Here is a 54,399-nt window from a genome sequence, read left to right as displayed (position 1 = left end):
CGGCTTCCTGCTGCTTGGCGTGATATCGCTGCCGTTGCTGGCTGCCGCCTCTTACAGCGTCTACCTGGTCTTCTTTGCCAGCACCGTGCCGCTATCGGTCTTTGCGGCGGTCGTGTTTGCCGAGGCGCTGTTGTGGCGGCCGGTCGAGGTCGCGCTGATCGTCAACAACGGTCTCGGCAAGTTCGGCCGCGCCGCCTTGCTGACGATCCTGGCGACGGCCTTGCGGGCGCTCGGCGCCGTGCTGTTCATGTTCGCGCCGCAGCCGACCATAGATGTCTGGTCCTGGTATTATATCGGCGCCAACGCCGCCTCGCTGCTGCTCGCCTTCGCATTTTTCTATCCGCGCCAGAGGCTGCGGCTGCGGCTGGCGCTCTATATCAGGCGGCTCGCCGATTCCATCTACGTGGCCGGCGCAGAGGTGCTGTTCTACCTGCAGATGGAATTCGACAAGCTCCTGGTGCTGGCGATAGGCGGGCCGCACCTGGCCGGTATTTATTCGATCATCATGCGGCTGGTCGACCTGACGGCGATCCCGATCCGCACCTTTTCGATGATGCTGGTACAGCGCATGATGCGGGCGCCGGAACTCCTGTCGCGCCTTTCGGTCAAGAGCGGCATAGAAGGCGGCGTGTTCCTGGTCTCGACGCTGGCGCTGGCGGCGCTTGCCATCGTGCTGCATTTCTTCCCCAACGCGCTGGGCAAGAATGTCGCGGAGGCCGCCCCTCTGGTGGCGCTGGCGATCTGTGTGCCTGGGTTGCGCAATCTGGTCGAATACCAGGCCGAGCTCCTGTTCGCGCGCGGCCAGACACTGGTGCGGGCGATCAACCTGGCCCTGCTTGCCGGGCTGAAGGCGGTCCTGCTGACCTATGTGCTGACCACGATCCTGGACACGCCGGATCTGGTGCTGTCGCTCAATGTCGTCTTCCTGCTGCTCTATCTCGCCTCGACGCTGCTCACCTATTCGGCGATGCGCAAGCCGGCCAAGCCGGTCTAGGATCAAACTCAGATGGCTGCCGCCATGCCGAGACGGGGTGGAAAGTTGCCTTCTCGACATGCAAGATCGCTGCATGACCGAGTTATCTTTCCGGCACCTGAACCCTGACTGGAACGCCGAGCCTAATGCTCCCCAACGTAGAGCTGACCGTCGACGGCGACACAGTCCAGCTTTCCTTTCTTTTGAACCCATGGGCTTACGACGCCAGAGGGGGAGAGATAGCAACGCTTCGCTTCGTTGGCTGTAGTCGTTGGCGATGGGACGCCACAAACGATCACGCGTGGTTTGCAGGTGAAGGCCGTTACAGCAATCAGGCTCCAAAATGGGGGGAGTTCTACGAGGTGACCGGCGACAGCCTGGCAATCAACGACCTTGATTGGGAGGTTCTATCGCCGGACAGTCCGAATTCACGGCATTTCTTGTTCTATTTTCGAGACGACGCCATCGAAGTTATGGCCCGAGATTGGTCGCTCACTCGAAAAATGCCGGATCTAGGATAAGGGTAGGAAGTCCGTTGGGAAGGTGCTGAGGCGGCTTTGCGCCATTTCCTGATCCGTGGGACGCTGCCCTCGCTGATCGGGAATCACTTTACCAAATCATCGCGCTCCACACAGGCTGGGCCCATAGCTCACTCCCTCTTGCGTCTTTCGAAGGCCGGAAGGGAAGATGGCGCAAATGATTGGAGCCCTTTAAAAAGCCTTTATACTGACTGCCCTGCTTCCTTTAGCAGAAGCGCTATCTCCTCAGCCCAGTGAGGACTGCGGAGTCTCAGCGGCGCCATGGCGTCACCTGACGGAGTATCCATGTCGCGCATCTGCTCGACGCATGATCGGGCTTCCGGCAAGCGCCCGAGCGAAACATAGCAGCAGGCAAGCGTTTCGCGGATGGGCCGCCAGGAAGGGCGAACCTTCCGGGCCTTGATTCCCGCCGCAAGCGCCTCATTTGCTCGGCCATTGAACAGGTAAGCGAGTGCCAGCAGATTAAGCCAGACGAAGTTCTGCGGATCGTAGGGGTTTAACATCAAGCCGCGTTCGAGCGGTGCTATCGCCTCGAATGCGCTCCCACGGAAGAGCTGCCCCATCCCCAGGACAAGGTGGCCAAGGGCGAAGCTCGGGCTGATCTCGACCGCCCTCTCTGCGGCGAGAACGGCCTGTTCGGGCGCGTTGGCGTACGCGCTGCAGATGGCCAACGCATAATGCGAATAGGGATTCTTCTCATCGAGCCGGACCGCCACCAAGGCGGCGGCCAGACCTTCCCTGATGTCCTCCGACGGTCTGTCGCTCCAACCATAGGCGACGATGCCGGCGCTCACACGGCCGAGCCAGAGATGGGCCTCCGCAAGGTCGGGGTCGAGCCTGCACGCCTCGCGGAACAGCTCCCGCGCTCTCAGATGCGTTTTCTGGCCGACGTGGTGGAAATGCCAGGTACCTTGCCGCACCACGTCCCAGGCAGTCACATTACCGGAGTGGCGGGCACCGGCCGGAAGCGACTCCGTCTTGAGCAGTTCGGGCTCGATCGCGCCGGTGATCCGTTCGGCAATGGCATCCTGAACGGCAAATGCCTCCGCCAGTTCCATCTCGTATCGTTCGGCCCAGATCTGGCTGGCGGAAGCCGCATCGACCAGTTGCACCGACACCCGGACGTGCGAGCCGGATCGGCGCACGCTTCCTTCGAGCACGTAACGGACGCCGAGCTCGCCGGCGACCTGTTTGGAGCCGAGGCACTTGTCCTTGTAGACGAAACTGGAATTGCGCCCGATCACCCGAAACCACCGGAACCGCGTCAGCGCGGTGATGACGTCCTCGGTGATGCCGTCGGCAAGGTACGCCTGTTCCTTGTCGTCGCTTACATTGGCAAATGGCAGGACCGCAATGGACGGTCTTTCGGGAAAGGCGGCCGGCTGCTGGAGGGCGGAAGGGTTGCTGCCGGCCGCGGCGTCCAGCACGCGCACGTGGCCGGCAAAACGATACCCAGTGCGGGAGACTGTGACGATCCACTCGCTGCCGTCCGGTTGTGGCCCGAGGAGCTTGCGCAGTGCTGCAATCTGCACCGACAGGTTGCTCTCCTCGACAATGGTATCGGGCCAGGCCGCCTCGATGAGCGCCGCCTTGCTCAAGACTTGCCCTGCTGCCTGCACCAAGGCGTGAAGCAGCAAGAAGCCCTTGTGACCGATCGCGACAGGCTTTCCCTCGCGCATGAGCGTGCCGTACTGCATGTCAAGCAAGAACGGGCCGAACGCGAAGCGGCGCGATGTTACGCCGCCTTCACCGGATTCGGAAGAATTCGGAACTTTTCGCCTCCCCTTTAAGGACTTTGGCCGGTCGTCTCGTCATCCTCTTGGCCATGTTGATCGAGACTAGCACAATGGAGGCCCCCATGACGATGTCGATACAGCGGACGGCAGCAGGTACGACCGCGGCCGCCGGCACCAAAGCTATGGTTGTCAAGGGTGGTGCGGCCTATCGGGCCGCCCAGGGATCGGACTATCTGCCGGGAATAAGCTCGGAGACGGTTGGAGCAATGGCTTTGTGGTTGGGTATTGTCACGCTCCCGCCCGGGCAGCGCACCAAGGCCCATGTCCATGAGCGCCATGAGTCGGCCTTCTACATGTTGAGCGGAGACGAGTTGGAGATACGGAGCGGGGACGAACTCCAGTATCGGGATGTCGTGCATGCCGGCGATTACCTTTACATCCCAGCCAACGTGCTGCACGTCGCTGTCAATCGAGGCAGGAGGCCGGCTGTCTTCATCGGCGCGCGCAACGAGCCGACCGCACAGGAAAGTGTCGTGCTGTACCCCGAGATGGATGATCGCGCGCCGTAGCCGCGGTCAGAACGCCGAACGCCTGGGAAAGCCTGCCATGACAATCCGATGCCTCCGCCGTCGGTAAGGCGGAGCTGCCCGGAATGGGCAGGCGCGGAGAAAAAGGACTGAAAGAGATGAGCAACTTGGATGTGGCGGAGGCCTCCGTTCCGGAGCGCACCCAGCACCAAAGCTGGCGCGGCCTGCAGGCGTCGTTTCCTGTCATGCTCGGCTTCATCCCATTCGCGCTGGTCCTCGGTTCGCAAGCAGCTCAAAAAGGATTCACTGCGCTCGAAGTGCCTCTTATGACGGGCCTCAACTTCGGCGGCGGTTCGGAGTTCGCCGCGGTCGAATTGTGGACGTCACCACCCCATGTGCTGTTGATCATCGCGATCACCTTCCTGGTGAACAGCCGTCATCTTCTCATGGGGGCGGCGCTAGCTCCTTTGATCCGGCATCTGCCCAAGCGCAAGGCATTCCTGGTCCTGTTCTTCATGTGCGACGAGAGCTGGGCCATGGGGCTCGCCGATGCGCGAAAGTCGGGCACGAGCTTGAGCCGTGGATATTATTTCGGCGTTTCACTTGGCCTTTACCTGACGTGGGTTGCTTTCACGACAGTGGGCGCGCTTGTCGGCCCCGTGCTGGGCGACGTCACCCGCTACGGGTTCGACATGGCATTTCCCGCCGTGTTCCTCGTCATGCTTGCGGGCATGTGGAAGGGCGTTTCGGCGGCCTTGCCGTGGCTTGTCAGTTTGCTCGTCGCAGCAGCGACGTATCTTGTCGTGCCGGGCGCCTGGTATGTGCCGGCCGGCGCGCTGTCGGGTGTCGTGGCCGCATTCTTCTGGGCGAGGTCGTCATGATCGACCCGATGTATCTCCTTGCCATCCTGCTGATGGCATCTGTCACCTATCTGACGCGAATCGGCGGTTACGTCTTCCTGCGCAACCGGACCCTTGGTCCGCGGACCAGAATGGTCATGGAAAGCGCGCCAGGCTGCGTTCTGATAACGGTCATTGCCCCCGATTTCGTGACAGGTCATCCCGCGGATATAATCGCGCTTGCGGTCACCATGGTCGCAGCCACAAGGATGTCCATCCTTCCCACCGTCATCATCGCAATTCTATCGGCGGGCAGTCTGCGGAGCTTCCTCGGTTAGAGGGCTTTATAAGCGAGCTTCGCTTCGGGATTTTCTGAGCCGCCGCCCTTGATCCATTAGAGAACACTATCGGTCAAACCCGGTGGTTCAGAGCGATCGGGTTTGACCCTAGGGCTAATCGAGCCCGATCAGGCGACGGATGCGGCCGATATCGGTGCCGATGAAGGACTGCATGCCGATGGCCACCTGTTCCGGCGCCATGGCGGCGACGAAGCGGCGGAACTCGTCATCCGACAGCGCTTCGCCCGTCCAGTGGACGCGGCAGAACTCCTCCGAGCCGTGAAAATGGCCGGCACCGTCGAGCACGTCGTCGACATAGCGGCCGTAGATCATGCATTCGGAGAATTTGCGCGCCGCGCCGACGACTTCGACCCAGCGGCGCGCGTGGACCTTCTCGATTCGCGAGCACATCGCCGTCACGGTTTCGCGGCGCCAGGCAATCAGCGTCGAAATGTAATCGTGGGTGGAAACCTCTGATGGTTCGATGCCGAGCGCCGAGCCGGCATTGCGCGACCAGATGCGATGTTCCTCATGGCCTTCACCGGACAGCACGCCGTCGCGGCGGAACAGCCGCACCTTGCCATCGCGCCAGAAGGCGCTGCAGTCGAAAGGCTTGAGGAAGGCCACGTCGGAATCGCAGAAGACCAGCACGTCTTCGCCGGCGTGCGCTGATATCGCGATGCGGCGAAGCTGCTGCACATGCCAGCCGCGCAGCGGCATGGTCTTCAGACTGAGCCAGATGCGCCGGCGAAACAGGCTGATCGGATCGTCGAAGGCGTGCAGCCAGCGCGGCAACAGGTCCCGCTCGTCGACGACCGTGCGGCGGCTGTTCTCCAGCTGACGAAACAGTGCCACGTCGCGATGCTCGACAAGCAGATAGTGGTGCGCCACGCCGGAAACGCAGCGGTCGAGGGTGTCGCACAGCAGGCGGCAACGCTCCAAATCCGGCGCATAGCTTGCCGTCACGATCGCCGCCGTCGGCGTCTGGCGAAGGACATCGGTCTCAGGGCTCGGCACGAACCGGCTGTTCAACGGCTTGCTCCGGGGCCTGCTCCAGGGCGAGTTCTGGCAAGCGCGGGGTGGCCCAAAAATTTCTGGCCGATGACGCGCCACAGAAACACCGGATTGCCGACCACATAGCGGCGCCAGAGACGGCCCGGTTCGATCCACAACCGAAACAGCCATTCGAGCCTGAGCCGGCGCATCCACAGCGGCGCCCGCGGCACCGTGCCGCTCATGAAGTCGAGCAGCGCGCCGACGGCGATCGGCAACGTGCAGTGGCGCGCGTCGATATGGCGCGCGATCCACAATTCCTGGCGCGGCACGCCCATGGCGACAAGCAGCACGTCCGGTCTCAATCTGGCGATGCGATCGACGATCGCCGGCTCCTCGGCGGAAGAGAAATAACCGTCATGGATGACCACGAATCGGTGCTGCAACGCGAGCGCCGCCAGCTTCTTCGACGCCGCTTCGGCGTTGACCTGCGTCGCGCCGAGCAGCCCCACGGTCAGCGGCCTGCTGGACGCCTGCAGAAAGGCAGGGATGAAATCGGTGCCGTTGAGATTGTCCGGAAACGACGCCCCGTAAAGCAGTTTCGCCGCCAGATCGACGCCGACGCCGTCCGGCAGGATGAGAAAATCGTCGAGCGCCTCGGCAACGACCGGGTCCGTATAGGCGACATTGGCGTTGTGAGCGTTGAGAAAGGTGACCTTGGTGAAGCGCCGCTCAGCAATCAACCGTGTCAGCAGGACGACCGCGTCGTCCCAGCGGATGGCAAGGACCGAGATGCCCAGGATCGATTTCAAAGTGTCGACCCCGAAAGCGGCGCGGGCGGTGTGCATATTCACGCAAACACCTCCTGGCTGACGGGCCCGAGCTTTTCCAGGCCGAGCCTGATTGCGGCATCAAGCGCCTTCACCTGCCGGCGGTGGAAACCGCTGCCGTCGACGTCCCTGACATCGGCCACTGCTGATTCCAGGGCGCCGGCGAAGGCGACCGGATCATCGGTCACCACGCAATTGACCGGGCGATGGTCGATGCCGCGCAACGAATGGCTGGTGGCGACGGAAGGCAGGCCGAGTTCGAAGGTTTCGACGGTCTTGAGCTGCACGCCGCTGCCGGAGGTGCTGATCAGCGGGATGACGGCGGCACCCCGCACGAAAGCCTGCGCGTCCGTCACGCGCCCGACGAACTCGACGCCGGGATGCGCGGACGTGAGGCCCGATGGCACGCCGCCGGCAATCCTGACCCGGAAATCGGGCCTGAGATGCGGCACCACTTTTTTCAGGAACCAATCGAGGCCGATGCGGTTCGGCTGCCAGGTCCAGGTACCGATCAGCGCCGCATCGCAATCGATACGGCGCGGTTCGTTTTGCACGGGCGCTTCGGCGCAAGTGACCAGCGGCAGCGCCGCCGAACGGTCATCGGAGGCGACGCCGAGTGCTGAGCGATCTTCCTCGGCCAGCGTGAGGACGAAGCGTGCCCGGCTGCAGAAGCGTTCTTCCATGGCCTTGAGCAGCCTGGCCTCACGGCGAAACAACAAGCGCTGCAAAAGGCCGCCCGCGGCAGCGGCGTTCTCCTGCGCCGAACGATGCTCGACATTGTGGGCGACGAAGATCGACGGCCGGTCGGCGAACAGCCTTTCGAAGGCGCCGGCGAACTGCACGGAATTCAAGACATAGCCGTCGAAAGGGCCAGCGCGTTCGACGGCGGCGCGGACCTCGCTGTCGGTGACCGCGCGCAGCTTGACCGACGCGAAAGTGAGGCCGGAGAGCATCGCCTTTGCAACCCAGGCGAGCTTTTGCAGCGATGACGCGCTTTCGGTGCGCACATCGACGGCACCGAGCACGATGGCGTTTTGCGGATCGCTCGCAGGCTTGCCCGGCCAGGTGAAGCCGATCACTGTGACGCGCACACCGGCCCGCCGCAACGCGGCGATGATCGCGGCATTGGCGATCTCATAACCCGAGGCAAGAGCCCCGTCGGGCACGATCGATGTGGCGAACAGCAGATGCATCTCACCTATCCAGTGCTGACCCAGCTAGCAAAGCGCGGTGAAGCGTTGATTAAGTGAAGGTATTTGGTGGCTCGGCGTTGCGGATTTGCAGGCTCGTCCGCGAAAGGTGATTAACGAAACGTTATCGTCGCGATGCTATCGAGAACCAAACTCACCATCCCGGGCTGAACACATGATCCCATTGCCATCGGACGATTCGGTATCGATCGCAGGGCGCTCTCCGGGACTTGTCACGACGGCCGTCGAGGCGGTCGTGACGCTGCCGACATTCAAAAGGCCCGAGCAGCTGCTGGCGACGCTGGCGTCGCTCAAGGCCCAGGACACCGGCAGACGGTTCGCAATCATCGTCATTGAGAACGAGGCCGAGGCGCGCGCCGGCGCCAAAGCGGCGCTGCCGCTGTTCGAGCGCGGCGAGATATCAGGCATGGTCATCATTGCACATGAGCGCGGCAATTGCAGCGCCTATAATGCCGGCTGGCAGATGGCGATCCTGCATTTTCCAAATTTCAGGCACTTGCTGGTCATCGACGATGACGAGATCGCCGATCCACAATGGCTCGAGCGCATGTGCAAGGCGGCCGAGACGCTCCGTGCCGACATCGTCGGCGGCCCGCAAAGGCCTGTGTTTGCCGACGCGGCCCATGCCAGATGGGCCGAGCATCCGGTCTTTGCGCCACCCTACCGGGAGACCGGGCGTGTGCCCGCGCTCTATTCCTCCGGCAATCTGCTGGTTGGGCGTTACGTGCTGACCGCCATGGGGCCGCCCTTCCTCGACCTGAAATTCAACTTTATGGGCGGCGGCGATTCCGATTTCCTGAGCCGGGCCGCACAGAGAGGCTTTGTGCTTGGCTGGTGCGCCGAGGCGCAAGTGCGCGAAAGCGTCCCGGCCCGGCGCGTCGAAGCCGACTGGATCCGTGCCCGCAGCCTGCGCAACGGTGTCATCTCGACACTGGTCGAGAAGAAGAAACGGGCCGGCACGCCGTTCGCCGGCACCAAGGTTTTCTTGAAGAGCCTGGCGCTGCTTGCCGCCTCGCCATTTCGCGGCGCGGCCAGGCTGGCGCGGACGGGGTCATTGGCGACGGCCTTATACCCCATCCATGTAGCTGTCGGCCGCGTGCTTGCCGAATTCGGATACGCCAATGAGCAATACCGGCAGCCTGAGAAGAACTGAACGCGCGCCGCTCAGCGCGGCGTTCACACGCGACGGCGTCGCGACCGCGATCGCGGCGCTGCTGTTCACCGTCATCCTGGTGTCGTTCCGTCCCTTCCAGCCGGCCGGCGCCGAAATGACCGGCGACGGCGGCGACATCGTCAACCAGCTCGGCTTCGGCTCGCTCGGCGCCATCTCGATCTTCTCACTGCTGGCTTTCGCCGACCCGCGCGTGGTACGCTCGCTGCTCAGCCCGTCCTGGCTGCTGATGCTGGGCTTCTTCGTGCTGTCGGTGGTGATGGCAACGGACCCGCCGTCGGCCATGCGCGCCGCTTCCTTCACGCTGATCGGCATCTTGACGATCGCGACAATCCTGGCGCTTCCGCGCGACGCCGAGGCTTTCTCGAAAGTCATCATCTTCACCATCGTCGTCGTCATCGGCCTGTCCTATATCGGGCTCATCGTCTTTCCGCACGAGGCGCTGCACACCACCGATTCGCTGGAGCCGGAACATGCCGGCCTGTGGCGCGGCGTGTTCACCCACAAGAACATCGCCGGTCCTGTCATGGCCTGCTTCAGCTTCGCCGGGCTGTACCTCTACCGGCGCGGACAGCGGCTCTGGGGCGCGTCAATCTTTTGCGCGGCGATGATCTTCATGCTGCACACCGGTTCCAAGACGACGGCCGGATTGGTGCCGTTTTCGATCCTGATCGTCGTGCTGCCGAGCCTGATCGGCATGCGGCTCGGGACGCCGATCCTGTTCGCGCTGGCCATCATCGCCGCGGCGATCGGCACGCTGGGCATCGTCTTCCTGCCGCCGGTGAAGCATCTGGCGGCACTCTATTTCCCCGACCTGACCTACACCGGACGCACGACGCTGTGGGAGTTCGCCGGCGAGATGCTGGCGAAGCGGCCGTGGACCGGCTACGGCTTCGAGAGCTTCTGGGGCACGCCGCTGCTCTTGAACCAGGACCAGCCCTTCGACCGGGCCTGGGACATCAGAACCATCGTGCACGGCCATAACGGCTATCTCGACATCGCCGTGCTGATGGGCATCCCGGCGCTCTGCGTGGCAGTCTACACATTCCTGATCGCGCCGCTGCGCGATTACTTGCGCATCCCCTTGCGCAAGGAAAACATCTATCTCGGCGACTTCTTCATGATGGTGGTGCTGTTCGCCGCGCTGAACGCCTTCCTCGAAAGCTTCTTCTTCCGTCGCGCCGACCCGGTCTGGCTGTTCTTCGTGTTCGGCATGTTCGGCCTCAGGCAGGTGTCGCTGCGGCCGATGGCGGTTCGTGGTCCGTGCTGATCCTCCGTCCCAACAGGGCTTCCCCGCCCCGCCACGAACGTCTATGGGAAGCCATCTTTTTGTTTGAGCATCGGATTTCCCCAAAACCGGTACCCACTTTTGCGTCCGATCCTCTAGCGGAGGTTTTCTATGACGATCAGGCTTGTTCTCGCCGGTTGCGGCAATATGGGCTACGCCATGCTCTCGGGCTGGCTGAAATCGGGCAAGCTCCCCCCGGCGGCGGTCTTCGTGGTCGAGCCGAATGCCGATCTGCGCAAGCGTGCCGAAGCGCTCGGCTGCAGTGCTGCCGCGGAGGCCGGCGGTATTCCGGCGGACGCGGTGCCGGCCCTCGTGGTCATTGCGGTGAAGCCGCAAGTGATCCGCGACGTGACCGCCGCGTACAAGCGCTTCAATGATGGCCGCACGACCTTCCTCAGCATCGCCGCCGGAACGCCGCTCGCCACGTTCGAGGCCATCTGGGGCAATCGCGCGCCGATCGTGCGCTGCATGCCCAACACCCCGGCGGCCATTGGCAAGGGCATGATGGTGGTGTTTTCCAACCGACTGGTTTCCAACGACACCAAGCGTTTCGTTGCCGATCTGCTTTCGGCGAGCGGCGAAGTGACTGATATCGACGACGAAGGCCTGATGGACGCGGTGACGGCGGTGTCAGGGTCTGGCCCCGCCTATGTCTTCCATTTCATCGAAGCGCTGACTGTGGCTGCCGAGAAGGCTGGCCTGCCAACAAAGACCGCCCGGCTGCTCGCCATGCAGACGGTCTATGGCGCCGCCTCGCTCGCCGCCGAAAGCGGCGAGCCGCCGGGCGTGCTGCGTCAGCAGGTGACCAGCCCCAACGGCACCACGGCCGCCGCACTTGCCGTGCTGATGGGCGGGGACCGGCTGATCCATCTGCTCACCGAAGCGGTGGAAGCAGCGCGGCTGCGGTCGATCGAGTTGGGGAAGTAATGGCGGACTGCGGATTACGCGAGATCGGTATGCGAAAAGTCGTTCCCTGGTCGCTCGGTTAGAACCGCGACGACGCAGAGAGTCGGCTAAATCAGGGATGTCCCCACAACTCGTCGATATCATCCTTGTTCACAGGCCGGCCGTCCTTGCCCTCTCCGGCTATGAGATCGTGGGCAATGGCTGCGAGTCGTTCGGCCAGAGGAATGCGGCCACTTTCCCGCTTCAATTCGGATTCAGGCACCTCGATCACTTCCCAAATCTCCGTACAGCATCTCGTCCTGCAGCCGGCGCAAGGCGAAAAGCCTGGTCGTCGGGTCGGGTGCGGCATTGTCTGATGTCAGCAGCTCGCCCTTCCTGACCGGTCTCAGCACCTTGCCGCTTTCGAGCAGGCCGACTGGCACGGCGCGGTTGGCGCGAGCCTCTTCGACAGTCATGGTCCAGGAGCGGTAGCAGGTCTCGCCGATCGCATCGAAAATCTCGCCGGCGGCGAGATCGCGCTTGGCCACGGCGCAGACCTCGGCGACGGGCCTCGGCAGCGGCACCATGTCCGGCTTGCCATAGAGCGCGATACGCGCGGCGGTCAACGGCACTTCCAGCGAGGTCAGATGATACGGCCGGAAGAAGCTGTAATAGGGGCCGTGGCCGATATGCAGGTCGTTCATGCGCTCGATGATGCGCGGATGCGTCGCCTCGACGATGACGAAGACGCCGGGCGCCACGCCCTTGCCGATGGTGTAGTCGACGACGCCCTTCCGCGACAGGATGCCGCCATCGGCGCGCGGGATGAGCACCTTGGCCAATTCATCGCGATTGGCCTTGGGGCCGTGCATGCCGGCAATGTCGGGCACCAGCCCGGTGGCGTTGGCGATGGCACACATCTCGACCATGGTCTTCGAGCCGTCGACGAACTCGACCAGCATGCGCGGGTTCATGTTGCGACGCAGCGCTTCCGCGCGATAGTCGTCGGGCACGGCGTCGTGATTGAGCGGGTTGTTCTTGCCTTTGCCGGCCGAGACGATGGTATAGCCGAGCGCAGAGGCGAACTCGATCAGCTCCATGCAGCTCGACGGCTCGTCGCCGGCACCGACCGAATAGACAACGCCAAGCCGGTCGGCCTGCTGTTTCAGATAACAGCCGATGGTGACGTCGGCTTCGACATTCATCATCACCAGATGCTTGCCGTGCTCCATCGCCATCAGGTCGAAATCGGCGGCGACGCCGGGCTTGCCGGTGGCGTCGATAATGACGTCAATGAGCGGATTGGTGACCAGCATCTCGTTCGACGTGATGGCTATTTTTCCGCTCTCGATCGCCTCGCTGACCTTCGACGGCGTATCGGCCTCCCGTGCCATCGCCTCGTCGCCATAGGCGATGCGGACGGCATCACGCGCCGTGTGGGGGCGGCGGGTCGAGACGGCGCACACCGAAATGCCCGGCATCAGCATGCCTTGCGTCACCAGGTCGGTGCCCATCTCGCCGGAGCCGATGACGCCGATGCGCACCGGACGGCCTTCCGCGGCGCGCTTGGCGAGATCGCTGGCAAGCCCGGTCAGGGCGACATTGGTCATGCGCAAGTCCACTGCTTTTGATTTGAAGGGGGAAATAGCAGGGAATGGTGACCTTTTGCCAACGAAACCGGCCGCCGTCGGCAATTTCTTGTGGCTGGCTTTCGCACTGCGAGCGGATAATCTTCCGCCCAGATAGTGTCTAGCGATGAAGAGACCATCCTATCGGGGGCGGCGCGTGCCGATGGGATTTTCAGGGGAGGTTGAAGTGACAAACGAGTTCACACCGAAATTCGATCTGGCTGACAAGGTGGTGCTGGTCACCGGCGCGTCGCGCGGCATCGGGCGCGCTTGCGCGCTCGCCTGCGCCGGCTCCGGCGCCGACATGATCGTTGGCGTGCGCAGCGCTGCCGACGGCGCGGATATCACTGCCGAGATCCAGCGCATCGGCCGGCGCGCGCTGGCGGTACAGATGGACCTCACCGATCTGACGACGGTGCGAAAAGCTGTCGCCGACGCCCACGCCGCCTTCGGTCGCATCGACGTGCTGGTCAACAATGTCGGGCTTGGGCCGGAAAACCTCGCGGAGAACGTGACCGAAGCGGATTTTGACCTCACCGTGAACGTCAACCTCAAGGGGACCTTCTTCACCACCCAGGCGGTCGGACGGCTGATGATCGCGGCAAAATCCGGGCGCATCATCAATATCAGCTCGCAAGCCGGCACGGTGACGCTGAAGGGCGAAGCGATCTACTGCATGTCCAAGGCGGCGATAAACCACCTCACCCGTTGCCTCGCGGCCGAATGGGCGCATCACAAGATCACCGTCAACAGCGTCGCGCCGACCTTCATCTGGACCGACGGAACACGGCCCTCGCTCGCCGATCCGGACTTTCATGCCCATGTGCTCGGGCACATCCCGCTCGGCCGCATCGGCGACCCGATCGATGTCGCGGGAACCGTGGTGTTCCTCGCCTCGCCGGCAGCGTCGATGATTACCGGCGCGAATATACTGGTGGATGGCGGCTGGTCGGTGGCGTGAGAGAATGGGTCGTCTCCGCACTGGCCCCGACTAGCTCGCCACAGTCATGCCGTCAGAGCGCCGGCAAGCGGCCAGGCATTACGGAACGGCAACTTGACAATGGCCCAGTCTTTCAAATTGAGTGAAATCACGATCAATAGAGAGTCGGCACAAGACAGATGGGCGAGACAGATATGGCGTGGAGCGAAAGAAAGACCGGTTACGGCAAAGGCCACTATTTCAACCAAATGGGCCTTGCCCTGCTGGTGCTCGTCTTTCTCATCGCCCTGCCGCTCGCTTTCTTTCCCGAAGACATACGGAAGTTTTACCTCAGCGAAGGCGGTCCAATTGAAGTCTTCTCGGTCGCAGGCTACCTGATCGTCGTGGCAACGCTTGTCCGGGAAATGTCCTATCGAGACCTGCTCAAGCGGTGGTACCTTGTCGCCATCCTGATCGCGATGTGCCTGCGCGAGCTGGACTTTCATGCGCATTTCACCACCCACAACATCACCAAGACCAGCCTCTATATCTCGCCTGACGTTCAGCTGTTGGAAAAGCTAATCGGCGCGACGGTCGTTATTGCCCTCGGCATTGCCTTTTATTTGCTCCTGAAGAACGGCTTCCGTAGCTTTGTGCACGGGCTTCGCCACGGCGAGGCGACTGCCGTGGCCATTGCCGCAGCTGTCGGCTGCGCCGTCCTTTCCAAGGTCATCGACGGGGCGCCATCAAATCTCACATTTCTCGGCATCCACCTCACCCGGATCTATACCTCCACAGTGTTCGAGGAAATCCTCGAATTGGGGATTCCGATCTTCCTTGCCATCGCGGCGTTCTCGGCCTTCCCGACGCAGGATGGTCTCACAAAGAGGGCCTCGGGACAGATCACGCCAAACAACCCAAGGCCCGTCACCTAGTTCCTCTGCACAGAGGGTTGGTTCTTAGACTGAGCCTGAAGCGACTGTAGACGTTCGCTGCCGATCGGCCTTCAGCTGCAAGTCTCCAGCGTCTGCGATTAGCCACAGGCCACCACGGCCTCGTCATCCCAGGGTCTGTGCCGCGTCGCTTCGCTCCTTGCTCCGCTCTGGGATGACGAAGTGGAGGGGAGGCTTCGGCTAATCTCGCAGGTTTGCGACCTGCCACACTCTGGTCCGCTGCCGTGTTGCCTCTACTTGCTTGAGAGCAGGTGAGGCAAAACATGTGGAATGTGGCGAAAGAGGGCTGGACACTCGTTAAGGAGAGCATCCTCGGCTTCATCAATGACAATGCCCTGAGCCACGGGGCAGCGATGGCGTTTTATGCCACGACCTCGCTTGCTCCGATCCTACTCATCGTTGTCGCCATCGCTGGCATGGCCTTCGGAAACGATGCGGCACAATTGGCGCTTTCGGCCCAGTTGTCGGGGCTGATGGGTCCGCAGAGCGCCGAGCTTCTGCAAGCGACAATCGAGAACGCGTCACACAAAGAGGCGGGAACTCTTGCCAGCATTTTGGGGCTCGTCACGCTGTTGGTTACCGCATCCGGCGTATTCGGCGAAATGCAGGTCGCCCTGAACGAGATCTGGAAAGTCAAACCGGCTGGCACGTCGATTTCACGGCTCGTGCGGGCACGCGCTGCCAGCCTCGGTCTCGTCGCGGCACTTGGATTTCTGCTGCTGGTGTCCCTGGTCGTAAGCGCTGCAATTTCGGCGCTTGGAGATATCATCAACGCATATCTGCCCTTTGGCACCCTTATCCTGAGCGCAATCAACGAGATCGTCTCGTTTGCCCTGATCGCGCTGTTGTTCGCGGCAATCTACAAGGTCCTGCCCGACCGTGCCCTGCAATGGCGCGACGTTGGCGTCGGCGCCATAGTAACGGCGTTCCTCTTCACCATCGGCAAATCGCTGATCGGCTGGTATATCGGAACTAGCGCCGTCGCATCGTCATACGGCGCAGCCGGTGCGCTGCTCGTCGTGCTGCTGTGGGTCTTTTACTCGTCCGAGATCTTTCTGTTGGGCGCCGAATTTACACGAGCCTACTCGGTTCGATACGGCAGCCGATCCGATCTGGAGGCGACCATTGAAGCAAGTAAATCGCGAACAGATGCCGGCGACGCCGGCCAGGATCGAAAAGTCTGAGAACGAAGTCCTCGGCGGGATTGTTTTCGGCTGTCTCCTTACCACGGCTTTAAGCCATTTCTGGCATCAACACCAGCGCTGAGACGTCCGGCGCGGCGGCCCGAGGCGAGCATGGTCTTGGGGACGTCCGGGCGAAGCGACGTGCGAAGTTCCTTCGCCGCGGCCACCAGCTTGGCGCGGTTGCTTCCATATCTCTTGATCAACTGATGGACTTGCGCAGGGGTGATGCCGTTTTGCCGGGCAAAATACCTTACTACATAATCCTCGCTGCCGGAGATCCGATCCCGGTGGCGGGGATAGAGCTTCGCCGCGTCGGCTGTCATGCTTACTCTCCTTTGGTCACGTTTGCGCACGATGTATGATTGGCCAACGCAAAACCGGCGAATTCGTTGCCGCATGCGACACCAGCGCGCTTCGCTTTTTCGCCGCAGGCCCGAACGCCCGGCCAAAGCAACCCGACCGGCGCGCTTTTGAGCCATATGCAGATTTTTCGAGACTCAGCCCTCTGGCACGCGCATGATATGGGCAGGGAGGAAAAGCCATGCGCGAATTGCCAAAGAGCATTGACGCCGACGTTGTAATCGAAATCAGCAGGTTGCTCGACGACCGTGCGAAGTCGGCACCAGTGCCAGTCCACAAGCTTGCCTCGATGATCTCGAATAGTATCGAGACCGATCTGCCGACAGCTTCCATCGAAGAGTTGATCGTTGAAATGGCCATGACCCGCCAGCTTCCAATGCTGTTCGATCTACCGGGGGCGGATGCAGACAACGTCATATCGATCGCCTTGGCGCGCGCCAGCTGATCCGGCTGAGGGACCTTTCCGTCGAGTGTGATTTCAGACGCGGATCGTCTTATCCTGCTCCAATCCGCGCCACTGGCTCCGGCCGGCGGCTTTTTGCTGCGTCGCCAAGGGTAATCGTCATGGGCAATAATCGTCACGGACGATGCGCTGTTTGGGAACATGTGGTGTCCAGTTGCATTTCCTCTACACAACAAAGGAGGAATTCATGAACTGGGATCAAATCAAGGGAAAATGGATGCAGTTCAAAGGCCAGGCCAAGGAGCAATGGGGTGACCTTACCGACGATGACCTTGATCGCATCGAGGGCAACCGTGACCAACTCGCAGGACGCATTCAGGAGCGGTATGGAATCGCCAAGGAAGAGGCAGAGCGCCAGATAGACGACTGGTCCAGAAGCCTCACCTGAGCGTCCAGCATCGAGGCTGCACCCTCGATCGGCGCAGCTTCGACAATCCTAGAGCGGGTTGGGTTCGAATTGAACTGGGCATTTCGCTATATCTATTTGTTTAGCCGCATCTCTGCGACGCCATTGATTCCACTTGGCTGCAAATGCTCCAAGCCCGCCGCTCCGAAATGAGCGGCGGGCGACTAAATGCGACGGTGGCGGGTTGCTCTGCACCAGCCGTCGCTCCAGGATCTTCGGAACGAGAGCTAGCGCGCCGATTGTCTCTTGGCCTGTGCGGCGACGGCCGCGAGGAAAGCCGTTGCGGCAGTATCGCACGCCGCTCGGGACGGGCTATAGGCGAAAAGGATCAGTTCGGCAGCCCTTATCGTAAGGCCATGCTTTTTAGCGAAAGCAGCTATTTCGTAAGGCTTGTCGTGGTCTATGGCCGGACCGTAGTCTTCGTTCATTGCTTCCTCCCGTTTGCGACGTTCCTCGCCTTGGCCCCTCCGGGCGCAATGATTAACTTACGGGGCGTTGAGAGAGTCTACCAATTGGAGATTGCAAAAGGCCTACGGTGGACGACCGCCTGATACGGCGCGTCGAGGCGAAAGACTCCATTTTGTCCGCTGCACATCGAAAAAGATATATGATTGCGCTGATATCGCAGGTGGTCGACGCAAGCCAATGCCGATCTTTTCAGTCAAGCACACGACCGTCTATCGCTACACGCAACCGGTGACGTTCGGCGAGCATCGGCTGATGTTCAGGCCGCGCGATAGTTTCGATCAGCGACTTCTCGATCATGCCTTGTTGGTGGACCCCGAGCCGAAAGAGGTTGGCTGGATCCATGACGTTTTTGGAAACTGCGTTGCGGTAATCGACTTCCAGGGTTCCGGCGACGAACTGCGTTTCGTGACAGACATTCGGCTCGATCACACGCCGCAGCATGCGCCTGATTTCCGTATCGATGAGGCAGCACTCAGCTATCCATTTTCCTATGATCCCGACGAGGCAACCGACCTCACCCAAACCATCGAGCGCCATCATCTCGATGACGGCGACGAGATCGGCAAATGGGCACGACAGTTCGTGAGCGCCAGAGGCCACACCGAGACGGGCAAATTGCTGATGACACTTTGCTACGCCATCCATGAGAGCTTTGTGTATTCCCGTCGAACTGAATCAGGGACGCAACCGCCTCTCATGACCTTGCACCTGCGTCGAGGCACATGCCGAGACTTTGCGCTGTTCATGATGGAAGCGGTTCGTTCGCTCGGTTTTGCTGCCCGTTTTGTGACTGGTTATGTCTATGTGCCGAACCGCGACAGCGCTTCTGTCCTCGGCGGCGGTTCGACACATGCCTGGTGCCAGGTCTATCTGCCTGGCGCGGGTTGGGTCGAGTTCGACCCCACCAATGGCATTGTCGGCAACCGGGACCTTATCAGGGTGGCTGTGGCCAGGCATCCTGGGCAAGCCATCCCTCTTTCCGGAAGCTACTGCGGCAGCGCGTCGAACTTTCTCGGCATGACCGTGGAGGTCAAGGTGGTGAAGGAAGCTGGCATCAAATAACCAGCATCAATAAAAATTAGCATCCTCTAAATGTGTTCGGAACTGTTCGCGGCAATCCGGAGTTTGCTTTAATCAACGCATTGGAGCTTCGATGCGTATCCGCGCAGGTTTCAACCTCGCCTACGAATGTCCGCAGCCGACACCGATGCTGCTCGTCCTTGATATCCATCCTTCACGCCGCGTCGATCTTTTGACGGAACAGATCATCGGCTTCGATCGCCCGGTCGAAGCCCGCGGCTACATCGACGTTTTCGGCAATTTGTGCACGAGAATAGAGGCGCCCGCGGGGCTTACGACGATATCAACGAACTTCGAAATTCATGACACCGGCAAGCCAGAAACTGTGGCCGCGGGCGCCGTCCAGCACGATATCAAAGAGCTGCCCGACAACGTGCTCAGGTTTCTTCTCGGCAGCCGCTACTGCGATACCGATCGGCTTGGCGACTTCGCTTGGGCCAATTTTGGCAATACCGCACCCGGATGGGCGCGCGTCCAGGCGATCTGCGATTTCGTTCACGAACACATCACCTTCAACTACCAGGCTGCGGACACGATGCGGACCGCCTACGGCGCGCTAACCGACCGGGCCGGCGTGTGTCGTGATTTTGCGCATCTGGCAATCACGCTGTGCCGTTGCATGAACATTCCGGCGCGATATTGCACCGGCTATCTCGGCGACATCGGCATACCGCCGATGCCGTACCCCATGGATTTCAACGCATGGTTCCAAGCCTATCTCAGCGGCCATTGGTTCACCTTCGATGCACGGCACAACCAGCCTCGCATAGGCAGAATCCTGATGGCGACGGGATGCGATGCCAATGACGTCGCTATCTCAACGAGCTTCGGTCTTTCCCGGCTCACCCGCTTCGAAGTCATCACAGAAGAAATCCACGCCGAGCCTGAGAAGGCGTCAGCCCGCCGCACCTTTCGGCATGACGGGCTTCAGCGTGAGGGGTCAAGTCAGTCGTAGACCTTCACAATCTTGCGGGTACCTGGATCGACCAGGACGGTTCGGCCATCGACGACTACGTAGCGGTACTGAACGTCCGGCACCTCGTAAAGCTCGACTGTTTCGGGCAGAGGTGTGCCGATGTTGAGCTCCACGCCGGGAAGGCTGAGTGATGCCACTGGTTTCTTTTTCACGTATTCGCGGATCACAGTGTCCTGCTCGGGTTGAATAATGACGTCCTGAGCGGCGGCGGCGCTGACGCCAACGAACAGCAGGATGCCTGCCGCAGCCGATGTAAGTTGCTTACCCATAATAGCCTCCAAGCAACCTTCAGCTGCGGTGCTTGATTGCTGCCGCGACGGGTTGCATAGTTATCTGAACGATGCGGCGCAATTCTTGTTCCATTTTGTAGGGCGCGAACCGCTGCCACGGCATATCAACGCTGACGTTCGAGGCCGCGCGCGAACGCGCTTCCGCTCAAGGCTTAGGTTCTTCCGGAGGAGGCGCGTTTGGGGCTGGACAATCAGGATGTGGCCATTTTTCACACGGAGAGGGCTTGTCGCCAGCGTCGCCATAACGTTCCACGAGTTTTGCGAATCCGTAGGCGAAGGCGGAAAGCAGCGCCAGGATAACCACTATGCGAGCGGCCATACGGGGATTATAGCAGCATCCCGCTTAGGATTGACCCCAGCATCAGTTAGCGCTCGACAGGTTTGCGGCGAGGTTCGCAAGATCTGAACGCATCTCGTGAGCTTCCTTGCCACACCTGGGCGACGTGAATGCGTCGGTACGCTGGCATGGATTTGCGCGGGCTCGCCGGCACGGGCCGGTGGAAGGGCGAAAAGTCAGTAGCTCGCTAGGGCATGTCATCGTTTCGGAGGGAAGCAGGAAGGCTGCTCCCGACTCGCAAACGCAAGGTGACCAGACGAAGCGCACTATTGAAAATCTTCGGGAAAATTGGTGCTGCGAGAGAGGATTGAACTCTAGTCCCACTCAATAAAATCAACAGCTTACATGTCGTTTTGTAACATTGTGACGTTCATAAAAATGACCTGCTCCGACTTTGGTTGGAAGGGTCATACAGGCTTCGCAAGGCTCGCCTTTGCCTCGGCCTTTTCTTGCGTTAGCATAAGCACAAATTAGCTATGCCTTACGAATCTGATTTCGCTGAGGGGGGCGAAAGCTCATGGAGATGCAGCAGGTCCGCTATTTTCTGGCCCTGTCCAGCACCTTGAACTTCACCAGGGCAGCCGAAGAGTGCAACGTCACCCAACCTGCGCTGACGCGTGCAATCAAAACACTTGAAGACGAGTTGGGGGGAGAGCTTCTCCGGCGCGAGCGTCAGCACTCGCACCTGACCGAGCTTGGACGGCGTATGCTGCCCTTGTTGCAGCAATGCTACGATGCGGCCACTTCCGCCAAGTCACTCGCCAAGGCCGTGCAAAGCAGCGATGTGGCTCCGCTCAACGTCATTATTTCCAACAGCGTCAACATTGCTCTGCTGGTTTCGCCGTTTACGGAGCTTTTCCGGGCCTATCCCGGAGTCCATCTCAAGATCAGTCGCGGCTCGCCGACCGCTGTCGTCGATGCCCTCAAGAACGGCGAGGTCGAGCTGGCAGTTGCCGGCCCGCTGGGGGCAGCTTGGGATCGGCTCGATACCTGGCCGCTCTTCCAGGAGGAGATCGAGCTGGTGGTGAATTCCGACCATCCGCTCGCTCGGCGCAACGAATTCGATGTCGCGCTTAGCCAACTGGCCGCAGAGCCTGTGCTCAGCCGGATCGATTGGGAAACGAGCGAGGAGCTGTCGCGTCGCCTCGCTGCGAAAGGGTTTACGCCTCAGGCCGCCCATGAGGTCGAGACTGACCACGACCTACTGGCCCTGCTGGAGGCCAACGCCGGCGTGGGCTTCGTCTCCACGACAGCGCCACGGTCGCCGAGTGTCCGCAGACTCAAGCTGCGGGATGTCGACATTTCGCGCGTGGTCGCCGTCTACGCGGTCGCCGGCCGGCATCGTTCGCCAGTCGCCACGACGCTGCTCAACCTGTTGCGATCGACCGACTGGTCGCCATTTGGCGTTAGCGAGCCCGCTTGAGCGCCGCAATCAGGTCGTCGATGTCCATTCGCCGGCGGTAGTCGGGATCCACGAATCGCTCTGTAATCCGCCCGTCCGTGCCGACGATGAAAGTCGCCGGGATCGGCAGGAACCAGCTGCTGTTGCCCTGATAAGTAGGGAGATCATAACCAACTCCCATCAACCGTTCCATTTCAGCCCCGACCCAGATAGCGAGGTTGAGTGAGAGCGCATAGCCATTGTCCATGTCAGTCAGGAATGGAAACTGGGCACCTACCGTCGTCTTCATCGCCTTCGCAAATTTGCGTCGTTCGGGCATGACCACCGCCACTTGGCCACCAAGTGCGGCAATCTCCTCTTGGACCTCTACGATCCCGATCGCATTCAAGCGGCAATAAGGGCACCAGTGACCCCGCTGGAAGATTATTACCGCCGGCCCCTGCTTCAGGAGGTCCGTCAATCCGATCAGTTTGCCGCTGTCGTCAGGCAGGAGGAAAGCTGGCATGGGATCGCCAGGCGCCGGCGCCATCGCCCCAGCCCCCTGCTCCTGCAAGCGTGACACCAGGCGGTCGACTGCATCGGCAAAATTGCCATTGAGGCGGCGAACAGCCCTTGCGACCACCTCCAGCCGCTCATTCAGCGGCGCATCGAGTTCGACGGCAGCCTGCACGGACTGTTCAAGTGTCATTGTCTGGTCGTCGGCGGCCATTTTTGCACTTCCATCGGTTGCATGCAGCCTATCATCGAAGCTCCTCGGCCGGGGTCATGCTATTCTTGCATGGATTTGATATCTTGCGTGCATTCGAGCACAGGTGAGCTTCATATTCTGTTCGCTGCCTCCGCTCAATTCGTTACATCATGTTCCTGACATCCGAGGCGAAAGTGGGGAAGCCGTAGACTATGTCGGATAACTGCGGTGCAGTGATGCCGTGTTTCATGGCAAGCGCGAAAAGATGAATTAGCTCTTCGCCGGAGTGGCCCACCATGTGGGCGCCGACGATCCTGTCCGTGGTCTCCTCGACAATGACTTTTGACCACGCGACGGTCTCGGCATAGGTCCTCGCCGATAGCCAGTCCTTCATGTCGTTCACATGGACCTTTACGCCAAGTTCTTGTTCTTTCGCCTTGGCCTCGGTCAGTCCGACGCTGGCCAGGGCCGGAACTGTGTAGACGGAAGCCGGTATATGGCCATAGTCCGGCCGGTGTCTCGGCCCATCGACGATGTTGCGGCCAACGATGCCGCCCTCATAGGTCGCTATCGGCGAAAGCTGGGGAGAATTCCACAGCGCGTCGCCGCAGACATAAACGTCGGGATTGGAACGCGAACGCAGGTGATCATCGATCTCGATGAGCCCTTCGCGATGCACGATGACGCCGGCGCCAAGATCGAGCCCCTCTACATTGGCCACACGCCCTGCGCAATTCACAACCCTGTCCGCTTCTACGGCGCACTCGATGCCATCCGCCACAAAGGTGACGCGCAATCGCCCGTCGACCTTGTCGACCCTATTGACCCAGGCCAGGGTTCGAACATCAATGCCAATGCGTTCGCTCTCGCCACGGATCTGGGCAACGGCATCGGCGTCGAATCCTCCAAGCAGATGCGGCAGCGCTTCGAGGATCGTCACGTCGACGCCGGCGCGCGCGTAAACGTGGCCCAGTTCGAAGGCAATGACGCCGCCGCCGACGAACACCACCGCTCGGGGCAGCACCGGGTCGTTCAAGACATCGTCCGAAATTGTCAGGTGCTCGGCGCCTGGAATTGGCAGTGAGCGCGGCTTCGAACCGGTTGCGATGACGATGTTCCTGGCTTCAAGCTCGCGACCGTCAACGCTGACGGCATTGCTGCCGATGAACGCGGCGTCGCCGGCTATGACATCGACGCCGCGCTTGGCCATCAATCCGGACAGGCGGCAGGGAATGTCCCTGATCATATCCTTTTCACGTTCGATCAGGGCTCGCCAGTCGAGCCTCGGCGTGTCGACCGTGATTCCGTGCCGACCTGCCTGTTCGATCTCGTGGAGCGCATGGGCCGCCGCGACGAGGACCTTCTTCGGCGTGCAGCCGCGATTGGGGCAAGTGCCGCCGAGGTCACGTGCCTCTATCATGGCCACCGACATCCCGGCGGCGCGCGTAGGCACCGTCACACCTATCCCGGCATTGCCGCCACCGAGGATCACGACATCATACTTTTCCATCGCGCCACCTGCACATGATCAATGGAGCTTGATCCGAGGCCTGGTGCGCCTCGCCACTATCTCACCAATCGAATCCAGCGCGGTCTTCGCAAAGCCGTGCACCGCCTTGAGATGCATCTTGTAGAGCGAGCGATACATCAGCCGGGCAAGCAGACCTTCGATCTTCAGCCCACCAATCAGGCTGCCAAACGAGCCGTAGTCGGCGAGCGAAACAAGGGATCCGTAGTCGCGGTAACGGAATTCCGGCGCGGCCCGTCCCTTGAGACGCGCGGCAATCACCTTGACCAGGTGATCAGCCTGCTGATGGGCTGTCTGGGCGCGCGGCGGCAAGGGATTGTTCTCGCCGGGCGGGACACAGCTCGCGCAGTCGCCGATCGCAAACACGTTTTCGTCGCCCTTGGCTTGCAGCGTTTCATCCACGACCACGCGATTGATGCGGTCCGTCTCGAGGCCATCGAGTCTTTTCAGAAGGTCCGGCGCCTTGATTCCAGCGGACCACACGACGAGTTCGGCCGGCACAAACAGCTTCTCGCCAAGCCTGACGCCGTCCTCTGTCACTTCGGTGACCTTGATCCCGCATCGTATCTGGACGCCCAGGTCACGAAGCAGGTGCGCCGAAGCGCGCGCCAGATGTTCGGGCAAAGCCGGCAAGATGCGCGGCCCCGCCTCGACGAGGGTGATGTGGATCAGCCTTTCGAAATCGATGTTGTCAAGGTTATGCGACGCAATTTCCCGCATCGACTTGTGCAGCTCCGCCGCCAATTCGACCCCGGTAGCCCCGGCACCAACGATGACGCAATGGAGCTGGCCTGGCGACAGCTGTTCGTATTGCGCGTTGGCGCGCAGGCATGCGTCTATCATGCGCTTGTTGAACCGGGCGGCCTGATCCGCCGTATCGAGCGCTATTGCGTAACGAGCCGCCCCTGGTGTGCCGAAATCGTTGCTGACGCTGCCGACTGCCAGCACCAGCGTATCGTAGCCCAGGACACGCGGCGGAATGATCTGCCTGCCGTCGTCGTCGAAGCTGGGCGCCACAAAGACCTGACGCTTGGCGCGGTCGATGCCGACAACCTCGCCGATGCGGTATCGATAATGGTGGCGACTGGCATGGGCTATGTATTCCACCGCATCGTTCGATGTGCTCAGTGCGCCCGAGGCGACCTCGTGCAGAAGCGGCTTCCAGATATGGGTGCGATTGCGGTCGACAAGCGTAATGGAAAGCCGCCGCTTGCCGAACTTGCGACCAAGGCGTGTTGCCAGTTCAAGCCCGCCCGCACCGCCACCAACGATCACCACGCGATGCAGCGAGCTATCCGCATGGGATGGTGTCTCCGGTATCGTGCGGAAAAGCGCGGCGTTGTTAGCGAGCACGGCTTCTGGAACCAATCGTATTCCCGGAGTGATGATCTGCATCGGTATTCTCCGTCACTTTCCTCGGCCTCACCGCGCTCGAAAAATCACTCTTGCGATTCGTGGATGACGACCCCTTGCAGCATATCGACATCGCATTCCCACGGCTTCTCCGAGAGAACACGGATTCCATGCTCGTATCCTGCCTGCCAGCGCGTGCGGATGCCTGCCCGGGTGAAGTCGATGTCTTTGGTGTGGTCCTCGCCGTCGAGGCGCGGTGAAAGCAGCCGAACCAGGTGCATGACCGAGGGGCAGCCGTAGGAGGCGAGTTCCTTGAATATCGGATCCTCGCGCCGCTCCTCGGGGACGAGCTTTCCCATTTCGCGCACGACGTGCCGCAGACGATGGAGCTGTTCCTGGCGAGCCACGTGGCTCTTGCCCCGGCTGGCGTATTGAAGGTCCTTTTGCCGCCCCATCACCTGCCAGATCGACTTTGGTTCCGTGCCGCGCGGCTGCCACATGTTGACCGCGAAAATGAGCGCATCGCGCCGTGGACGCGCGTCCAGCACGACCTCGATAGGTGTGTTCGAATAGATGCCGCCGTCCCAATAGGGCTCGCCGTCGACACAGACTGCCGGAAAAGCCGGAGGCAAGGCCCCCGACGCCATGATGTGCGCCACCGACAGACTCATCTCAAGGGTGTCGAAGTATTTGAGTTCACTGGTGTTGACGTTCACCGCGCCAACGGTCAATCGCGTGTGGCGCCGATTGAGATAATCGAAGTCGATAAGATCATTCAGCGTCCGCTTAAGGGGATCGGCGGTATAGTAGGAGGCATTCTCCACACCCACTTCGAGATTCACCCCGAACATGGCGCTCGGGTTCGGTTCGAAGAATCCCGGTATGCCGCGCATGACCGTGCCCATGTTGGCGAAGATGTTACTTGGAACCATCATCCGGAAAAACTCGTCGAGCGGGCTACTCCGGCTGACACCGTCCCAGAATTCCCGGAGCCTCGGCATGCGATTCTTCGGCTCGTTTCCCGCAATCAACGCCGCGTTGATGGCTCCGATGGACGTGCCGATAACCCAATCCGGTTCAATGCCGCCCTCGACGAGTGCCTGATAGACACCGGCCTGATAGGCTCCGAGCGCACCACCGCCCTGCAGCACCAACACGGTCTGGCGCTGGACCGGACCATCGGCGATCCGGCTTGGCTCAGTCACGGGCTCTGACGTTGAGAGATTTCGGGAGATCCTGTTCATGGCTTTGTCGTTCCTCATTCGGGCGTTCAATGAGCGGTCCAGCCGCCTTCGATCGGCATGATGGCGCCGGTGATCGAGGCAGCATCGTCCGAGGCCAGGAACAGGCAGAGCGCCGCAACCTGGGCAACGGTCACGAACTCCTTGGTCGGCTGGGCAGCCAGAAGCACGTCCTTAATCACCTGCTGTTCGGTAATCCCGCGTGCCTTCGCCGTATCCGGTATTTGCTTCTCGACAAGCGGGGTCAGCACGTATCCGGGACAGACGGCATTGACGGTGATACCCTGCTCCGCGACTTCCAGCGCCACTGTCTTGGTCAGGCCGGCGACCCCATGCTTGGCGGCGACATAGGCGGATTTGTATGGCGAGGCGACAAGTGCGTGCGCCGAGGCGACGTTGATGATGCGGCCCCACTTGCGTTGCTTCATCGCGTGGAGCGCACGCCGGATCGTGTAGAATGAAGACATCAGGTCGATTGCGACGACGGCTTCCCATTTTTCGATCGGGAAGTCGTCGATCGGCGCGACGTGCTGAATGCCGGCATTGTTGACCAGGATGTCGACGGCACCAAACTCGGCGATCGCCCTGTCCATCATTGCGGTTATAGAGTCGCCCTTGCTCATGTCCGCATTGTCGTAGCGGACGGTGACCCCATGGTCGGCGGCAAGCTTCGCCCGCAGGAGCTCAATCTCATCAGCGTCGCCGAAGCCGTTCAGAACGATGTTGCAACCCTTGGCCGCAAAGGCTTCGGCAATGCCCTGGCCGATGCCGCTGGTCGAGCCTGTGATTAGTGCTGTCTTTCCTTTGAGCATCGTCGCTTCCTTCGGTTGGAGCTGCGGCCTGGCAGCCGGCAATCGGCAGCGAGCAACGGACCTCCGCGCCCACGGTCTGAATTCTGGGTCAAGTATGGCGAGCCACTCGAAGCAGTGGAAATGCCGTTGAGACATAGATTCGATAGCCGACGCTCAGATCATCAGCTCTATGCCGGCGCCGCCGTCGACCATGCTGCCTTGGTTTGCTTGACGTTGGGGCAGCCAGTAAGATCCCACCGTATGCCGGCCCGCCGGGGGCGTGCCGTGCAGATCAGTCAGGTCAGATATTTCTTGGCCGTCGCGAGGGAATTGAACGTTCACCAGGGCGGACGAGCAACGTCACGCAGCCCACGCTTTCACGCGCGCGATCAAGCTGCTCGAGGGCGAATTTGGCGGCGCGCTTTTTCATCATGAGCGGTGGCAGTTGGCACGCTGGTGCGCGAAGCCATGCAAAAAGGGTTCGGCGAGCGGACCACAGCATTATCCGCCGCCGGGTAGCCTCGCTGCGCTAAAAACTGTCTCGCATGCCCGGCCGGCGGATCTTCGGCACATCATCCGCGCTCAGTTTTTTCTGATCGTCGAGGTCACGGACTGGATGACCTCTGTCGCCATCCTGAACTGCGGCGCGCGATTGGTAATTCCATGCCGCTTGGCGATCCAGTCGAAATCGCTGTAGGCGGCATAAACCGAACCATCCGCGGTCTGGTAGACCAGCACGCGCACCGGCCAATCGAGACCGGCTTCGGGGTTCGACGTGATGAAGGTCGTGCCGAGCGCCGGATTGCCAAACATCACCAGCCGCGACGGCCTGACATCATTGCCGGCATCGTGGCCAAGGCTTGCCTGGTCGATGACGCCAAAAAACTTGATGCCCTTCTTGAGGACGTCCTTCTTGATGCGGGCAACTGTCTCCGCGATGGAATAGTCGCTCTTCACCGTGACGACGCCATCCGAAGCGGCAGCCGGGACGACGATCGCCATCAGCATGGCCGCGCCGGCAATCGAGGTTTTCAGGTAGCTGGTCATGTTGGTCTCCTTTGGTTTGCTGGGTTGATTTTGGCTATGGCCTTGATGTCTCTGTTCATTCTCGCCTGAAGGTCGCCTCGTGGTCGACGATTTTTCCCGATCGTCAGGCGGTCGGCGACTTCAACGATCGCGCGACCGCGATCGAGCCGGCGAGGACCGCGGCGAGCACGGCCACGCATGCGGTCCAGCCGATCCGGTCGTAGATCTGTCCGATCACGAAGCTGCCGGCGAGCCCGCCCGTATAGTAGGAAGCAAGGTAGATGCCGCTTGCGGCGGTGCGATCGCGCGAGGCGGTCCGGCTGACGTGTCCTGTCGCTATTGCCTGCGCCAGAAAGGTGCCAATTGCGACCAGCGCCATCCCGCCGAGAACAATGGGAAGGCTGGTCGTGAGCAGCAGAAGCAAACCCAGGATCGCCAGCGTAAGCGTTGCACCGATGGCGATCCTTGGGCCGAGGCCCGCGGCGAGACGCCCGGCGAGCGGAGTGGTCAGCATGGAAGGCAGGAAGACGAAATACACCAGTCCGAGCGCCATTGGCGACAGCGATAGCGGGGCGGTGACGAGCTGGAAGTTGACATAGGTGAAAGTGCCTATGAAGACGAAGAGGATCAGGAAGCCGATCGCGAAACAGGCGCGTAGCTCGACGTTCTTCAGCGGGCCCTTCCAGGCCGCGCGGGCAGGCTCGCCTATAGCGTCGGCGCGCGTCATTGCGGATGTCTTCTGCAGCGTGAGCCAGACAAGAGCCGCGCCAATCAGATTGAGGGCGGCGAACGTCAGGAAGTTAGTGGAGATGCCAAACGTATCGGCGACGGCGGCCGACATAAGCCGTCCGAAGAAATTACTGGCGACGTTGCCGGTCACATAGGCCGCAAGCGCACCTGTCGTCTGCCGCGCGGAAAAATGCTCGGCCAGGTAGGCCATCGTCAGCGTGAACGCGGTCGACATGCACAAGCCCTGGATGACACGGAGCAGGCCAAAGGCCACGATGCTGTCTGTTTGTGACAGCAGCGTCGTCGGTATCGCCAGCACCGCAAGGCTGATCCAGATGCCGTTGCGGCGATCGAGGTTCCTGCCAAAGAGCGCCACCGCAATTCCGGCCACAGCCATGCCGAAAGTGCTGGCATTGACGGCAGAGCCCATTGTCGCGCGGCTGACGCCGAACTTTGTCACCAGCGACGGCAAGATGGCCTGCGTGGCGAAGAGATCGACAAGTGTCAGGAAGGCAATCACGGCGATAATACCGAAGCGCCAACTGTCGGCAACCATCCGCAGCCGCGTCGGCTCAGTGTGTTCGCTCGTCGTCATGGTGGGCTCCGTCGCGACACGTCCCCAGGCGACCCCTGAGGACGCGCTTCCAATTGCCGGTTAGAGGAAGAGGTGAGGCAAGGTCGGCTCACATCGTGTGGTCGTCCTGCATTGCCGGCGGCAAGATGTCGGCCGAATAGAGCACCGCCGGGGCCTTGCCATTGTTCTTCCACCAATGGGCGAGCTGGCCGAATTCGACGCTCACGTCGCCAGCCTGGTGCTCAATTCCCACCTTGCAGGTGCTGCGATATTCGGTGATCGAGCCTTCGACGACGAGGATGTTGGCGGGACGAACAGTGTGCTCGTGCCAGGGCACGACACCGCCGGGCTGAACGACGAGCTTGCGCAGGCGCAGCATGTTGCCTTTCCAGGCCTCGCCCTTCGGGCTCAGATCGATCGCGGAAAGGACATCGTCGGTAACGCCTACTGGCTTGCTCGGATGCTCCTGGATATCAGTCGTGGCAGCTTGGCCCGCAGGGCAGTCGCCGGCAAAGGCCGGGGCAACGGAAAATGCAGCCGTTGCAGTAAGAAGTCCGAGCGTCAGCGCCAGGGTCAGCGGCGCCGGCAATGCAATTGTTTTGGTAGCCATGTTGTATTTCTCCTTTGTCGGTGCCCAAACGCGGGAGGCGGGGCATGACGAGGAGAGTGACGGGATCCACAAAGAAAGAGAAATGCTGCCTGGCTCTCAATTCGATACCTGAAACCTATGGTTACACACGTGGCGACGCAAAGGAGGTGCGAGAAGCACGTGGCGAGAATGAAAAGTCTTCGACTATGCTTTAGGCCGCCGTCTTATGGACTGCCAATGGCATGGCGCTCATCGGCCAGCCATGTGCCTTGACGCTGCTCACGAAGGCCGAAGCGGCCGGCGAGAATCTTCGTCCTGCCACGACAACCAAGCATACTTCCCGCCAGACCTCGGGGTCGACGACAGGCCGGACCTGCAAGCCCGGGATCACAGCGCTGAACTCCGGGATGAAGCAAATTCCAAGGCCTCCGGAAACCATGTTCTGGATCCAGTCCTCGCGCTCGCTGGCGTAGGAAATCCTGAGCTTCACGCCGCGATCGCTGCAAAGTCCGGCGAGGTGATCGCGATACTCGCAGTTCAATCGCCTGAGGTAGTTTTCCCCGTCGAGTTCGGAAATGGAAACATTGTCGTTGCGGGCCAGTCGATGGCCGTTGGGCAATGCCAGGACGAAGCGCTCGCGATAAAGCGGCGTCACGTCGAAGCGTTCGGGAAAACTGTCGCTCGATGCCATGATGGCGACGTCGATCTCGCCCGATTCGAGCAATTGCGAAAGTGAGGTGGGCACGCCCTCGACAAGCTGCAGCTGGATGCCCTGCTGACGTCTGCTGAACTCGGCCAGCAGACCAGTGAACCGGCGCGGACCGATGGTGCACATAACACCAACCCTGAGATTCGCATTTTCCAGACAGAGAAACCTTGATGCCTCTTGCCGAACGCCGGTCAGTTCATCGAGAATTTGCTGGAAACGGGGTCGCAGCAGAACGCCTAAATCCGTGAGATGGGTGAGATTTCGCTCGCGGCGAAAAAGCAAGCCGCCGACCTCTTCCTCAAGCTGCTGAATTGCGCGCGACAGCGCCGGTTGCGTTACGTTGCATTTTTCGCCGGCGCGCGTGAAATTTCGTGTCTCGCAGACTGCAAGAAAATAGCGGATGTGATGGATGTCCATGCGATTGTCCCCGAATTGCATATGGTTCATGTGCTGGCGTCGGAGCTTGCCGCAAAGCGTCCCGTCGTGCCAATGCACTGCCGCTATAAAGTCGATAGCGGCCCGTCATGATGCTTTCTGAAGTCGAGGTGCGGATCATTGCGCTACGGCCAGAGCCCCGCTCAGGCTGACCTAAAAACAACGATGGCGAGCATTTGCTCGCCATCATGCTCGTGTTGCGCCAAAAGGCCAATCGGCGATTAGCTGTTGCCGCCAAGCTGATGGACCTTGACGCAAAACTGGGCATACGGCTTGCTCATCGCCGCGTCATTGCACTCCCTCTTCATCGCGTTCCGCTTGTCCTTCGACATCGCATTCCAGGCTGCTTTGAATTCTGCATCCGACTTCATCGTCTTCATGCTCGCATCGGCGTAGAACGGCTGCATGTTGGACGGTGAATCCAGCGCGCCGGCAAACGCCAAGCCGCCAAGAACGGAAAGTGCAAACGCGCCAAGGCAGATAGCTTTGATATTCATGGTGGTGATCCTTCTCTGAGGTTGAACAGTCGTCCCATCGACGACTGCGTGATGATCGGCAGCAATTTAAAACTCTTCGGTTCCCCCTTGCCGAGATCGACTTTGCTGCAATCGGCGGCCACCTTGCCAATGCCATCTACGAATGGAGTTTATGCCGGTTCTGTATCCCGCGGATGCTTGGCGACAGAACGCCAATTGGCACCACCCAAAGCGCGCACGTTCGCGCAGAATGCGGCATGGCGCTCGCTCACTCCGGGTCGTTGCACGCGGATTTTTGCCTGCCTTGCACAAAGCTTCCGCCGCGCCGGTGATTGCAGCCAATGCACCCTGCCTATGGAGTTCATGCCACCTTGGCATTTCGCCAACAGGAAATGATGTGGCAGTTTCTCCATGAGACGCCCTGGCTGGCGTTTTTGGGATGGAGACGAAAGATGCATGTCCAGACCGGAATCGAAACCAACAACGCCGTCATTGCCGGCGCAAGACCTGCGATGGACGGCGGACAGCTCGTCGACGTAGTCCTGGCAAGCGACGCGCACGGCGCTTTTGTCTGGGGCGTGCTCGATCGCTTGCTGGATGAGCCTGGCTTTTCCTTCGGCAACATCACCGCGTCGGGTTTCAGCGCGCTGGAGGCGGCGGTTCTGGCCTACGGCCTGGCCCTCGCCGGTCGCCGTGGCGCACGCACGGCGCTCGTCAACCTCTGGCGACGCATTAGCCACGTGTCGGTCTTCGCAACCAACAAAGCCAATCCGCTGCGATCGATACTGGAACAGTCAATCGACATCGCCGAGCTCCGCAAGAAAGGCTGCCCTGTGAACCTCAGCATTTCGGCTTCGAACGCCCGCACCGATGCAGTGAGGGTGTTCTCGGGCGATCAAATGTCAATCGACGCTATCGTGGCGGCGGCCACAGTCCCATTCCTTTTCCCGGCCGTTGAGATCGACGGCGAGATCTATTGGGGCGACGGCGACCTTGCGGCCTTGGGGCAGGTGCGGTCGGTTGAAGCGGGCCATCTGCTGATCATCGCCGGCAAGCCTTCAGGGTTCACGACGCAGTGCGCGGATCGCAACATGGCCGCCAATCATGGCGCGTCGAAGCCCCCGCTGACCCACACCATATTCGACCGTCAGCATCGGGCTGGTGCAGCGCTGTTCGCAAGGCCGTGGACCGACTGGAGTGAGTTGACCGACAGGCGTGACAGAGGACGGGAGCAAGCCGAGGATTGGCTTCTGGCCGGTCAGCTCGTTGTGAATGAACCTTCCGCCGCCGACGGCAAAAACCGATACGTCTAGGCGCCTCCCTCCCGCCTAGTCGCGCCTGCTTCGCCCCGCTCCACGAACGCAGGCGCCAGGCCCTCCGGTTCCCCGCCGGAGGGCTTTTTCTTTGCCGCTCGTAACGAAGCGATGCGTATCAAATCCATGCCGAGACAGCATTTCAGCTCGGCCGTCTGATCGGGGACACTGCTTGCAGACAGGCCGCAAGGTCAGTCTTCCCTCGAAACCCAAACAGGAGACAGGACTGTGATCAACACCAAAGCCCTCATCGGATCGGCCCTCGCGGCCGCCACTTCGCTGGCCGCCACGGCCGCCTATAGCGGCCCCGCCGATCAGCCCAACTTCGCCTTCGAGAAGTGCTACGGCGTCGTCAAGGCTGGCCAGAACGACTGCCAAACCGCAACGCATTCATGCGCCGGCACCTCCACCGCCGATAACCAGCCGGATTCGTGGCTCTACGTGCCCGCAGGCACCTGCGCGAAGATCACCGGCGGCAGCGACAAGGCGAAAGCCTGAGCGATCCAGACTTCGAGCCAACCCTTTGGAAGGAGCAGACCGATGCCCCATGCGTTTCGTCCCCTCGCGATCCCCGCAACGGCGGGCATCGGTCTTCGCTCGCCTCACATCGGTGAGATGCTGACCCGCAGGCCCTCCGCGGGCTGGCTCGAGGTGCATGCCGAGAACTATATGGGAGACGGCGCCGGCGTCGAGGCCTTGGAAAGGCTGCGAGAGATATACCCGCTGTCGGTCCACGGAGTCGGCCTGTCCCTTGGCAGCGCAAGGGGCGTGGATTACGACCATCTCCAAAGGCTGCGCAAGGTCTGCGAGCGCTTCCAGCCCGATCTCGTCTCAGAACATCTCGCCTGGAGCGTCGCCGATGGCGCCTATCTCAACGACCTGCTGCCGCTGCGTTATGATGAAGAGGCGCTAGAAATCGTGGCGCGCAATGTCGAAGCCGTCCAGGACGCGCTGCAGCGGCAGGTGCTCATCGAAAATCTGTCCGCCTATATCGCCTTCGCGGACTCATCGATGAATGAAGCACAATTCCTGACGGAGCTGGTAGCGCGGACCGGCTGTGGTCTGCTGCTGGACGTCAACAATGTCCAGGTCTCGGCGCACAACCTTCAATATGATGCGAGAGCTTTCATCGATACGCTGCCTGCCGAGGCTATTGGCGAGATCCATCTTGCCGGCCATGCAACCAATCACGTCGGGACCGACACGGTTCTCATCGATGATCATGGTTCGCGCGTGCCGCCGGTCGTTTGGACGCTCTACCAGCATGCGATAAGCCGGCTCGGACCGCGCCCCACCTTGATCGAATGGGACACCGATGTCCCTGTTCTCGATGTTCTGCTTGGCGAAGCGATGTGGGCCGACATGCTGACAGCTTCGATCATGTTCAACCAAAAGCAGACCGCGAGGCAAAACGCGACAACCAGGGCGTGCTGGGCGTCCACGCTTTTTGAAGGCGAGGCTAGGGCCGGAATGCCCGTGCTTGCCGCATTTGCCGCCGCCAAGGCAGCACGGGCCACGCCCGTCGCGTCGCCGCCGCTTAAGGAACCATACCATGCTGCCGCTTGAGCTTCTCCAGACCACCATGGCACGCTCGGTTCTGATCACCGAGCCAGCGGTCACTGCGAAAATGCTGACGGCCGGCAAGGCCGATCCGATGGCCAGGCTGCGCATCTATCAGAACAACACGCGCAGCTCGCTGACCGCCGTGCTGATGGCGGTCTTTCCAGTCACCGTTCGCCTCGTCGACGAGCGCTTCTTCCGTTTCGCAGCCAGCGAGTTCATTCGCCGACATCCTCCAACGGAATCCCGGCTCGTCCACTACGGCGCCGGCTTCCCGCGCTTCCTGAAGACCATCGACACGCTGTCAGACATGCCGGTCGTGGCCGAGACTGCGCGGCTTGAATGGGCCATCGCGGAGGCGCTCGACGCGGCATCGCCGCCGCCCCGCACCCTCGCGGAATACGACAATGCTGACCTTAGCGCCTCGCCCGATATTCTGCTCCAGCCATCCCTGCGGCTGATCGTTTCTCACTGGTCGATCCTGTCCGTATGGACAGCCCATCAGCATGAGACGGCGGTCGACCAGCATAGCGCATGGAAAAGGCGTCCCGAGCGCGTGGCGTTGTGGCGGGCCGGTGAGAGTGTCCGGCTGGTTCTCCTCGATCGCGCGAATTTTGCTTTCCGACATTCACTAAAGCACGGCCTCGGCCTGGAATACGCCACAACCCGTTCGCTGGCACTCGATCCGGCGTTCGATCTCGTTTCCGCGCTCGTGCGTCTGTTCGGCGACGGGTTGGTAACCGAAGTGCGCATTCCATCCCTCTCAACCTCATGGAGACAAACATGACCGCGATACCGCAATACACACCGTCCGCGCCGGCTGCCTTGGTTGGTCTCTACAAACGCCTAATCAAGTTGCCGGAGCGCATACCATTCTCACTCGTTCAGCTCGCCGCCCGCATAGCGGTCGCGCATGTCTTCTGGCAGTCCGCTCAGACGAAGCTGGCATCCTGGCCGGTGACGCTGCAGCTTTTCGCAAACGAATACAATTTGCCGTTCATTGAATCATCCATCGCGGCACCTCTGGCGACGGCAGCGGAATTTACCGGCTCGGTGTTGCTCTTCCTCGGACTGTTCTCGCGCCTCGGCGCGCTAATGCTGCTCGGCGTGGTTTCGGTCATCCAGATCTTCGTTTTTCCCGAGAGCTGGGCCGAGCACCTGCTGTGGGCGTCATTACTGCTGCTTGTGCTGACACGCGGCGCTGGTGTGTTCTCCATTGACCGTTTGGCGGACCGGGTTTTCAGATGAGGCGTTCGAAACTGCGGTTGGTGCTGCGATCTCGGACACCTCGATCTCAGGACGACGCGTTGCCCGTGAGCTGACGGAACTGATCGGCCACTGCGGCAAACCGAGATGATCGTCTCCGACCAAGCACCGAGTTCACGTCAAACGCCATTCTCGCCTGATCGAAGGATCACAAGGTGGAATGGCATTACGTCGCGCCAGGCAAGCCGATGCAGAACAGTTATGTCGAGAGCTTCAACGGCCGGATCCGCGACGAGCTGTTGAACGAAATCTTGTTCGTCGGTCTCGACCATGCCCGCAGCGCCATCGCCGAATGGATGGAAGATTTCAACACCGCAAGGCTCCATTCCTCGCTCGGCTATCAGACCCGGGCGGCCGCCTTCGCCGAGGTCATCACCGCAACTGGCTCGCCGCTGCGCTCATTGACGGCTCCGCGTCTATGTCGGTTGCTCAACCCGCGCCCTACGGCGTAATAGATCACCGAGGCTCAATCGCTGCCGGATGAACTTCAGTGCCAGGTCACTACCTCTGAGGCGTCGGATCGTCGCCATGAAGCACCTCCTCAATTCGTGCCTATGACGCATAGGACGTGCCTCGAGGGGCGCCAAGGACGTTTCCCGAGCTGCTTTGTTACGGCAGCTACCTTGGGTCATTCCGCTTCTGCAAACGAAAATCGCACTGAATAGGTGCGAAGGGCGAGGCTCGGAACAACGCGCGCGGCCGCCTGGCGCCTGCCAACGGCTTTGACCACAGCAACGCCCATGACGCCCTCGCCGATGTCCACGCGACCATACATCTGGCACGGCTAATTCGCGAACGCGCGCCGGTGGTGTGGAATTCGGCAATGGCGCACCGGACCAAAGCCCTGGCAACGGAATATGTCGAGGAGCACGCCGCGCTTGTTGCCACCCGCCTGCGTTTTGGTGTCTGCTCCTCAAGCCTGGTGACGGCCTTAGGGGTCAACCCCGAAAACACGGGTGAGCTTTTCGTCCTCGATCTCAGGCAGGATCCGACGGCTCTTGCGACAATGACCGACGAGGAGCTGGCAGAGCACATTGCAACCAGACCGAGGCCCGTATCCTCCCTGAAGCTCAATGCGTGTCCCCTGTTCATGCCGATCGAAGTCGTCGGCTCAAAGGCTTCAGGGTATGAGCTCGGTCTTGAGGAGATCACTCGTCGGGCCGAATTGGTGCGGACGAACGACGGCCTGCGACTTCGACTGATCTCGGCTGTCAAATTGGGTCGCGTTCCATTCCCGGAGAGTCCGCACCTCGAGGAGCAGATCTATGGCGGTTTCTATTGTCCTGCCGACCGGTTACTGATTGAGGAGTTCCATCGAGCAGACTGGCCCCATAGGCTCGACATCGCGGCACAGTTCGCCGACCGACGCTTAAGGGGTCTGTCGCGGCGTATTATCTATTGTGAAGCCCGGAGATAATGCCGGCGAAGGTGCGCGCGGATTATGCGCGTGCGATTGCAGCGCGCATTCATTCGCGAACGGAGACGTCAGGATGCTGGACCACACTGGATGAGGCAATCGAAGAAGCCCGGGAAATGTTGACTGGCGTTGCGCCGAACCGGGGGAGGCGATACTGCGGGAACACCTAATCAGCTTGACGGCATGGCAAGAGGAAGCTGGCCTGGTTCTGCAAAACAAACATTAGGGTCAAAACCAAGTGCCCCGACAGCGGGCTGCGCTTCTTCGAAGGCTGCGGTGCATTGGTGAGGGGCTTCAATGGGCAAACGTCGATCGTTGCGCGCTGCATAAGAAGGCGTGTGCTGGAGGCGCAAAAAAGGCTTTTAGCCCGGTGTCGGGTTGGGATTGTTATTACATTAGCAACGGCGCATATTCTTGCCGACCCGAAGGCTTCTCTGGTTATGGCTCGGTGATTCCTAAGCTGCCGGGCGGCCCAAGGGCCGACTCTGATTGAAAACGGAAAAGAAAATGCCTCCGTGCCCCGTCAAATAGCTTGGCCAGACACGAGCAGTAGAACATGGAGGAATACCCATGAAAGTGACTATATTAGCAAATTATGCGCCCCATGCAGCTAAAGGATTGATGCAAGGTTCAGACCGGGAAGCTGCAGTCAAGGCGGTTTTTGAAAGCGTAGGCGGCAAGATGGCCAGCTTGATGTTTACTCGCGGTCTTTATGATGTCGTCGTAAACGGAGAGGTGCCGAACCAGACCGCTGGAATGGGCCTGGCGCTTGCGGTGCGGGCAAGCGGCTCGCTGAGCGACATGGTTGTCCTTGAAGAACTCGACATGAAGGCGGTCCTTGCGGCTGCCAACAAGGCTGCTGGCGTTTATAAGCCCGCCGGCTGAGCTGACTTTCATTGAAGGCAGCACGGTTCGAACGCCGTGCTGCAACCTTTGGGACGACTAAATCCAACGAAGAGCTTTTCGGCCTTTTGGCGCACCTACGACGGTGCGAACAGCAGATCGATCGCCGAGTCGCACCCGGAACCGGGCATTAGGCCAATCGCTGTGCTTAGTTCGTCGGTCAGTCTTCTCGCTCACGCATGCGGCGCCGCTTCTCATTCAGCCGTTTCTCTGGTGGCATGCCGTGATGACGTGCCTGCCATCGACAGAACATAAATCAGTTCAGCGAGTCGACTGATTCTGACTGAGTAGATGGCTATTCTTTTCGATTGGCTCGATCAGTTTGCGAACCGAACTGAGCAACACCTGCGTCGGTCTGCGCTCCGTGGACTGGTGCAAAATTGCTGAATTCAGGTATCGCTGCCCGTAAGTCGTGCCAAGCGAAGTTTGATGCCAGGTTTGCACCACGAGCGAAGAATCTCTTCCATCTGTTTGGCAACGAAGGCCCGCGCTTCCTCGCGCGTCATCATTTTTGAGCGGAGTAGCTCGTCGTAGTCGGTAAAAGAATGCCGGACATATTTCTGCAACTCCATACCGACTGCCGCGCCCAGTTTTAGTCCTTTCCAATCTCTGGCGCTGACCCGTGCAGCTATCGTAAGACATGTCTTCTTGGGGCAACCTGGATGATGGATACGCATGTGTTGCAGCACAAGATCAAACGGAAACATGATGAAGGAATCCGGTTTCGGCTGGTCGCTATCTGACATCGTCAATCAATTGCAAGTTCGGGTAGTGGGTCAGTTTGGTGTGTGGGCCTTACAAGAAGCAGCTCGTCTGACGTTCAAGGATTGGCCGTTGGGAAGTTGGGACAGTTACGCGACGATTCGGCCCATGCGCTGTCCAGTTCAAATTTCGACTGGGTTGTCTCAATTTTCTTTGCTGTAGCGTTGTCGATGAAAGCGCTTCGGCGCGCATAACTGGAAAGCTCCCCCTGAAGATTGCTGATAGAGCACTATGTATCCACAGTGCCGGTCGATCTTCTCAAACTTCGTGGCTATATCGACCGCTGCATAAATGTCCGGAAAGGGAGCACCCGCCTGGTCCTTAAGCCACGCGAATTTGAGTAATCGCCGCTCCAGCAGCGGACAGCCCGAGAATGGAACTGTTCGCTTTGCTCTGCGAAAGCAGTCACTGGGATTGACGCCTTGGCGGCATCATTTATCATTTCATATGCCCGGGCGGCAAGGGAACCAGAACCGCGCAAGAACTGCGGCACAAGAGCAAGGCGGACGTCACTGTCGCGATTTCGCCATCCCGCCGATCGGGCTTCGGCCTCGCTGCAAAACCAGCGCTCCCCTTTGCCCGTCGAGATTACGGTTCGGTCATAACGGCGCGAGCGAAATCGGCCGCTCCAAAGTGAAACTGTCTCTCAAGGTGCGGCGGGTTTTCGCTTCCCTCTCAGGCCAAGTGTTTCTAACAGCCATTGCCGAGCGGGTGCGCTTCGAACACGAGCTGGGTTCTCAAGCAGGGCTCGCCGCGCTCGTTTCGCACAGTGATTGCTAGTTCCTGCCGGTCGGCTCCGGGTATTACATTCTTGGACCATTCGGCGAGTGCTTTCGCAGCTTCCTCTTTGGCGGCGAGTCTTCACCTTTGATCTGATCGATGCGGCCGTGACTCCGAGCAAGTCCTGCTGCAAGAGGATTGAACTCTATGTAGTAAAATCAATGGCTTATATGGCATTTTGTAACATTGTGACGCCCATCAGAATGACCCGCCACTAGTTGGGAAAAACGCGCATGGCCAGTCTGTGCCGAAGTCTGGGAACGCCTAGGATGATAACCGTTCTCAATGGCCGGACTGTCGGACTTCGCGGAGCTGCGCAAGGCGATCACGCGGCGCCAGCACGACCTCTATTTCGTCGCTTTCGATCTCTTGCATCTCAACGGCCATGAGCTGTGTTACATGGCGCTGAAGGAGCGCCGCGAGATCATCGCCGGCATCATCCCGCCCGACATCCGCATCCAGTTAGCCAGGATCTTCCAGGCGACCAAGGCGATCTATCACCTGGTCGACGAGGCCGGCCTTGAGAGTATGGTGTCCAAGCGCCGGGACAGCAAGTATCGCAGCGGCCCCTCGACCAGTTGGCTGAAGACGAAATGCTATGCCGTCGGCGAGTTCGAGCTGCTCGGCGTCGAGCGCGAGGCGGGCAAGCCGGCATTCGCTCTCATGGGCGAGATCGGCACGCGCAAATATGTCGGCTCCGCATTCATCAATTCGAACCGGGCGATCCGAGAGCGGCTGTGGACGCGGGTCCAGGAACATGCCGGCCCGGCGCCCAAGGGCATGAAGCGGTCGGCGACCCAATGGGTCAGGCCGGGGCTGATCGGCCGCGTCAAACATCTCGGCGGCGAGGAAGACCTGCGGCATGCCTCGCTGCAGGATTTCTGGGATGAGGAGTGAGCTTCCGCTCGCTCGCGGACGGCTTCTTTTGTTTAGCTAAGTCTAATGTAAAGAGGTAAAAATAACCCGCAGTATGTGGACAAGGCTAAATTCGGGAATAGGGATGGCGCAGCGCCGATCTACTGCCGGAGCCATCCTTGCAGCCCTTTCGTGGTTACACGGTTCGGTTCTCTCGAGCGCACACGATGCCCCGTCGGGTTGGAGCTATCCGCCGGCCTGCTGTCACGGCGACGCGGAAAATGGCGAGTGTCAGCGAATCCCAGACCAGGCGGTTCATGTTCGTCCAGGTGGTTGGGTCGTGGTTCTGAGGCCTGGGGATCATCGAAAGATCACGCGGCAACAGCGATACTTCATTCCATATGGTGATGAGCTTTCGTCGCAGGATGGCGGCTATCATATTTGCCTCCATCCGACCGAAGAGCACGAGAATTGTTTTCTTGTCCCGCCCGACTCCATGTGACCGGGAGCCGCTTCCCTCGCGAGGCACCGGGGCATCTGGCCGGTGGCATGGCTGTGCAGTGCCTTGGATGTGTCCCGCTCGGGCTTCCATGCGTAGCTCAACCGCAGCCCCAGCGCGCGTTCCCGGCATGACGAGATACACGTTTCCCGGATCGACCGAAGCTTCAAGAGCAGCGACCGCACCTATGGCGCACCTCGTGTGTGGCACGGTGTTCTGGCCGAGGGTCTTTCCTGCGGGCTGCATCGTCTGGACAGGGTGCTTTAGCTACCAGTATTGGGCAAGCTGCTGATGTCCGGCCGATGTGGTGGTTGTCATGCCCCGACACCTTGGCCACGCGAGCGATGTCCTGGATCTGGCCGTGATGGCTGTTCGATCGTCCCGAATTGGTCGGGAAACGAGGGCGCCTTGCACGCGGCAAGGCAGCATACAATCAATGATTCAGGGTCTCCAAATCGGCACAACTGTGGCTAGGATGGTCGGCCTGTTCCCATCGAAGAAGCAGTTCTCCGGTCGATAACTGTCGTCAACCAATCCGGGTCCATCTCCGGAACAGACGAGAGAAGCAATTCAGTGTAGGGATCGTAGGGAGGCCGCAGGACCTGCTCCTTATCGCCTTGCCTGACCGCTTCACCGCGATGCATGACAACCACGTCATCCGCGATCGCACGAACCGTCGCCAGATCGTGGGTGATGAACATGTAGGCGAGGCCGAACTCGTCCTGCAGTTGGATCAGCAGCCTCAGAATGCCTTCCGCAACAATCTGGTCGAGCGCAGAAGTCACCTCGTCACAGATGATGAAATCGGGTTCGGCGGCAAGAGCCCGCGCGATACAGACACGTTGCTTTTGCCCGCCCGAGAGCTCGCCGGGCAGGCGGTTGATGAATTCGTCCGGATCGAGCTCGATTTTGTTCAGAAGCGCACGGATGCGCGCTTCTCGTTCTGCACCGCGCAGGCCGAGATAGAATTCGAGCGGTCTACCGAGGACATCTCGCACCTTCTGGCGCGGATTGAGGGCCGTGTCCGGCATCTGCGAGATCAGCTGCACACGCCGCAACTGGTCACGACTGCGGTCACGAAAGTCGGGCGGCAAGACGGCCCCCTTGAACTCGCTTGAGCCTGCCAGTGGAGGCAACAGGCCGGTTATCACCCGCGCGAGCGTCGACTTGCCGGATCCGGACTCGCCGACGATGGCCACGGTTCGGCTAACGTGAATGTCGAACGAGACATTCTTCAGCACGGTCGCGCTGCCATAGGCTGCAGTGATGTTGTCGACCCGGATGATCGGTATCTCTGAGAATGCCACAGTCGGCTTCGGCTCGGTCCTGAAGCTACGGACCGCCCAAAGCGCTCTCGTGTAAGCCTGCTTCGGCTCGGACATCATCGTGCGGGTGTCTGCCTCCTCCACAACATCGCCGTAACGCAGCACCATGATGCGGTCGGCCATTTGCGCGACGACGGCGAGATCGTGGCTGATATAGATCGCCGCCGTGCCGAACTGCCTGACCGCATTGCGCATCGCGGCAAGAACCTCAATCTGCGTGGTGACGTCCAGCGCGGTCGTCGGTTCATCGAATATGATGAGGTCTGGCCGGCAGGCCATCGCCATGGCGGTCATCGCGCGTTGAAGCTGGCCGCCCGAGACCTGGTGGGGGTAACGGAACCCGATCTCCTCCGGGTTGGGAAGCTGCAGCCGGCGATAGATTTCCACCGCGTCTTTTTGAGCTTCAGCACGGCGCTTCACGCCGTGCACGACGGGAACTTCGCAGTATTGATCGATCAATCTATGCGCGGGGTTAAAACTTGCCGCCGCTGACTGCGCCACATAGGCAATGCGCGAGCCGCGTAGCCGGCGGTTATCCTCTTCGGACGCCCTGACGAGATCCTGACCCCGGAATTCGACAGTCCCGCCGGAGATGCGGCACCCGTCTCGCGCGTAGCCCATTGCTGCCAGCCCGACCGTCGATTTCCCGGCGCCCGACTCCCCGATCAACCCCAGCACCTCGCCGCGCCGCAGGTCGAAGCCGATCCCATGGACGATTTCCTTCCAGGTCTCGTCGGCCTTGGCTTCGATGCGCAGGCCGCGGACCTTCAGGAGAGGCACGTTCGCCACCCTGCTCTCGCGTTCGGGGATCATTCCTTCAATCCGCTCGTCACATGCAGCATCCAGTCAACGACAAAATTGACGCCCACTGTCAAAAGGGCGATCGCGGCCGCCGCAAACAAGGGCGTGAAGTCGCCGAACGAGATTAGCGTCGCGTTTTCCCGCACCATGGAACCCCAATCGGCTGTCGGCGGCTGGATGCCAAGTCCGAGGAAGGACAGCGCCGATATGAACAGGAACACGAAGCAGAACCTCAGGCCAAGCTCGGCCAGCAGCGGCGCGGTGGCGTTCGGCACGATCTCACGGGTGATCAGCCACCACATGCCCTCGCCCCTCAATCGGGCGGCCATGACGTAATCCATGACAACGATGTTCATGGCAACTGCGCGCGCCACCCGGAAGATGCGCGTTGAGTCCAGTATCGCGATCACGGCCACGAGCGCCGGGATCGACGTGCCGACGATGGTGAGAATGAGCAGCGCGAAAATGAGTGAGGGGATGGCCATCAGAATATCAACAAATCGGCTCAGCAGCTGGTCGGCCCAGCCGCCGAGCGTGGCCGATAGGAAACCCACGGTCGCCCCGAGAAGAAACGCCAGAGCGGTAGCCAGGGCGGCGATGCCGATCGTGTTGCGCGCGCCGAAGACGAGACGGCTGAACATGTCCCGTCCCAGGCTGTCAGTGCCTAACAGATAGACCCAGCTCCACGGTTCATATTCCCCTCCCACCACCTCCGTCTCCCCAAACGGGGCAATGGCCGGCGCCGCGATGGCGACGAAGATGTAAATTGCAATCACGGCCATTCCGAAACAGGCGGTCGGTGGGGCAGATTTCAGCAGTCTCCATGCGGCAGCCATCGGACTCGTTACCTCGCATGCATCAGTCGCGGGCTGGTCAGGATCGACAAAATGTCAGCGATGAGATTGAGAACAATGTAGATGGACGCGAAGCTGAGGCTTGCCGCCTGGACGACTGGAATGTCGCGCTTGGAGACTGAGTCGACCAGCAGTTGCCCAAGCCCGGGATAGACGAATACCACCTCCACGACCACAACGCCGACGACCAGATACGCAAGGTTGAGAGCTACCACGTTGATGATCGGCGCGAGCGCGTTCGGCAGCGCGTGACGGGCGATAATGCGCGAGCGCGGCATTCCCTTCAGCCGCGCCATCTCGATGTAAGGGCTTGCCAGCAAGTTGACGATCGAGGCTCGCGTCATGCGCATCATGTGCGCGACGACCACGAAGGTCAGCGTCAGCGCGGGGAGAAGCATCTTGTCGAGCCTCTCATAGAATCCTGCCCCAGGCGCGATGTTGGACAGTGAAGGAAATATCCCTGCATTAACCGCGAATATCAACAGCAGAATGTAGGCGACTAGGAACTCCGGCACCGAGATCGAAGACAGGGTGACAATGTTGACGATCCGGTCGAAAAGGGAATTCCGATAGATCGCTGCTGTCACACCAAGGAATATCGCCAGCGGAACAGCAAAGAGCGCAGCCAACGCGGCGAGCAGAAGTGTATTGCCCAGCCGGACGCCCATAAGCTCCGAGATTTCGCGCCCGCTGGCGAGTGATCTTCCGAAATCGCCGGTTGCGATACCACCGATCCAGGTGAAATACCGCTTGAAAGGCGGCTGATCGAGACCAAGTTCTTTGCGGAACGCCGCAACCGTCTCGGGCGTCGCCGATTGGCCCAGGACCTGCTGCGCAACATCTCCCGGTAGCAGTTCGACGGCCGAGAAAACGATCACCGAAACCACGAACAGGGTGATGACGCCAAAGCCGATTCGCTGAAGGATGATCCTTGTGATTTTTCCCATCGCGTCTTCCTATACCGGCGACCAGTTCGTCGCCTCGATCCCCGTGATGCCGCACTCGTCTTGGCAATAATACACGGTGAAGAAGTCTCCGGGTCCGGTGCTGATGGTGCCGGGATAGCCGAGATCCTTGTTGGGCAGCCCGCCGCGAATGCAGACGGCGTTCTCGACATCCCAGCTGCCGCCGCCATCATGCGAAAACACGCCGCGAATGCTGTAGTCGGGTTTGCGATGTCCGTAGGTGCACAAAACCCGCCCGTCGGAAGTTTTGATAAGGTGGGGCGGGTAGCCCGCGATCGGAGTTTGGACCGCCTCGCTCCAATGGAGGCCGCCGTCCTCGGATATCGCCGAGAACAAATGTCCGGTCCGGTCGTCTCGAAAGACAAGCAGCAGCCTGCCATTATCGGTCTCGACGAGGTCCGGCTCGGTGAACAGATGATCGGCCGACCAGGCTGCAAATATCGGTTTGCCCCAACTCCGCCCCCGGTCGTCGGAGATGACGACGAAGATCCGCTGGTAGTCCGGGATGTCGTTCAAGGGCATGATGAGTCGGCCGTTCTTCAGTTCGACCGCGCCGCGCAGACCATAGCCCCCCGAATAGGGTGCCGTTTCGATCTGGCGGGTTTGTCCCCAACTCGCGCCGCAATCTTCGGAGAAGTGCACGACCGTCCGGCCTTTTCCCCGTGCCCAAGGCGCGAACTTCCTAGCGCGGCCAGCGATTTTCGGCCCCGTTTCGAGCTCGCCCGAATCCGTCATCTCAGATGCGAATGCCTCCGGCAGGTCGTATCTGTTCTGGTTCTGCGCACTGAGCGCTCGACCGAGCGGAATCCACTCGAATTGCCACTGGTTCAGCATGATTTCGCCAGAGGAAAGCACGGTAAGGCCGGCACACTCGACGCCGGACCACTCATAGCCTGGCACCACCTCGGCCGGTTCCCAAGTAGCGCCCCGATCGAACGATCGCGTCAGCATGTTGCGATAACGCGGATCATGCGGTGGATGCAGTGTGTGCTCACCTCGCACGGTGTTGTTGAAGACGACCAGCCAGGTTCCGTCGGGCGCGATCACGATATGCGGGTGCGCCTGATAGGCGAACTCGTTTCTCGCCACAATGCTGTTGCGGCTCTTGCGTGGAACTATCATGTTCCTTGGGGTCTCCGGTATTATTCGCTGAACAGCCAAACTGAGCCGTCATCATTGCAAGCAGCTTGCAGAGCCTGTCCTATGGGACGAGGTGGGAGCGACGCCGACATTCGGCGTCGCTTGCTTCCGCGTTCCGGTCCCTAGGCGAAGGACCACCTTTCGGCGCATTTGCCGCCATCAAACTCCAGATTGTTGCCTATAACCTCCGGGAGCTGGATCTTGTCGCTCACAGCCTGGACATAGGACCCGAAGAGCGGGATCACCGTGCTGCCCTCATCGTGCAGGATACGCTGCATCTCGATATACATGTCCCGCCGTTTCGTCTCGTCGAGTTCCGAGCGTGCGCTGACCAGCAGCTTGTTGAAACGCTCATTGTCCCACATCGACTCGTTCCAAGACGCGCCGGCGGAATACACCTGTGTGAACATCCAGTCCTCGGTTGGACGTCCGGCCCAGAAGCTGGCGCACCAAGGCTTTTTGAGCCAGACGTTGGACCAATAGCCATCCTCGGGTTCGCGGACGACTTCGATATTGATTCCGGCAGCCCTGGCCTCTTCCTGGTAGAGCTGGGCACCGTCGGTCGCTCCGGCGAACGCCGTTTCGGCGACGTGAAGCTGGACGTTGAGACTGTCGTGGCCCGCTTTCTTGAGGTGGAATTTCGCCTTGTCGATGTCATAAGTGCGTTGCGGAATCTCGTCGGCAGTCGCGTAGTATCTGTTGGCCGGACCGATCGGAAAGTCGTTGGCTATCTTGCCGTAACCCTTCATGATCGCGCTCAGCCATTTCTCACGGTCGATCGCATACTTCAACGCCAGGCGCACATCATTGTTGTCGAACGGCGCCGTATTCGCGTGCATCGGCAACGACACGTGCTGACTGCTTTCGCCGGCAAAAACGACCACGCCAGGCGCACGTTTGAGCAGGCTGACGGTTTTGAGATCGACCTTGTTCATGGCGTCGATTTCGCCGGACCTCAGCGCATTGGTCCTGGCCACTACGTCGGCAATGAATAGCGTCTCGACTGCGTCGAAGTGCGCCCGTCCCTCCTTCCAGTAATTCGGGTTGCGCTTGGTGACCGTGCGCACACCGGGATCGAAGGATTCCAGAACATATCCGCCGGTGCCTATGCCGGATTTCCAGTCGATGCCCCCTTCGGGTGTCGCTGGGCAAACCCCGAGGCGCGCATCGCTCAGCAGATAGGCGAAGTCGGCATTGCCCTCCGCAAGGGTCACTACGACCACGCCGTCGCCATCGGCCTTCATGTCGACGATCGGCTTGACGATATCCTTGGCCGCCGATTTCGTATCCTTGCCGCGATGATGGTTCAACGATGCGATCACATCTTGGGCGGTCAACGATTTGCCATTGTGGAATTCGACTCCCTTCCTCAGTTTCAACGTCCAGACCTTGGCGTCGGGCGAGGGCTCCCAGCTTTCGGCGAGTTCGGCGCTGAGGCTCCCGTCCGCCGCGATTTCGGTGAGGCAATTCCTCAATTGTCCAAAGCTGACCTGGTTCATGTAGATGTCGAGGATGAGCGCGGGATCAAGCGTGTCGCTCGTCGCGCCGCCGGTGCAGCCCAAACGAAGCCGGCCGCCCCTCTTCGCAGTCGCGGCCACGGCTCGCCCTGAGAACGACAATGCCTGACTCGCGAGGCCGAGCGCTGTCGCGCCCATCAGGAAATGACGCCGGCTGATCGTTGCGCCCGAAAGCTGGCTGTTCAGAAATTCCGGTTTCTCTTGCATCACCTAATCTCCCTATTGTGCAGCGTGTTTTTTTCAGCGTTCCGCGACCGTCGCCTACAAAGCCGCGACACCCGGCGTGCCGCTGTTGATCAGCATCGTGCGCGCCTTTTCCCGATATTTTTCGCGAATGTCTCTGGTTGGCGGACGGCACCGACTAGACGGCATTCCCACCAGTTCCATGCAGAGCTTGTCCAGATAGCCGTCGCCGCTAGTGAACTCGCTCTCGATTTCCCTCCACAGCTGGTAGAATGGCAAGACATTCGTGACGAGCGAGCGTTGAACCTGCTCGTATTTTCCGGCGTTCAGGTCATCGACAAGTTGAGTGCCCCATTCGGGCCAGTAATTGCATGTATGCACCTCATAGGCTCTTGCGCCGAGCATATGGCTGATGACGAATTTCAGCTGATTGTCGATGATGCAGAATCTGTCAGAGAACTTTGCGACCACCTCTTCGAATTCCATGCTGTCGGTGCGCGCCGTTGCCCATTTCAGCCCGACTACGCTTGGAATCGCGGACACTCGGTCGATCAGCTCGTTAGACAGATTGCTGCTTGTCCAGAACGTGTTGTAGATGATCAGCCCGATATCGGAGGCGTCCGCGACCGCGGCGACATGCTCGAAGAAATCCGCTTCGGTATGGCCGAAGTAGAATGGGCAGGAGATCTGAAGGAAGTCGGCGCCTGCCTTGCTTGCCGCCTTTGCGAGTGCCACCACCTCACGCGTTGATGTGCTTTGACCGCCGACTGCGACCGGCATGGCTCCATTAGCCTCTTCGAGAACTGCGTCGATCAGGCGCAGTCTTTCATCGAAAGTAACGGTCGAGAAATCTCCGGCCGCACCGCCTGCCAGCAATGTTCCGTGCTTTCCATCCATGCCGCGGTCAAGCATTGATCTAACAACTTTTCTAGTTGCGTTGAGATCAGTGTCGAGTTCTGGATCCGAGAACATGGTAGGAATAGTTATGTAGCAACCTTCAAGGCGGCTTTTGAGCACAGTATATCTGGATGAGTTCAGCATTTTGGTTTCCATAGAGGTATCTACGGGAACCCTACCGCAAAGCAGTTATCCCGAATGTGCATTCCTTGCGCAATTGTTGACATTTTTTGCGAGCTAGGCTGATTATCGCTGAAAAATGCGTTTTGCCGTCAAAGTTCCGGGCAGGTTCGACGACGACGTGAAGGACCGTGGGATGAGCGAGAGATTCGGTTTCCTGATTGTGCCCGACTTCCCTTTCTACGGGCTGTTTCCGGCAATCGAGGCCCTGCGTGTTGCCAATCACAACAGCGAGCAGCGCCTCTATGAATGGCACCTCGTCTCCGCCGATGGCGGCCCGGTTACTGCGACCAATGGAATGACACTGGCCGTCGACCACAGCATTGCCGATTGCCCAAAGCTGTCGATGTGCTTTGCCGTAGCGGGCAACCACCCACTTGATCATTGCTCCCAGGGCATTTTGAACTGGCTGCGCCATATCGACCGGCACGGCACAAAGCTCGGGGCATTTGATTCAGGCATTTTCCTGCTGGCGGCGGCAGGCCTGCTCGACGGCCATGATGCGGCGGTCCACTGGGAGATCGCACCGACCCTACGCGAGCATTATCCGGCAGTGAGCCTCACTGATCGGATCTATCAAATCGATGAGCGGCGTCTGACGTGCGCCGGCGGCAGTTCTACCCTGGACCTCATGCTGACGCTCATTTCGACCGCGCATGGCCGTGCACTGATGGAAAAGGTGGCGAATGGATTGGTGCATCATCCTCATCGTGGTGGCGCCGAGCGGCAGTTGCCGGACGAACCAAACGCCGTCACGAAGGATTCGGTGCTGCTGAAGAGGATATGTTCGTTCATGAGCGAGAATATCGAAAGCCCCCAGAAGATCGACAAGATTTCAGCACGATTCGGAATAACTCAGAGAAAGTTGGAAAGTTTGTTCAAACAAGATTTGAACACTCTACCTTCTGATTATTACATTCACCTCCGAATGGACCACGCCCGCGAGTATCTCTTTTATAGTAGCATGAGTGTCAAGGAAATCGCGCTCGCATGCGGATTTACCTCACCATCGGTATTTTGCAGGGCGTTTAGGAAGATCTATCGAGTCTCTCCGCGCCAATACCGGCGCAGCGTTTCGGCCGAAAGTCTCAGGCGGTTCAGCACAAGCTATGACCCCGGGGGCCGCCCTAAAATCTCTTACGCTAGCCGTGCAAAATAGCGGCCGTCTCGATTCAAGAGGTTGCGAACGCGGCCTGTCATCAATTTCCATCCAATTTGTTACGGCATTTGTAACGTCAGAATGGACAGAAGCCGTTGCGTGTCAATGGCTTCAATGATTTCAACGGGATGAGATGGTGCTGCGAGAGAGGATTGAACTCTCGACCTCTCCCTTACCAAGGGAGTGCTCTACCACTGAGCTACCGCAGCCGCTGATGGCGGGGCTTCTGCCATATCGAACCGGCAAGCGCAAGGCCAAGCGCAAGCCATCTGTGAAAGCCCGCTCCGACGGCTTTTCCGGACATGGCAGCGCCACAATGTTGGGTATCCCTTCATAACAGGCTCGCCGGGACGGAACCATGAACGACAAGACAATCCCACCTGACAAGGGCGGTCCGTCGAAAAAGGACAGCCAACCGAAAAAGGCCGACCGCAAGAGCCGGCTCGCCGAGCAACTGCGCGCCAATCTGCAGAAGCGCAAGGCGCAGTCGCGCTCGCGGCGCACCGGCGACGCCGACAAGCGGCGCACCGGCGAGGCGGACCAGCGGCCGGAAGGGCTCGGCACCTTAAGGAAAACGCAAACGGATTGACCTATATCAACAGGCCGGGTCCAGGGTGCGGGAATCCTGTTTCTTGAACCAAGTCGGCCAATGGTCTAGACCGGCCACAACAGACTCAACCGATTGAAAACCGGCCTCTCGGCCGAGGGGACGCTCTTCCATGGATCGCATCAGAATTGTCGGCGGCAACAAGCTTGCCGGAAGCATCCCGATCTCGGGCGCGAAGAACGCCGCGCTGCCGCTGATGATCGCCTCGCTTTTGACCGACGACACGCTGACCCTGGAAAACGTGCCGCATCTGGCCGATGTCGAGCAGCTTATCCGCATCCTCGGCAATCATGGCGTTGACTATTCGGTCAATGGCCGCCGCGAAAAACAGCAGGAGGGCTATTCGCGCACCATCAATCTCTCTGCCCGCAACATCGTCGACACCACCGCACCTTACGAGCTGGTGTCGAAGATGCGCGCCTCCTTCTGGGTGATCGGCCCGCTGCTTGCCCGCATGGGCGAGGCCAAGGTGTCGCTGCCCGGCGGCTGCGCCATCGGCACGCGCCCGGTCGATCTTTTCCTGGAAGGCCTTCAGGTGCTCGGCGCCGATATCGACGTCGATACAGGTTACGTCATCGCCAAGACCAGGAACGGCCGTCTTGTCGGCAACCGCTACGTCTTCCCGAAAGTGTCGGTCGGCGCCACCCATGTGCTTGTCATGGCGGCGTCGCTGGCCAATGGCGAGACGGTGCTCGAAAACGCCGCCCGCGAGCCCGAGATCGTCAACCTCGCCGAATGCCTCAACGCCATGGGCGCCAAGATTTATGGCGCCGGCACCGAGACCATCACCATCGACGGCGTCGAAGCGCTGTCGGGCGCGCGCGTCCGGGTGATACCCGACCGCATCGAGACCGGCACCTATGCGATGGCCGTCGCCATGACCGGCGGCGACGTCATGCTCGAAGGCGCGCGGGCTGACCTGTTGCAGACCGCGCTCGACGTGATTTCCCAGACCGGCGCCGAGATCACGCAGACCAATTCCGGCATCCGCGTCAGGCGCAACGGCGCCGGCATTGCGCCGGTCGACGTGACGACAGCGCCCTTCCCGGCGTTCCCGACCGACCTGCAGGCGCAGTTCATGGGCCTGATGACGATGGCCAAGGGCAAGTCGCGCATCACTGAGACGATCTTCGAAAACCGCTTCATGCACGTGCAGGAGCTTGCCCGGCTCGGCGCCCACATAACACTGTCCGGCCAGACGGCGATCGTCGACGGCGTTTCGAAGCTGAAGGGCGCGCCGGTCATGGCGACCGATCTTCGCGCTTCGGTGTCGCTGGTCATCGCCGGCCTGGCGGCCGAAGGCGAGACCACGGTCAACCGGGTCTACCATCTCGACCGCGGCTTCGAGCGGCTGGAAGAAAAGCTGTCCGGCTGCGGCGCGGTGATCGAGCGGATTTCGGCTTAGACGATTTGGCAAGGCTTTGCGGCGCGGTTGCACGAGCCGGAAAGACCGGCTGGAATCTGATCTCGATTCAACCGAGATCAGGCTCCAGATTCCTGCCGAGCAGGACCTTTTCCAAAAACCGGTTTCCACTTTTTGGGATCATGCTCTAACAGAAGGTCGAACCGTCAACTTTCAGGTGCAAATCCGCATGAACGCTCTCAAGCTTGTCGCGCTCGACGATCAGGATCTGAGCATCGTTTCGGCCCATGTCCAGGACGCCGTGCTGAAGGTCGGCGACCTCGAATATATGCCGGCGGCCAAGCGCTTCGTGATGACGATGAACCGCTTCGTCTGGGAGGCGAAAACGGGCCTGTTCCGCCAGCACAATGAGCGGCGGCAAAGCGTGCTGCATTTCGACCGTGTGCTGGGCGCCAAAACCAGCGGCATTGCCCGCGACAAGCCGGACGAGGTGCTGTCGCTGCTGGCGATCAGCTTCGTCGCCCTCGACAAGCCGGCCGGCATTGTCGAGCTGATCTTTTCAGGCGGCGGCGCGATCATGCTCGATGTCGAGTGCATCGAGGCGCGGCTCGCTGACATCGGCGGCGCCTGGGAAGCGACGTCGCGCCCCTTCCACAGAGCCTGAGTACACAAGATGGCCATCACCCTTCGTCTGTCCGATGCCGATTTCGAGCAGCGTTTTGCCGCGTTCCTTTTGACCAAGCGGGAGGTCTCGGCGGACGTCGACGCCGTGGTGCGCGCGATCATCGCGCGGGTGCGCGCCGAGGGCAACGCGGCGCTCATCGAGTATACGCAGAAATTCGAACAGGCCGATCTGAAAGGCCTCGGCATGGCCGTGTCGCAAGACGACATCGCCAAGGCCTATGATGCGGCCGACCCGCAGACGATCGAGGCGCTTAAATTCGCCCGTGACCGGATCCGTTCCCATCACGAGCGGCAGCGGCCGAAGGACGACCGCTACACGGACGCTGCCGGCGTCGAGCTCGGCTCGCGCTGGACGGCGATCGAGGCGGTCGGGCTCTATGTGCCGGGCGGCACGGCGAGCTATCCAAGCTCGGTGCTGATGAGCGCCGTGCCGGCCAAGGTCGCCGGCGTCGAGCGTATCGTCATGGCGGTGCCGGCGCCCTACGGCATCATCAATCCGCTGGTGCTCGTGGCGGCGGATCTGACCGGCATATCCGAAATCTACCGCGTCGGCGGCGCGCAGGCGGTCGCGGCACTGGCCTATGGCACCGAGACGATAAAGCCGGTCGCCAAGATCGTCGGCCCCGGCAATGCCTATGTCGCCGCGGCCAAGCGCCAGGTGTTCGGCACGGTCGGCATCGACATGATCGCCGGGCCTTCGGAAGTGCTTGTCGTGGCAGACGGCAGCAACGATCCGGACTGGATCGCCGCCGACCTGCTTGCCCAGGCCGAGCATGACGTGTCGGCGCAGTCGATCCTGATCACCGACGATCCCGTCTTCGGCGCGGCGGTCGGACAGGCGGTCGAACGCCAGTTGCAGAGCCTGCCGCGCGGGGAGACGGCGGCGGCGAGCTGGCGCGACTTCGGCGCCGTCATCCTTGTTCCCCAAATCGAGGCAGCACTGCCGCTGGTCGACCGCATCGCGGCCGAACATGTCGAGCTTGCCATCGACGAGCCGGAAGCCTTCCTGGCGCGGATGCGCAATGCCGGTGCCGTCTTTCTCGGCCGTCACACGCCGGAAGCCATCGGCGACTATGTCGGCGGCTCCAACCACGTGCTGCCGACGGCGCGCTCGGCGCGCTTCTCGTCCGGTCTTTCGGTGCTCGATTTCATCAAGCGCACCTCGATCCTGAAGCTCGGGCCGGAGCAGTTGCGGGCGCTGGCACCGGCGGCCATCGCGCTGGCCAAGGCGGAAGGCCTCGACGCGCATGGACGCTCCGTCGCCATCCGGCTGAACATGTAGACTGACATGTCGGACTACGATCGAACCTATGCCAAGCTGATCGATGTCGAACTCGATGAATCGATCGGCCGTTCGACGCCCGATGTCGAGCATGAGCGGGCGGTGGCGATCTTCGACCTGATCGAGGAAAACAGCTTCCAGCCGGTCAATGA

At 60.6% G+C, this 54,399-nt stretch carries 56 protein-coding genes, 1 tRNA gene and 3 pseudogenes (2 of these 60 only partly in view); 32 read left to right on the top strand and 28 right to left on the bottom strand.

From position 1 onward, the window contains the following. Together ACWTU8_RS22295 and ACWTU8_RS22290 are read left to right on the top strand one after the other, a co-directional pair. Window positions 1–994 carry the 3' portion of a lipopolysaccharide biosynthesis protein gene (locus ACWTU8_RS22295; protein WP_455849859.1) on the top strand. It extends 302 nt beyond the left edge of the window, so 994 of the gene's 1,296 nt are visible here — the last part of the coding sequence; its start codon lies beyond the left edge, outside the window; the stop codon is at window positions 992–994. Window positions 995–1,119: 125 nt separating this feature from the next. Further along, window positions 1,120–1,494 (top strand): hypothetical protein, encoded by a 375-nt coding sequence (locus ACWTU8_RS22290; protein WP_455849858.1) that lies wholly within the window; start codon window positions 1,120–1,122, stop codon window positions 1,492–1,494. A gap of 200 nt (window positions 1,495–1,694) precedes the next feature. Here ACWTU8_RS22290 and ACWTU8_RS22285 read toward each other — a convergent pair whose 3' ends face one another. Further along, on the bottom strand, window positions 1,695–3,209 hold the full coding sequence (locus ACWTU8_RS22285; protein WP_455850024.1) for a winged helix-turn-helix domain-containing tetratricopeptide repeat protein: 1,515 nt from the start codon (window positions 3,207–3,209) through the stop codon (window positions 1,695–1,697). 161 nt (window positions 3,210–3,370) lie between these two features. On the opposite strand from ACWTU8_RS22285, the gene ACWTU8_RS22280 reads away from it, so the two are divergent. The 3 genes from ACWTU8_RS22280 (at window position 3,371) to ACWTU8_RS22270 (ending at window position 4,952) form a co-directional block, all read left to right on the top strand. Further along, complete coding sequence (locus ACWTU8_RS22280) at window positions 3,371–3,817, top strand: cupin domain-containing protein (RefSeq protein ID WP_455849857.1); 447 nt, start codon at window positions 3,371–3,373, stop codon at window positions 3,815–3,817. Window positions 3,818–3,942: 125 nt separating this feature from the next. Continuing rightward, window positions 3,943–4,656: an AzlC family ABC transporter permease gene (locus ACWTU8_RS22275; RefSeq protein ID WP_455850023.1), complete on the top strand. Its 714-nt coding sequence runs from the start codon at window positions 3,943–3,945 to the stop codon at window positions 4,654–4,656. Continuing rightward, window positions 4,653–4,952, top strand: coding sequence for an AzlD family protein (locus ACWTU8_RS22270; protein ID WP_455849856.1), 300 nt, complete (start codon window positions 4,653–4,655; stop codon window positions 4,950–4,952). Before ACWTU8_RS22275 ends, ACWTU8_RS22270 begins: the two co-directional genes overlap by 4 nt. Before the next feature lie 114 nt (window positions 4,953–5,066). Here the strand turns inward: ACWTU8_RS22270 and ACWTU8_RS22265 are convergent, their stop codons facing one another. Genes ACWTU8_RS22265 through ACWTU8_RS22255 form a run of 3 tightly spaced genes read right to left on the bottom strand, consistent with a single transcriptional unit; the run spans window position 5,067 to window position 7,968 of the window. Then, window positions 5,067–5,984 carry a DUF6492 family protein gene (locus tag ACWTU8_RS22265; RefSeq protein ID WP_455849855.1) on the bottom strand — a complete coding sequence of 306 codons (918 nt, stop codon included), beginning with the start codon at window positions 5,982–5,984 and terminating at the stop codon, window positions 5,067–5,069. Next, the gene (locus ACWTU8_RS22260; protein ID WP_455838454.1) at window positions 5,981–6,799 is read right to left on the bottom strand and encodes a WecB/TagA/CpsF family glycosyltransferase; all 819 of its coding nucleotides are present in this window, start codon (window positions 6,797–6,799) and stop codon (window positions 5,981–5,983) included. The genes ACWTU8_RS22265 and ACWTU8_RS22260 overlap by 4 nt, the downstream gene beginning before the upstream one ends. Beyond that, window positions 6,796–7,968, bottom strand: coding sequence for a glycosyltransferase (locus ACWTU8_RS22255; RefSeq protein WP_455849854.1), 1,173 nt, complete (start codon window positions 7,966–7,968; stop codon window positions 6,796–6,798). Before ACWTU8_RS22255 ends, ACWTU8_RS22260 begins: the two co-directional genes overlap by 4 nt. 172 nt (window positions 7,969–8,140) lie before the next feature. Here ACWTU8_RS22255 and ACWTU8_RS22250 point away from each other — a divergent pair, with 172 nt between their 5' ends. From ACWTU8_RS22250 to proC, 3 genes are all read left to right on the top strand, one after another. Beyond that, the gene (locus tag ACWTU8_RS22250) at window positions 8,141–9,139 is read left to right on the top strand and encodes a glycosyltransferase family 2 protein (protein WP_455849853.1); all 999 of its coding nucleotides are present in this window, start codon (window positions 8,141–8,143) and stop codon (window positions 9,137–9,139) included. After that, a complete protein-coding gene (locus tag ACWTU8_RS22245; RefSeq protein WP_455849852.1) occupies window positions 9,108–10,427 on the top strand; it encodes an O-antigen ligase family protein in 1,320 nt (439 codons plus the stop codon). Before ACWTU8_RS22250 ends, ACWTU8_RS22245 begins: the two co-directional genes overlap by 32 nt. Before the next feature lie 129 nt (window positions 10,428–10,556). Continuing rightward, the gene (proC, locus tag ACWTU8_RS22240) at window positions 10,557–11,372 is read left to right on the top strand and encodes a pyrroline-5-carboxylate reductase (RefSeq protein WP_455849851.1); all 816 of its coding nucleotides are present in this window, start codon (window positions 10,557–10,559) and stop codon (window positions 11,370–11,372) included. Between the two features lie 91 nt (window positions 11,373–11,463). Here the strand turns inward: proC and ACWTU8_RS22235 are convergent, their stop codons facing one another. Together ACWTU8_RS22235 and ACWTU8_RS22230 are read right to left on the bottom strand one after the other, a co-directional pair. Further along, entirely contained in the window at window positions 11,464–11,622 is a 159-nt protein-coding gene (locus ACWTU8_RS22235; protein WP_455838449.1) for a hypothetical protein, read from the bottom strand. Further along, on the bottom strand, window positions 11,606–12,940 hold the full coding sequence (locus tag ACWTU8_RS22230) for an NAD(P)H-dependent oxidoreductase (protein WP_455849850.1): 1,335 nt from the start codon (window positions 12,938–12,940) through the stop codon (window positions 11,606–11,608). Before ACWTU8_RS22230 ends, ACWTU8_RS22235 begins: the two co-directional genes overlap by 17 nt. Before the next feature lie 205 nt (window positions 12,941–13,145). On the opposite strand from ACWTU8_RS22230, the gene ACWTU8_RS22225 reads away from it, so the two are divergent. The 3 genes from ACWTU8_RS22225 to ACWTU8_RS22215 all read left to right on the top strand — a co-directional run bounded on the left by ACWTU8_RS22225 (window position 13,146) and on the right by ACWTU8_RS22215 (window position 16,014). Beyond that, window positions 13,146–13,919, top strand: coding sequence for an SDR family NAD(P)-dependent oxidoreductase (locus ACWTU8_RS22225; RefSeq protein ID WP_455849849.1), 774 nt, complete (start codon window positions 13,146–13,148; stop codon window positions 13,917–13,919). A gap of 158 nt (window positions 13,920–14,077) precedes the next feature. Next, entirely contained in the window at window positions 14,078–14,812 is a 735-nt protein-coding gene (locus tag ACWTU8_RS22220; RefSeq protein ID WP_455849848.1) for a hypothetical protein, read from the top strand. A gap of 281 nt (window positions 14,813–15,093) precedes the next feature. Continuing rightward, window positions 15,094–16,014, top strand: a complete 921-nt coding sequence (locus ACWTU8_RS22215) for a YihY/virulence factor BrkB family protein (RefSeq protein ID WP_455849847.1) — start codon at window positions 15,094–15,096, stop codon at window positions 16,012–16,014. A 38-nt stretch (window positions 16,015–16,052) separates the two neighbouring features. Here the strand turns inward: ACWTU8_RS22215 and ACWTU8_RS22210 are convergent, their stop codons facing one another. Then, window positions 16,053–16,337 (bottom strand): DUF3606 domain-containing protein, encoded by a 285-nt coding sequence (locus tag ACWTU8_RS22210; protein ID WP_455849846.1) that lies wholly within the window; start codon window positions 16,335–16,337, stop codon window positions 16,053–16,055. A 218-nt stretch (window positions 16,338–16,555) separates the two neighbouring features. On the opposite strand from ACWTU8_RS22210, the gene ACWTU8_RS22205 reads away from it, so the two are divergent. Beyond that, on the top strand, window positions 16,556–16,819 hold the full coding sequence (locus ACWTU8_RS22205; protein ID WP_455849845.1) for a hypothetical protein: 264 nt from the start codon (window positions 16,556–16,558) through the stop codon (window positions 16,817–16,819). A gap of 205 nt (window positions 16,820–17,024) precedes the next feature. Then, window positions 17,025–17,225 (top strand): CsbD family protein, encoded by a 201-nt coding sequence (locus tag ACWTU8_RS22200; protein ID WP_095519089.1) that lies wholly within the window; start codon window positions 17,025–17,027, stop codon window positions 17,223–17,225. Window positions 17,226–17,470: 245 nt separating this feature from the next. Here ACWTU8_RS22200 and ACWTU8_RS22195 read toward each other — a convergent pair whose 3' ends face one another. Beyond that, window positions 17,471–17,671 carry a hypothetical protein gene (locus ACWTU8_RS22195; protein ID WP_455849844.1) on the bottom strand — a complete coding sequence of 67 codons (201 nt, stop codon included), beginning with the start codon at window positions 17,669–17,671 and terminating at the stop codon, window positions 17,471–17,473. Between the two features lie 217 nt (window positions 17,672–17,888). Here ACWTU8_RS22195 and ACWTU8_RS22190 point away from each other — a divergent pair, with 217 nt between their 5' ends. After that, the gene (locus tag ACWTU8_RS22190) at window positions 17,889–18,773 is read left to right on the top strand and encodes a transglutaminase family protein (protein ID WP_287338004.1); all 885 of its coding nucleotides are present in this window, start codon (window positions 17,889–17,891) and stop codon (window positions 18,771–18,773) included. A 91-nt stretch (window positions 18,774–18,864) separates the two neighbouring features. Further along, on the top strand, window positions 18,865–19,746 hold the full coding sequence (locus tag ACWTU8_RS22185) for a transglutaminase-like domain-containing protein (protein ID WP_455849843.1): 882 nt from the start codon (window positions 18,865–18,867) through the stop codon (window positions 19,744–19,746). Here the strand turns inward: ACWTU8_RS22185 and ACWTU8_RS22180 are convergent. After that, window positions 19,737–20,036, bottom strand: a complete 300-nt coding sequence (locus ACWTU8_RS22180; protein ID WP_065009244.1) for a DUF1236 domain-containing protein — start codon at window positions 20,034–20,036, stop codon at window positions 19,737–19,739. The genes ACWTU8_RS22185 and ACWTU8_RS22180 overlap by 10 nt on opposite strands. Window positions 20,037–20,911: 875 nt before the next feature. On the opposite strand from ACWTU8_RS22180, the gene ACWTU8_RS22175 reads away from it, so the two are divergent. Then, the gene (locus ACWTU8_RS22175; protein WP_455849842.1) at window positions 20,912–21,817 is read left to right on the top strand and encodes a LysR family transcriptional regulator; all 906 of its coding nucleotides are present in this window, start codon (window positions 20,912–20,914) and stop codon (window positions 21,815–21,817) included. Here the strand turns inward: ACWTU8_RS22175 and ACWTU8_RS22170 are convergent. The 10 genes from ACWTU8_RS22170 to ACWTU8_RS22125 form a co-directional block, all read right to left on the bottom strand. Next, window positions 21,801–22,505 (bottom strand): peroxiredoxin-like family protein, encoded by a 705-nt coding sequence (locus ACWTU8_RS22170; RefSeq protein ID WP_455849841.1) that lies wholly within the window; start codon window positions 22,503–22,505, stop codon window positions 21,801–21,803. The genes ACWTU8_RS22175 and ACWTU8_RS22170 overlap by 17 nt on opposite strands. 142 nt (window positions 22,506–22,647) lie before the next feature. Further along, a complete protein-coding gene (locus ACWTU8_RS22165) occupies window positions 22,648–23,994 on the bottom strand; it encodes a dihydrolipoyl dehydrogenase family protein (protein ID WP_455849840.1) in 1,347 nt (448 codons plus the stop codon). An 18-nt stretch (window positions 23,995–24,012) separates the two neighbouring features. Beyond that, window positions 24,013–25,407 carry an NAD(P)/FAD-dependent oxidoreductase gene (locus ACWTU8_RS22160; protein WP_455849839.1) on the bottom strand — a complete coding sequence of 465 codons (1,395 nt, stop codon included), beginning with the start codon at window positions 25,405–25,407 and terminating at the stop codon, window positions 24,013–24,015. 44 nt (window positions 25,408–25,451) lie between these two features. Beyond that, window positions 25,452–26,609: a patatin-like phospholipase family protein gene (locus tag ACWTU8_RS22155; RefSeq protein WP_455849838.1), complete on the bottom strand. Its 1,158-nt coding sequence runs from the start codon at window positions 26,607–26,609 to the stop codon at window positions 25,452–25,454. A gap of 26 nt (window positions 26,610–26,635) precedes the next feature. Then, on the bottom strand, window positions 26,636–27,418 hold the full coding sequence (locus ACWTU8_RS22150; RefSeq protein ID WP_455849837.1) for a 3-hydroxybutyrate dehydrogenase: 783 nt from the start codon (window positions 27,416–27,418) through the stop codon (window positions 26,636–26,638). Between the two features lie 561 nt (window positions 27,419–27,979). Continuing rightward, a complete protein-coding gene (locus ACWTU8_RS22145) occupies window positions 27,980–28,444 on the bottom strand; it encodes a DUF302 domain-containing protein (RefSeq protein WP_455849836.1) in 465 nt (154 codons plus the stop codon). A 103-nt stretch (window positions 28,445–28,547) separates the two neighbouring features. After that, entirely contained in the window at window positions 28,548–29,747 is a 1,200-nt protein-coding gene (locus ACWTU8_RS22140; RefSeq protein WP_455849835.1) for an MFS transporter, read from the bottom strand. 88 nt (window positions 29,748–29,835) lie between these two features. Further along, complete coding sequence (locus ACWTU8_RS22135; protein ID WP_455849834.1) at window positions 29,836–30,336, bottom strand: cupin domain-containing protein; 501 nt, start codon at window positions 30,334–30,336, stop codon at window positions 29,836–29,838. Window positions 30,337–30,526: 190 nt separating this feature from the next. After that, entirely contained in the window at window positions 30,527–31,441 is a 915-nt protein-coding gene (locus ACWTU8_RS22130) for a LysR family transcriptional regulator (protein ID WP_455849833.1), read from the bottom strand. A gap of 239 nt (window positions 31,442–31,680) precedes the next feature. Further along, complete coding sequence (locus ACWTU8_RS22125; protein ID WP_455849832.1) at window positions 31,681–31,956, bottom strand: hypothetical protein; 276 nt, start codon at window positions 31,954–31,956, stop codon at window positions 31,681–31,683. Between the two features lie 350 nt (window positions 31,957–32,306). Here ACWTU8_RS22125 and ACWTU8_RS22120 point away from each other — a divergent pair, with 350 nt between their 5' ends. The 8 genes and pseudogenes from ACWTU8_RS22120 (at window position 32,307) to ACWTU8_RS22085 (ending at window position 38,376) form a co-directional block, all read left to right on the top strand. Next, the gene (locus tag ACWTU8_RS22120) at window positions 32,307–33,248 is read left to right on the top strand and encodes a patatin-like phospholipase family protein (protein ID WP_455849831.1); all 942 of its coding nucleotides are present in this window, start codon (window positions 32,307–32,309) and stop codon (window positions 33,246–33,248) included. A 228-nt stretch (window positions 33,249–33,476) separates the two neighbouring features. Continuing rightward, window positions 33,477–33,746, top strand: a complete 270-nt coding sequence (locus ACWTU8_RS22115) for a BufA1 family periplasmic bufferin-type metallophore (protein WP_135935039.1) — start codon at window positions 33,477–33,479, stop codon at window positions 33,744–33,746. A gap of 42 nt (window positions 33,747–33,788) precedes the next feature. After that, window positions 33,789–34,814 (top strand): MNIO family bufferin maturase, encoded by a 1,026-nt coding sequence (gene bufB / locus ACWTU8_RS22110; RefSeq protein ID WP_455849830.1) that lies wholly within the window; start codon window positions 33,789–33,791, stop codon window positions 34,812–34,814. After that, window positions 34,801–35,595, top strand: coding sequence for an HvfC/BufC family peptide modification chaperone (locus tag ACWTU8_RS22105; RefSeq protein ID WP_455849829.1), 795 nt, complete (start codon window positions 34,801–34,803; stop codon window positions 35,593–35,595). Before bufB ends, ACWTU8_RS22105 begins: the two co-directional genes overlap by 14 nt. Beyond that, on the top strand, window positions 35,592–36,056 hold the full coding sequence (locus tag ACWTU8_RS22100; RefSeq protein WP_455849828.1) for a DoxX family protein: 465 nt from the start codon (window positions 35,592–35,594) through the stop codon (window positions 36,054–36,056). The genes ACWTU8_RS22105 and ACWTU8_RS22100 overlap by 4 nt, the downstream gene beginning before the upstream one ends. A 22-nt stretch (window positions 36,057–36,078) precedes the next feature. Next, window positions 36,079–36,558, top strand: a pseudogene (locus ACWTU8_RS22095) (integrase core domain-containing protein); the annotation flags it as partial. Between the two features lie 339 nt (window positions 36,559–36,897). Next, on the top strand, window positions 36,898–37,491 hold the full coding sequence (locus ACWTU8_RS22090) for a hypothetical protein (RefSeq protein WP_455849827.1): 594 nt from the start codon (window positions 36,898–36,900) through the stop codon (window positions 37,489–37,491). A 570-nt stretch (window positions 37,492–38,061) separates the two neighbouring features. Beyond that, window positions 38,062–38,376, top strand: a complete 315-nt coding sequence (locus ACWTU8_RS22085; RefSeq protein WP_455849826.1) for a GYD domain-containing protein — start codon at window positions 38,062–38,064, stop codon at window positions 38,374–38,376. A 407-nt stretch (window positions 38,377–38,783) separates the two neighbouring features. On the opposite strand, the gene ACWTU8_RS22080 is transcribed toward ACWTU8_RS22085, so the two are convergent. Continuing rightward, the gene (locus tag ACWTU8_RS22080; RefSeq protein ID WP_455849825.1) at window positions 38,784–39,140 is read right to left on the bottom strand and encodes a DUF2293 domain-containing protein; all 357 of its coding nucleotides are present in this window, start codon (window positions 39,138–39,140) and stop codon (window positions 38,784–38,786) included. A 706-nt stretch (window positions 39,141–39,846) separates the two neighbouring features. Continuing rightward, window positions 39,847–39,999: pseudogene (locus ACWTU8_RS22075) on the bottom strand (hypothetical protein); the annotation flags it as partial. Between the two features lie 222 nt (window positions 40,000–40,221). Between ACWTU8_RS22075 and ACWTU8_RS22070 the strand changes: the two are divergent. Beyond that, entirely contained in the window at window positions 40,222–40,833 is a 612-nt protein-coding gene (locus ACWTU8_RS22070; protein ID WP_455849824.1) for an ATP-dependent DNA ligase, read from the top strand. 469 nt (window positions 40,834–41,302) lie between these two features. Beyond that, window positions 41,303–41,554 (top strand): annotated as a pseudogene (locus ACWTU8_RS22065) (IS3 family transposase); the annotation flags it as partial. Window positions 41,555–41,760: 206 nt separating this feature from the next. On the opposite strand, the gene ACWTU8_RS22060 reads toward ACWTU8_RS22065, so the two are convergent. From ACWTU8_RS22060 to ACWTU8_RS22035, 6 genes are all read right to left on the bottom strand, one after another. Next, window positions 41,761–43,428: an ABC transporter ATP-binding protein gene (locus ACWTU8_RS22060; RefSeq protein WP_455849823.1), complete on the bottom strand. Its 1,668-nt coding sequence runs from the start codon at window positions 43,426–43,428 to the stop codon at window positions 41,761–41,763. Continuing rightward, on the bottom strand, window positions 43,425–44,252 hold the full coding sequence (locus ACWTU8_RS22055; RefSeq protein ID WP_455849822.1) for an ABC transporter permease: 828 nt from the start codon (window positions 44,250–44,252) through the stop codon (window positions 43,425–43,427). Before ACWTU8_RS22055 ends, ACWTU8_RS22060 begins: the two co-directional genes overlap by 4 nt. An 8-nt stretch (window positions 44,253–44,260) precedes the next feature. Then, window positions 44,261–45,217 carry an ABC transporter permease gene (locus ACWTU8_RS22050; RefSeq protein ID WP_455849821.1) on the bottom strand — a complete coding sequence of 319 codons (957 nt, stop codon included), beginning with the start codon at window positions 45,215–45,217 and terminating at the stop codon, window positions 44,261–44,263. 9 nt (window positions 45,218–45,226) lie between these two features. Further along, window positions 45,227–46,357: a sialidase family protein gene (locus tag ACWTU8_RS22045; protein WP_455849820.1), complete on the bottom strand. Its 1,131-nt coding sequence runs from the start codon at window positions 46,355–46,357 to the stop codon at window positions 45,227–45,229. 140 nt (window positions 46,358–46,497) lie between these two features. Further along, window positions 46,498–48,099 carry an ABC transporter substrate-binding protein gene (locus tag ACWTU8_RS22040; RefSeq protein WP_455849819.1) on the bottom strand — a complete coding sequence of 534 codons (1,602 nt, stop codon included), beginning with the start codon at window positions 48,097–48,099 and terminating at the stop codon, window positions 46,498–46,500. 54 nt (window positions 48,100–48,153) lie between these two features. Next, the gene (locus ACWTU8_RS22035; RefSeq protein WP_455849818.1) at window positions 48,154–49,116 is read right to left on the bottom strand and encodes a dihydrodipicolinate synthase family protein; all 963 of its coding nucleotides are present in this window, start codon (window positions 49,114–49,116) and stop codon (window positions 48,154–48,156) included. A gap of 115 nt (window positions 49,117–49,231) precedes the next feature. Here ACWTU8_RS22035 and ACWTU8_RS22030 point away from each other — a divergent pair, with 115 nt between their 5' ends. Next, window positions 49,232–50,311, top strand: coding sequence for a GlxA family transcriptional regulator (locus tag ACWTU8_RS22030; RefSeq protein ID WP_455849817.1), 1,080 nt, complete (start codon window positions 49,232–49,234; stop codon window positions 50,309–50,311). Window positions 50,312–50,445: 134 nt separating this feature from the next. Here ACWTU8_RS22030 and ACWTU8_RS22025 read toward each other — a convergent pair. After that, a tRNA-Thr gene (locus ACWTU8_RS22025) sits at window positions 50,446–50,520 on the bottom strand. A 149-nt stretch (window positions 50,521–50,669) separates the two neighbouring features. On the opposite strand from ACWTU8_RS22025, the gene ACWTU8_RS22020 reads away from it, so the two are divergent. The 5 genes from ACWTU8_RS22020 to ACWTU8_RS22000 all read left to right on the top strand — a co-directional run. Then, complete coding sequence (locus ACWTU8_RS22020) at window positions 50,670–50,900, top strand: hypothetical protein (protein ID WP_287381009.1); 231 nt, start codon at window positions 50,670–50,672, stop codon at window positions 50,898–50,900. Between the two features lie 130 nt (window positions 50,901–51,030). Continuing rightward, complete coding sequence (gene murA / locus ACWTU8_RS22015; protein ID WP_065009242.1) at window positions 51,031–52,323, top strand: UDP-N-acetylglucosamine 1-carboxyvinyltransferase; 1,293 nt, start codon at window positions 51,031–51,033, stop codon at window positions 52,321–52,323. 187 nt (window positions 52,324–52,510) lie between these two features. Continuing rightward, window positions 52,511–52,945, top strand: a complete 435-nt coding sequence (locus ACWTU8_RS22010; protein ID WP_455849816.1) for a DUF2948 family protein — start codon at window positions 52,511–52,513, stop codon at window positions 52,943–52,945. 9 nt (window positions 52,946–52,954) lie between these two features. Further along, window positions 52,955–54,247: a histidinol dehydrogenase gene (gene hisD, locus ACWTU8_RS22005; protein ID WP_455849815.1), complete on the top strand. Its 1,293-nt coding sequence runs from the start codon at window positions 52,955–52,957 to the stop codon at window positions 54,245–54,247. Between the two features lie 6 nt (window positions 54,248–54,253). After that, a protein-coding gene (locus ACWTU8_RS22000) for a UPF0262 family protein (RefSeq protein WP_029348511.1) crosses the window boundary here: on the top strand, window positions 54,254–54,399 show its 5' portion. It continues 340 nt past the right edge of the window; the window shows 146 of its 486 coding nt (coding positions 1–146); its start codon is at window positions 54,254–54,256; its stop codon lies off the right edge, out of view.

The organism is Mesorhizobium sp. BHbdii (assembly GCF_053848045.1).
The sequence above is the reverse complement of the archived record's forward strand: the minus strand, read 5'-3'. Positions and strand labels throughout refer to the sequence as shown.

What these genes read in the sequence shown, in the direction of transcription:
- ACWTU8_RS22290 (WP_455849858.1), top strand. Translation starts at nt 1,120, where the DNA reads ATGCTCCCCAACGTAGAGCTGACCGTCGACGGCGACACAGTCCAGCTT.
- ACWTU8_RS22285 (WP_455850024.1), bottom strand. Translation starts at nt 3,209, where the DNA reads ATGCAGTACGGCACGCTCATGCGCGAGGGAAAGCCTGTCGCGATCGGT.
- ACWTU8_RS22280 (WP_455849857.1), top strand. Translation starts at nt 3,371, where the DNA reads ATGACGATGTCGATACAGCGGACGGCAGCAGGTACGACCGCGGCCGCC.
- ACWTU8_RS22270 (WP_455849856.1), top strand. Translation starts at nt 4,653, where the DNA reads ATGATCGACCCGATGTATCTCCTTGCCATCCTGCTGATGGCATCTGTC.
- ACWTU8_RS22255 (WP_455849854.1), bottom strand. Translation starts at nt 7,968, where the DNA reads ATGCATCTGCTGTTCGCCACATCGATCGTGCCCGACGGGGCTCTTGCC.
- ACWTU8_RS22250 (WP_455849853.1), top strand. Translation starts at nt 8,141, where the DNA reads ATGATCCCATTGCCATCGGACGATTCGGTATCGATCGCAGGGCGCTCT.
- ACWTU8_RS22245 (WP_455849852.1), top strand. Translation starts at nt 9,108, where the DNA reads ATGAGCAATACCGGCAGCCTGAGAAGAACTGAACGCGCGCCGCTCAGC.
- proC (WP_455849851.1), top strand. Translation starts at nt 10,557, where the DNA reads ATGACGATCAGGCTTGTTCTCGCCGGTTGCGGCAATATGGGCTACGCC.
- ACWTU8_RS22230 (WP_455849850.1), bottom strand. Translation starts at nt 12,940, where the DNA reads ATGACCAATGTCGCCCTGACCGGGCTTGCCAGCGATCTCGCCAAGCGC.
- ACWTU8_RS22220 (WP_455849848.1), top strand. Translation starts at nt 14,078, where the DNA reads ATGGGCGAGACAGATATGGCGTGGAGCGAAAGAAAGACCGGTTACGGC.
- ACWTU8_RS22215 (WP_455849847.1), top strand. Translation starts at nt 15,094, where the DNA reads ATGTGGAATGTGGCGAAAGAGGGCTGGACACTCGTTAAGGAGAGCATC.
- ACWTU8_RS22210 (WP_455849846.1), bottom strand. Translation starts at nt 16,337, where the DNA reads ATGACAGCCGACGCGGCGAAGCTCTATCCCCGCCACCGGGATCGGATC.
- ACWTU8_RS22205 (WP_455849845.1), top strand. Translation starts at nt 16,556, where the DNA reads ATGCGCGAATTGCCAAAGAGCATTGACGCCGACGTTGTAATCGAAATC.
- ACWTU8_RS22200 (WP_095519089.1), top strand. Translation starts at nt 17,025, where the DNA reads ATGAACTGGGATCAAATCAAGGGAAAATGGATGCAGTTCAAAGGCCAG.
- ACWTU8_RS22195 (WP_455849844.1), bottom strand. Translation starts at nt 17,671, where the DNA reads ATGAACGAAGACTACGGTCCGGCCATAGACCACGACAAGCCTTACGAA.
- ACWTU8_RS22190 (WP_287338004.1), top strand. Translation starts at nt 17,889, where the DNA reads ATGCCGATCTTTTCAGTCAAGCACACGACCGTCTATCGCTACACGCAA.
- ACWTU8_RS22185 (WP_455849843.1), top strand. Translation starts at nt 18,865, where the DNA reads ATGCGTATCCGCGCAGGTTTCAACCTCGCCTACGAATGTCCGCAGCCG.
- ACWTU8_RS22180 (WP_065009244.1), bottom strand. Translation starts at nt 20,036, where the DNA reads ATGGGTAAGCAACTTACATCGGCTGCGGCAGGCATCCTGCTGTTCGTT.
- ACWTU8_RS22175 (WP_455849842.1), top strand. Translation starts at nt 20,912, where the DNA reads ATGGAGATGCAGCAGGTCCGCTATTTTCTGGCCCTGTCCAGCACCTTG.
- ACWTU8_RS22170 (WP_455849841.1), bottom strand. Translation starts at nt 22,505, where the DNA reads ATGGCCGCCGACGACCAGACAATGACACTTGAACAGTCCGTGCAGGCT.
- ACWTU8_RS22165 (WP_455849840.1), bottom strand. Translation starts at nt 23,994, where the DNA reads ATGGAAAAGTATGATGTCGTGATCCTCGGTGGCGGCAATGCCGGGATA.
- ACWTU8_RS22160 (WP_455849839.1), bottom strand. Translation starts at nt 25,407, where the DNA reads ATGCAGATCATCACTCCGGGAATACGATTGGTTCCAGAAGCCGTGCTC.
- ACWTU8_RS22155 (WP_455849838.1), bottom strand. Translation starts at nt 26,609, where the DNA reads ATGAACAGGATCTCCCGAAATCTCTCAACGTCAGAGCCCGTGACTGAG.
- ACWTU8_RS22150 (WP_455849837.1), bottom strand. Translation starts at nt 27,418, where the DNA reads ATGCTCAAAGGAAAGACAGCACTAATCACAGGCTCGACCAGCGGCATC.
- ACWTU8_RS22145 (WP_455849836.1), bottom strand. Translation starts at nt 28,444, where the DNA reads ATGACCAGCTACCTGAAAACCTCGATTGCCGGCGCGGCCATGCTGATG.
- ACWTU8_RS22140 (WP_455849835.1), bottom strand. Translation starts at nt 29,747, where the DNA reads ATGACGACGAGCGAACACACTGAGCCGACGCGGCTGCGGATGGTTGCC.
- ACWTU8_RS22135 (WP_455849834.1), bottom strand. Translation starts at nt 30,336, where the DNA reads ATGGCTACCAAAACAATTGCATTGCCGGCGCCGCTGACCCTGGCGCTG.
- ACWTU8_RS22130 (WP_455849833.1), bottom strand. Translation starts at nt 31,441, where the DNA reads ATGGACATCCATCACATCCGCTATTTTCTTGCAGTCTGCGAGACACGA.
- ACWTU8_RS22125 (WP_455849832.1), bottom strand. Translation starts at nt 31,956, where the DNA reads ATGAATATCAAAGCTATCTGCCTTGGCGCGTTTGCACTTTCCGTTCTT.
- bufB (WP_455849830.1), top strand. Translation starts at nt 33,789, where the DNA reads ATGCCCCATGCGTTTCGTCCCCTCGCGATCCCCGCAACGGCGGGCATC.
- ACWTU8_RS22105 (WP_455849829.1), top strand. Translation starts at nt 34,801, where the DNA reads ATGCTGCCGCTTGAGCTTCTCCAGACCACCATGGCACGCTCGGTTCTG.
- ACWTU8_RS22100 (WP_455849828.1), top strand. Translation starts at nt 35,592, where the DNA reads ATGACCGCGATACCGCAATACACACCGTCCGCGCCGGCTGCCTTGGTT.
- ACWTU8_RS22090 (WP_455849827.1), top strand. Translation starts at nt 36,898, where the DNA reads ATGGCGCACCGGACCAAAGCCCTGGCAACGGAATATGTCGAGGAGCAC.
- ACWTU8_RS22085 (WP_455849826.1), top strand. Translation starts at nt 38,062, where the DNA reads ATGAAAGTGACTATATTAGCAAATTATGCGCCCCATGCAGCTAAAGGA.
- ACWTU8_RS22080 (WP_455849825.1), bottom strand. Translation starts at nt 39,140, where the DNA reads ATGTCAGATAGCGACCAGCCGAAACCGGATTCCTTCATCATGTTTCCG.
- ACWTU8_RS22070 (WP_455849824.1), top strand. Translation starts at nt 40,222, where the DNA reads ATGGCCGGACTGTCGGACTTCGCGGAGCTGCGCAAGGCGATCACGCGG.
- ACWTU8_RS22060 (WP_455849823.1), bottom strand. Translation starts at nt 43,428, where the DNA reads ATGATCCCCGAACGCGAGAGCAGGGTGGCGAACGTGCCTCTCCTGAAG.
- ACWTU8_RS22055 (WP_455849822.1), bottom strand. Translation starts at nt 44,252, where the DNA reads ATGGCTGCCGCATGGAGACTGCTGAAATCTGCCCCACCGACCGCCTGT.
- ACWTU8_RS22050 (WP_455849821.1), bottom strand. Translation starts at nt 45,217, where the DNA reads ATGGGAAAAATCACAAGGATCATCCTTCAGCGAATCGGCTTTGGCGTC.
- ACWTU8_RS22045 (WP_455849820.1), bottom strand. Translation starts at nt 46,357, where the DNA reads ATGATAGTTCCACGCAAGAGCCGCAACAGCATTGTGGCGAGAAACGAG.
- ACWTU8_RS22040 (WP_455849819.1), bottom strand. Translation starts at nt 48,099, where the DNA reads ATGCAAGAGAAACCGGAATTTCTGAACAGCCAGCTTTCGGGCGCAACG.
- ACWTU8_RS22035 (WP_455849818.1), bottom strand. Translation starts at nt 49,116, where the DNA reads ATGCTGAACTCATCCAGATATACTGTGCTCAAAAGCCGCCTTGAAGGT.
- ACWTU8_RS22030 (WP_455849817.1), top strand. Translation starts at nt 49,232, where the DNA reads ATGCGTTTTGCCGTCAAAGTTCCGGGCAGGTTCGACGACGACGTGAAG.
- ACWTU8_RS22020 (WP_287381009.1), top strand. Translation starts at nt 50,670, where the DNA reads ATGAACGACAAGACAATCCCACCTGACAAGGGCGGTCCGTCGAAAAAG.
- murA (WP_065009242.1), top strand. Translation starts at nt 51,031, where the DNA reads ATGGATCGCATCAGAATTGTCGGCGGCAACAAGCTTGCCGGAAGCATC.
- ACWTU8_RS22010 (WP_455849816.1), top strand. Translation starts at nt 52,511, where the DNA reads ATGAACGCTCTCAAGCTTGTCGCGCTCGACGATCAGGATCTGAGCATC.
- hisD (WP_455849815.1), top strand. Translation starts at nt 52,955, where the DNA reads ATGGCCATCACCCTTCGTCTGTCCGATGCCGATTTCGAGCAGCGTTTT.